The organism is Dyadobacter flavalbus, from assembly GCF_006149045.1.
Classification (GTDB): domain Bacteria; phylum Bacteroidota; class Bacteroidia; order Cytophagales; family Spirosomataceae; genus Dyadobacter; species Dyadobacter flavalbus.
Map to the genome: position 1 here is coordinate 403,701 of NZ_VBSN01000038.1, position 57,671 is coordinate 461,371.

The window sequence follows — 57,671 nt, forward strand, 5'->3', positions numbered from 1 at the left end:
CCGCAAGTCCCTCCACATTAACCTGATGATTGCTGTCATAATAATTATTATCCCCGGCGCTTACGGTAACTGTATAGGTTCCGTTTTCAACCGCATGTTCCCAGCGTCCGGGAGCCGTATTATCCGTAGCAGACTGAATTTGTACAAATGACAACTGACTGGCATCGCCCGAACTGCTCCTGATCCGCATATTACCACTGTAATCAGCAGGTTTTTTGGTTGACAGAGAAATCCATCCGGATCCGCGGCCGGTATCAAACGGCAGCCCGGTATCAGCCGTATACCCGGAGGGTACTTTACCCGCAGCTGATGCAGGCCGGAAGCTGTAATTGGTCTGCTGATCCGAAACCCCAAACACATAAGGGCTACTGACCGTCTGGTTTCCATTGCCGTCTGTAGCACGGATTTTAAGACTGTAATCTCCGGATTTATCAATGGAAAAAGGTGCGGTATAACGGGAGTAAGTTCCATTGTTAAGGGCATATTCAAAGGTTTTCAGACCGGAACCGCCTGCATCCGTCGCTGTCAGGAATATTCTGACCTGCTTTTCGTACATCTTCGGGGATTTAAGCGTGCCTTCCATTCTTGCGCTTACAACGGGCGCGGTTGCATCTGAAATCGTTCCGGCCTTCTGGATCGTAACGTAATTCATTTTGGTATTACTGCCGCCTGCCGCATTAATGGTCAGCTTGCCGTCACTGACCTGAACTGTTGCCGTCGCTTTCCGGAATTTGCCTTGAGATGATGGCCTGAAATCGCTTACAGCAGGAAGTCCTTCAATATTCAACTGATGGTTGCTGTCATAATATGCACCATTGTCGCCCGCACTCACTGTCACGCGGTAAGTACCGTTAGCAAGTGCATATTCCCAGATTCCGGCATCTGTGTTATTGGTGGATGACTGCATTTGAACAAGCGACAACTGATTAGCAGCTATGCTGCCGCTCCGCAATCGCATGTTGGCGCTGTAATCCGACGGCTTTTTGGTCAGTGACGAAAGCCAGCCGTACTTCCGGGTTGCATCAAATGACAAACCGTTATCCGCCTTGTAGCCCGAAGGTGCAGCAGTTCCTTTCGGACGAAAATTGATGTTTACAGTCTGGAAACCGGAAGCAGCCGGATCTTTGATTGAAAAATTGTCGAAATTATAAGTAACAGGAAAAAGGCCGTTCCGGTAGCTTGCAAAAATTCCCGAATAGGTCTGGCCACTGTTCAGTCCCATTCCGCCGATTTTCAATTTGGGATTATCGTACAAGGTTCCTGTACTTGTATAGGTAGTTCCGTCCGTGGAATAAAAACCCTCAGCGGTTCCGGCTGCAAAATCAACAACCATTTTCAGACGTACGGTTTTCGTATTCAGATCCTTGATCACAGCCGTTGTCCGCTGATCCGGATTGTCCAGGCCTGTCGTCGTACTCGAAACATCATTTATTTCTCTCCTTAACTCCACTTTGTTCCCCGAAACATACACTTTCAGATAATTTTTGTCATTCAGGCCAAACCACAATCCTGCCTGCTGGGACCCTATTCCGTTAAACGGTTTTATGATGTCGACTTCAAGCTGTATTTTTTTAACGTCCGGCGTTTTTACACCCAGAACATTGATCTGATTGTTGTTGGATATAAAATCAATTCCTTTGTTGGCAACCAGTTGCAGCCTTCCGTCCGTCAAAGTTATTCTGGAAGGATTATAGCCCGGAACCGCCGTATTTGCTGTCCGGCCATCCACGATCAGTCTTTTGCCCGAATAAGGATTTACCGTCCGGAAACCTGTTCCCTTGCCATTTTTATCCTTTATTGTTCCCGGTACAGCCGCATTGAAATTCAAATTAAAGGGCAAATTTACTTTGAGCGATGAACAGGGCAACGTACTTACCGGCGAGCAGCCGTCAGCAAGAATATCCAATACTTCCCGATTGCGATCAGAAGAAAACGTTTCTTTATACCTTTCTCCGGAGTATTTGCCAAAGCCAGTTTGTGGAATTTCAAATGATAATATCAGAATAAGACATAGCTTATAACCAATTTTAAAAGAAGAGAACAAAGAGCGCATAAAGATATTTTTTTCAAATTAACTTACCTTAACAAACCGGCACATACAGCTGTTTTGGTGATTGATTGTTTACGATTGCCGTCAACTGAAACCGATAAATGTGAATTAATCGAGTATCCAGGCTTTGAATCACAAAAGGTTATAATTTTCCTGATCAGCAATGGAAAATCAACTATTGTGATATTTGATTATGAAAAAGATGTATCTTTTTTAAAGGGAAAGATACGTTGAATTAAAAAACAGAACCTTCAGAACATTTATCCAATCGTATATTCAATACAAAATGGAGTTTAAGAAAATTGAAAAATTACACCCTGTTTCTGAGCGGATTTAAAACAGTTTTTAAGATTTAATTTCAGGACTTAGGACATCGATTTCATATCAGCAAAGCCGGATTTCACATGTACAGTTGATCTGTTTATCCAAATTGTTATTTCGAAGTTCATCCTGTATTAATTACCGGATTTTGCTAATACACCTACGCCAAAATTGCTAAAATAAGCCTTTGAATGGAGAATTATTCATTAAAACGGACAAAATGTAAAATTAAGCGGCCCATACAGCCGTATTAAATTAGCTTCAAATTACAAGGTTACTTCGTTCAAAAGTCACAACGGAAGATTTTTGTAACGCTGCCAATCAGACCATTTTTTTCTGACTTCAATAGTGATTTTTACGAACTACTTGATAAGGAAAATACAAAACCATCCAATTAATATATTCCAAAAATATTAATTATTACATATATAATTATACGTAATTGAAACTGGATTGGATTAAACTTTCGATACACCTAATAAGTAATCTTATAATATAATGATCCCGAAATAACAGAAGCCGGGAAAGTGGCTGGATTTAAGATTGGATAAAGATTAATTATTACTTCAATGAATTATTTTACCTGCTGCCCATTATGGTTTCACAAAAAAAGGCGAATGCATTATTTACATGGCTTGACGTTATTCAGCAATAAGTGAACACCAGTAGAAAGTATAATATTCAAGTCTGAATAAATGCCGGAAAAGAAACCGTATAAAATTTTTCTTAAAAAAGAAGTTTAATTGAGATTTACGACTTGTATCATCCTGAAACCCTTAAGTCCGGTTAGCAGTTGGACTTTATAATTATAATAAATACAATAACCAGGGCGTAAGTAAAAATCGCCATTAGTATTGCTTCAAGAAGCAATTTCCATTCCGGTTGTTCTTCTCGGTCCATTCTGCTATTGTAACAGGTTTCGCAACTGCTTGCATGCGCTCTTCGTGGATCAAACAAATTTTCCTGTTTCCTGCTGATCCAGTCAGGAGCAGCTTTTACATTTCAGGAGTGATTTGCAGCCTAATGGCGGTATTTTTGCAGCATTGCTTCAATATGTCATGTGCAAAAAAGCGGTTCTGATGTTCATGCACAAGCACGGCCCAGTAATCGGTAGACATGCATTAGCCAAAGGCAACCTTGGAATATAAATCCTGACAGAAACCTGATTTACAGAAGAATAAACAGCTGAAACAATAAAAATAGAAGCATTGATTTCTAACTGATTCCCTAAAAATACCGCTTACATTTATAAATGAGATGGTGAAAATCCTGCCCGGCTTTCCACTCCAAAATGAGTCGGGAGCCTTCGAACATGAGAATCGATCCGTTTTATGTTACGGAACTCGAAGATGCACTGATCAATTTCTGGATTCCCAAAATGCTTGAATTTCCATTGCTGATGAATGGTACATCAACCGGGAAGTAATACTGAAAAGCACCAATACTTCGATAAGCGGCATCGGATATATCGGATTTCCAAATGAAAACAAAGCAGCAGAAATCGGTTACATAATTGATGCAAACGAGCAATGTAAAGGTTCAGCCACCGAAGCATTGAAAACCTTATCACAATGGGCGCTTCAACACATAGAAGTTGATCCAGTGATAGTACAATCTGCTTACGATAATATTGCTTCCATAAGAATTTTAGAAAAAACAATTTTCAATTTGTCGTGAATGCTTTTTTCTTTTGACATATTGTTTTCAAAAGTAATAAACAAGGAAAAGAGCTATTTAAAAGCCTGCAAATTCTGAATTTGCAGGCTTTTAAGTTCCAGTGATCTTGTTGCAATACCAATAGCACCGGCCACCGGCCGGGACCCATCCATCAAAAGGATGCAAGGTAAATGAAAAAAGCGCCTGTCGAGGCGCTTTTCAGTGATCCCGCTGGGATTCGAACGGCATCGGCCGCCCGGCCAGGACCCAAACATTAAAAGGATGCAAGGTAAATGAAAAAAGCGCCTGTCGAGGCGCTTTTTAGCGATCCCGCTGGGATTCGAACGGCACCGGCCGCCGGCCAGGACCTATCCATCAAAAGGATGCAAGGTAAATGAAAAAAGCGCCTGCCGGGGCGCTTTTCAGTGATCCCGCTGGGATTCGAACGGCATCGGCCGCCCGGCCAGGACCCATACATTAAAAGGATGCAAGGTAAATGAAAAAAGCGCCTGTCGAGGCGCTATTCAGTGATCCCGCTGGGATTCGAACCCAGGACCCATACATTAAAAGTGTATTGCTCTACCAGCTGAGCTACGGAATCTTGTTTTGCTGATTTTTTAACTGTTCAATTTCAGAATTTGTTTTGCCAATGTTTTAATTGCTGTGCTGAGAAGCTTACACTAAAATATTTCAAAACTTGGTGATCCCGCTGGGATTCGAACCCAGGACCCATACATTAAAAGTGTATTGCTCTACCAGCTGAGCTACGGAATCATTTATTTTCTTTTAACACCTGTATTCTCTTTGCTATCTTCTCATGTAAGAGCCAGGACCCATACATTAAAAGCGGACGCCGCGCGGTGTATTGCTCTATCAGCTGAGCTACGGAATCTTGTTTTGTTAATTTTGTTTTTTAACTGTTCAACTTTCAGTTTTTCGGATTCCGAGTTTGAAAGGCTTAACGTTGTCTCAGCTCTGGAATTCTGCATTTCATTGGATTAGCCGAGGCATTTTCCGTAATTGCGATGCAAAAGTAGAATTCTAAAAAGTATAATGCAAGTCCTGAGTAAGAAATACCTGATGTTTTGGCTGATAACGGGATCAATATTGGTGCCGAAAACAGCACTTTCTGCCAATTATAAAGAGCTAAAAACTGCTGATTCTCTGTTTGCTATGGCGCGGTATACGGAGTCAATGATTTTGTATAAAAAAAATTTCAGCGAACAGGAAAAAAATAACGAAGCACTGCTGTTGAAGCTCGCTTTTTTGTCAGAAAAGACAAATAATTATACAGACTGCCTGTTTTACCTGAGCAAACTGGCCCTGATCAATCCTTCCCGAAGGCTCTTTGAAAAAATGGATAAACTGGCCGAAGAGCAAAATATAAAAGGTTATGAATTTGATGATTACAACTATTTTATAATATTTTATCGAAGATATGGTGATTACATTCCGATATTGCTTCTAACTTTGGGGACCTATATAGTTGTAATCATGGTGACAAAATCGCGGCGGAGAGAACCGATCCTTCAAATCCATAAGATCTCAATCGTTGCTTATCTGCTGGTTTTACTGGGATTGCTGAATGTTCCGTCACTTTATCAGACATGCATTATAGTCAATGAAAATACTTTTTTACGCGACGAACCTTCTTCTGCGTCCTCGGTAATCGAAAGGATCGGGAAAGGTCACAAGCTTACTATTTTAGGTTCTGTGGATCACTGGAACAGGGTAATCTGGGACAACGAAATCGTTTATATCCGCAAAAGTGATGCCCTGGATATTTAACGGCCGTTTGGTATCATTTTTGTAGGGTGACAAGTTTATATGTATATTTAAGGGTTAAATTTTTTAAATTAATGATGTATGAAAAAGCCAATGAAGCATTTTTTACTGTTGATCGCAGGAGTTTTGATGATAGGATTTGTTTCTTCCTGTAAAGAAGAAGGACCGCACAAAGAAGATATTGTCAAGTTGACAGCTGTTATAAACAGTACTCCGACTATTCCCAAAGTAACTTCATCTGCACAGGGAACCGGTGTTTTTGAATACAACAAAAACACAATGGAGCTTAAATACAACATTAATTATCAAAACATTACGCCCACTGCAATTACCATTAACAATCCGGGCCCGGCGTGGCAGGCAGGTCCGATCCTGTTTGAACTGGCTGTGAATCCGACAGGAAACCAGATTCAGGGAACGAAAAAACTGAACACAACAGAACAAGCTGTTCTGATGGCCGGCACTTTATATGTGAACATCGTTACAAAGGAAAATATCTATGGTGAAATCCGGGGACAAATCGTACCGGATACTTTTGGCGAGGACTAATGATTAATTCGGTTCCGTTATAAAAAAGGCTTGCAGAAAAATTTCTGCAAGCCTTTTTTATTGTTGCCTATTTTTTCTTCTTTTTCCTTTTTGCCGTTTCAAATTCCTCAACTTCTTTCATCAGGGATTTGAGATCATCGGAAGTGTCTTCGGTAAAATCCAGTGTCTGCGAATATTCGGAAGATGAAATTTTAAGAACGTCAATCGGCTTGTCCAGATACTGCTGTATTTCTTCCAGAACGGGTTTTTCTTCAGGGCTGCAGAATGAAACGGCCAACCCCTTTTGCGTGCCCCGGCCCGTACGCCCTACTCTGTGTACATAATTTTCGGCCTGCTCCGGCAAATCGTAGTTTACTACATAGTCTACATTGGCAATGTCGATTCCTCGGGCACTTACGTCCGTTGCAATCAGAATTTTAACGTTCCCTTTTTTGAATTCATTCAGCGCAGTAAGCCGGTCTGCCTGATCTTTGTCGCCGTGGATGGTCAGGCTTCTGATGCCCATTCGTTCCAAAGCATTAAAAACCCTTTCCGCACGGACTTTGGTCCTGACAAAAACCAGGATTTTACTTTCCGGATTTTCCCTGATCACCCGTTCCAGAAAAAAACGCTTGTCGTCCATGCCGATAAAAGCAACAGAATGCGAGATATTTTTGGCAACCGGATTGTTTGGTGAAATCTGGATGCGGATCGCGTTTCTAACCAGAGAATAAGCCAGTTTTTTAATTTTATCGTTAATCGTTGCCGAGAAGAACAGCGTCTGCCGGTTCTTTGGCAAAAACCGGATCAGATCCTGAATATCTTTGATAAAGCCCAGATCCAGCATATGGTCGGCTTCATCCAGAATCAGGATTTCGATCCGGTTCAGCTTGATATGACCCTGACTTACAAGATCGAACATGCGGCCCGGCGTGGAAATCAGCACGTCAATCCCTTTTTCCAGCTGTGCAATCTGCGGCCCCTGCTCTACCCCGCCGAAAACACTGAACGCCTTGACACGCGTATGCTGCCCGATTTTATTGAAAACTTCGGTTATCTGAATCGCCAGCTCCCGCGTTGGAACCATGACAACACATTTTATTCCCTCCGATCTGCTTGATACCTTTTGCTTGTGCAGCTTGTCAATAACCGGAATGGCGAAAGCAGCCGTTTTTCCTGTTCCCGTCTGCGCAATGGCCAGTACATCTTCTCCTTTTATAATCGCCGGAATAGCCTTGAACTGAATATCAGTCGGGCGCTTGAAGCCTGCTGTTTCAAGGCTTCTTTTAATTTCCGGGGCAATCTGGTAATCTTCAAATTTCATAAACTGTCATCTATTCAGGCAAACCTTTTTCCCTGATTTTCAAAATCCCGTAAAGATACGCCCGTTATCCGGTAACAGCCTGATTTATTACAAACCCGGTTCAAAAAACCGGAGCCTGTTTTTAAGCCCCGTTATTTCTCTTTCCATATCATCAATGCGTCCCAAAAGCGTATGAATCGCCTCAATGCCTTCCAGATTGATATCCAGTTCCTGATGCAGGCGTATCATGCGTTCAATTTTCTGCAGTTGCGGAACATGCAGGAATTGCGTTTCACTTTCTACAACCGTTTCGATCATTCCGCTACGCTGCAAAGATTCTATAAATGAATACTCTACATTGTAAAAACTGCAGAATGTCTTTATCGCTATTAACTGACTGTTTTCCATAACTACTGAGCGGTTTAGGATTTGGATAATTCAGTAAACAACATTTTTTGATGTTCAGTAAGATTGGTCGGAATTTTAACGTTCAGGGTTACATAAAGGTCGCCAAACTGTCCTTCCTGCTTGTACACCGGAAAACCTTTTCCTTTTAACCTTACAACACTTCCGTTTTGCGTTTCCGGCTTGATATTGAGCTTCACCTTCCCGTTCATCGTATCAGTAACAAGTTCTCCGCCCAGAACGGCCGTGTAAAGATCAAGATCTGCTTTCAGGTGAAGATCATTGCCGGCTCTGCGGAATTTTTCATCCGGTTCAATAGCAAAAGTTATGTACAGGTCTCCGTTCGGACCGCCGTTTGAGCCAGGCCCGCCGTGACCTGAAATTTTAATGGTTTGTCCGTTTTCAATGCCGGCCGGCACATTGATCCTGATATTTCTGCCGTTTACAGCCAGCGTGCGTTTATGCGTTTCATAGGCTTCCTTCAGAGTCAGACGAACTTCCGCCTGATAATCCTGGCCTCTGAACCTTGCCTGTCTGCCGCCTCCGCTGAAACCGCTTCCGGAACCGAACATGGATTCAAAAAAATCAGAGAAACCGTCGCCGCCGCCCGAAAACCATTCACCTTCCTGACGGCCTGCACTGGCCCGCGACTGTCTGGCTTTTTCAAATTCCTCGCTGTACTGCCAGTCTTTTCCGTACTGGTCATATTTTTTTCTTTTTTCCGGATCGCTTAGCACTTCATTGGCTTCGTTGAGTTCCTGAAATTTCTTCTGCGCTTCCTTGTCATTGGGGTTAAGGTCCGGATGATATTTCCGGGCCAGTTTCCGGTACGCGTTTTTAATCTCTTTTTCGTCCGCTTTTTTATCTACTCCAAGCGTCTGATAATAATCTACAAAGGGCATAGCAAATCAATTTATAATGTAGAATATTCAATTTTGACAATAGTAAATAAATCTATTTCCGTTCCAGCATTTTCAGATAAAGATCTTCCACTTTTTTACGTGCCCACGGCGTTTTTCTCAAAAATTTCAGACTGGATTTTACACTCGGTTCAAACTGGAAGCTGTTTATGTTCACATGATATCCCATTTGCTCCCATCCGTAATAATCGACAAGTTCGTTGAGAATGGCTTCCAGCGTTTTGCCGTGAAGCGGATTATTCGGTTGTATTTCCATATCTTTTATCAGATTAAGCAATGGTTTAAAGTAGATTTATCACCCTGAATAATTATTATGCGGAATGATTAGTTCAAACTTACAAAACTTGTTTATGGATCAGATCCGATGGGGAATTCTTGGCTGCGGAAATGTTACCGAAGTGAAAAGCGGACCTGCTTTCAGCAAAGTCGCAAATTCCAGTCTTGCAGCCGTTATGCGCAGAGACGCAGAAAAAGCAGCCGGTTATGCGCAGCGGCATCACGTTCCGAAGTGGTATGCCAGTGCCGACGAGCTGATCAATGATCCGGAAGTCAACGCCATTTACATTGCTACACCGCCGGATGCGCATGAAGAACTTGCGATTAAAGCGATTCGGGCAGGAAAACCGGTTTACATTGAAAAACCGATGGCCAGAAATGCAGCGGAATGCGAGCGGATCATTAAAGCAGGCAAGGAAGCAGGAATCCCGGTTTTTGTGGCTTATTACCGAAGGGCGCTGGATTATTTTCTGAAAGTAAAAGAACTTGTTGACTCGAAGGTGATCGGTGATGTGCGGTTTGTAAGTATTTGCCTGCAATGGCAGCCTTACGAAGAAGAAGTTGGTGAAAATGCCAGACCGCGCTGGCGTGTTGTTCCTGAGATTTCCGGCGGCGGACATTTTCACGACCTTGCCTCGCATCAGTTTGATTTTCTGGAGTTTGTTTTCGGGCCGGTGAAAACGGCGCAGGGAATTTCAAGAAACCAGGCAGGATTGTATGAAGCCGACGATATTGTGGTGGCCAGTTTTGAATTCGAGTCCGGCGTACTGGGAAACGGAAGCTGGTGTTTTACAATTGACCAAGCACAGCGGCAGGACGAAGCACAAATTACAGGTTCAAAAGGAAAAATAACGTTTTCTTTTTTTGAAAAATTTGACATTATCGTTGAAAATGAAGTCGGAACAAACGTGATCCATATTCCGTATCCTGAACATGTGCAGCAGCCGCTGATCGACCTGATTGTAAAAGAACTGCGCGGCGAAGGAAAAAGCCCGAGCAACGGCGAAACCGGCATCCGAGCAAGCCGCATTATGGACGAAATCTGCAAGAAATAATTCAATGCTGGCAGCTTTTAGCTTTTAGCCGTTGGCTTCCGGCTTTCAGCTTTTTGAACAGGAATTGATCAGTAAAGAAGATCTGGTAAAAACTTTTAACCGAAACTGAATTCAATCAATCGCTAATCAGAAAATGAATATTAATATTGCAGCTGTGAGCACAACTGCATAATTATTTAGGTTAAAGCAATACAAAAAAGCCGCGAAATTCAGTTAATTGAACAATATAAACTCCAAATTCAATAGTCATGGCAAAAGGTAAAAATCTTGACAAAGGAAGCGCAAAAAAAGAGCCTGAGAAAAACCTGAAAGAGAAACGTGCCGAAAAAAAGGCTAAAAAGGACAGTAAAAAAGATTACTGACCCGTTTCCGAAAGGTTGCATGGATAGTTAAACCGAGCGCAGCCGGATGCCAAAAGAATTCCTGAAGGCAACCCGGCTGCGCTCATCACAACAATCCTAAATCAATAAGGTCAGAAAATGTTGTTATAAATATTTCCAAATGAATTTATAACAACAAATGACAAAATATGACTACAAATAACAATCCGTAAATTTCTTTGATTCAGACCGGTTTTGCTTCAATAAACTTCCCGGTTAGTCTTGTATTTTGCCAGCCGCTTCTTTGATCTGATAATCTTGGAATTGATACGGTTCTTTTCATCGGAAGTCATCACATCGTCGGCCTGGGCCTTTTCAATGGCCGCCCGTATCAGATCCTGCTCGCGTATCAGTTTGCCGTATTCCACAGCTGTCACTTTTTTATCCTTGTAAGCCGATTCGATCTGATCATTCATTTTTTTCAGATCCGACTCAAAATCCTGCGCATGAACAGCAACGCCGGAAAGAATTAAAACGGAGGCTATAAAAAGGGATTTCATTATATAAGGATTTGCTGAAAGAAATATTTTCTGAACGCTGCTAATTTAAAAAAGTGTTTTTTTCGTAAATCATTAAATTTAGTTTCTGGTAAAATTTAAAGCAAGTTCCGGGTTGAACAGAAAGGATTAAAACGGCACATTTGCGGAAAAGAAGCACTAAAAACATGAGCCGGGAAACTTATCATTACGAGAAAATTGCAAAAGCCATTGCCTTTATTGTTGCTAATGCAAAAGCGCAGCCGTCCCTTTTCGACGTAGCAGAGGAAGTCAGTATAAGCCAGTTTCATTTTCAGCGCGTATTTACGGAATGGGCCGGCGTAAGCCCGAAAAGATTTCTGCAGTACATAACGGCGGCGTACCTGAAAGAAAAAATCCGTGAATCGTCCAATCTTGCTGAACTGGCAGAATCCGCTGGGCTTTCCAGCCAGAGCCGTGTTTACGATCATTTTATTACGCTGGAAGCCGTTACTCCGCTGGAATTCAGGAATAAGGGAAATGGTGTTTCCATAACTTACGGCTTTCATGAGACGCCGTTCGGTGAGTGTTTTATTGCCGTTACCGAACGCGGCATTTGCGCCATGGCTTTTGTGGATGAGGTCACACGAAACGAGCAGTTAACCTTGTTAATGAAAAAATGGGTGAATGCAGCCATTTCGGAAAACCATATTGTAACGCAGGATTATGTAAACCGGATTTTTGATCCTTCCGGACAAACACCCGTCAGGCTGCCGCTGATTGTGCATGGGACCAACTTCCAGCTAAAAGTATGGGAAGCACTGCTGAAAATTCCGAATGGCTCGGTAACTACTTATCAGCAGATTGCCAAAAGCATAGGCGTGCCGGGCGCCGTTCGTGCAGTCGGAACGGCAGTTGGGGACAATCCCGTAGCTTACCTGATTCCATGTCACCGCGTCATCCGGAAAGAAGGCATTCTGGGCGAGTACCGTTGGGGAAGTCTGCGTAAAAAAGCGCTCATCGGATGGGAAGCGTCACGGCTGGAATTGCAAAACTCACTTGTTCCTTAACCCTGAATTTCCCTGAAATGCGGAATAAAATACACAAATTTATACATTTCAAAATTGAACAATTGCAATTTTAAAAATGGTTAATAAATTAATATACAATAATTTATAACTTTTTTAAATACAACTATTTTATTATGGACTGAAAATGGAAATGACAAGTTCAGTTATTAACCAATTATACAGTTCAAAATGAAAAACAATATCGTACGTTCGCTCGCAATTGCAGCATTATTCGTTACAAGCAGTCTGACAGGATTCGCTCAGTTTTCTCTGGGTCTGCAGGGAGGTATCGCAAAGTCAAATGTTGAAGATTCCAAAACCGTTGCCGGCGGTGGCGTTAACCTGCGTGTATTCGCATCGCCTAAACTTGCATTCGGGGTTGCCGGAAAAATTTATGCAGACGGAAGCGATTATACCATTGCCGGACAAACGCTAAGCTCCACCGGAACGCTCATGCCGGTTACAGGAACTGTTGATTATTTCTTCTCTGAAAGCTTTATCCGTCCTTACGTCGGTGCGGATGCCGGGGTTTATTTCTCCAAATACGACGCCAAATTCAACGGCAACACCATTCTTGAATCATCGCGCCACAGCAACTTCGGAGCAGCACCGCGTGCAGGTTTGCTTTTCGCGTTCGGCAACGTCGGAATCCAGCTTGAAGGGATTTATCACTTTGTGTTCGGGAACAAAAACCATAGCTCTACAACCGGTTCTGCAAGCAATGTCGACTTTGAATCTACCAAAAATTTCGGCGGTGTCAACGTTGGTGTCATTTTCGGAATTGGCGGAAAATAATTGTTTGCCGCTATATAAATGTTGTAAAAACGCGCTGTACAGCGCGTTTTTTTGTTGCTATCTATTCATGCATTAACTTGCCTGCTTTCAAGCCAAAACCGATTTGCCTGGTATGATGCCGCCTTTTAAACAACAGCTTTGCACATGGCTTGAATCTCTGCACTTTCACTGTAAGGAAGAAAAAACAGCCGGACTTTTCTGCCGGTTAAAGGTTTTCAGCGGAGAAAATCTCTTAATGGAAATTACACCTGCAGAAACCGCAGAATGGCATAAATCGGGTACGCTGGAAAAATGGCAGGCTGAAATAAAGCAAATAGAAGAACGCAGGGAAAGCGGATTGAAATCGGTTATTTTATGGGATGACTTGTGGATGACCAGAACTGAAATCATAAAATCGAGGATCAGCGCTGCGTTGGGCATTTCCCAGAAAATTCCCGGAAGGCTAACCATGGTACGCCGGATCGACAAGGCAACTGCATTTTCCTTTATTGAAAAAAATCATCTGAACGGCGACGTAATGTCCAAATACCGCTACGGACTTTTTCTTCCGGCCCGGTATTACCGCGTTTTGAATAAAGGTTTTTATCAGGATACGGCAACAGAAGAACTGCTGGTAGCTGCCGCGACTTTCAGCCGCCCGCGCATTTTCAGACGTAACGAGCAGCCATTCCGTTCCTATGAACTGATCCGGTTTGCAAGCCTGCTGCACAGCAATGTTGTCGGCGGGCTCGATAAATTACTGCGCGCATTCATCCGCGAGCGCAAACCGGATGACATCATGACTTATGCGGATCTGGAATGGTCGGATGGCTCCAATTATGAAAAGCTCGGCTTTGAGAAAATATCCCGTATTGCGCCGATCCCGTTCCATTTAAACCCAGAATCCATGCAAAGGAATTCACTTCCGGACCAACTAAATGCGCATCAAAATGATTCTGAAAATTCGTTAACGGTTTACAACGCCGGAAGCATCAAATACGTAAAAACGGTTGTTAATTGAAGATTATGGTTCCTCTGCTCGTCATCATCGGCCCTACTGCTTCGGGGAAAACCCGGCTGGCAACAAGGATTGCGAATGAAATCAACGGCGAAATCATCAGTGCGGATTCCCGTCAGGTTTACAGGAAAATGGATATCGGTACCGGTAAAGACATCGCTGAATACCAGATTGGCGAAAAAAATATTCCATATCATCTGATCGATATCTGTGACGCGGGCGAACAGTACAACGTCAACGATTTTCAGCATGATTTTGAAAGAATTTATCCTGAAATCATAGCAAACGGGCATGTTCCTGTCCTGTGCGGCGGAACCGGTTTTTACATCTTTTCCTTGCTGAAAGGCCATGCCTATGCGTCGGTTCCGGTGAATGAAGCACTCCGGAAGGAACTGGAAACTTTGCCGGCGGAAGCCCTTTTGATCCGTTTTAAGCAACTGGATTCCGCTTACAGGAATCTGGCGGATACATCCACCCGCAAGCGCCTGATCCGCGCCATTGAAATTTCCGATTTTCTGATCAGAAACCCCGATGCAGACCTATTTGAAGCAAAAGGACAGAACAAGTATAATCCGCTTGTATTTGGCCTCAACCCGGCTGTGGAAACCAGACGGGAAAGAATAAGCAAAAGGCTGGAAAGCAGGCTTCAAAACGGACTTGTGGAAGAAGTGCAATCGTTGCTGAACGGCGGGCTTTCTGCTGAGCAGCTGATTTATTATGGTCTGGAATATAAATATGTAACCCAATTCCTGACAGGCGAACTGACATACAACGAAATGAAGCAGCGGCTTGAAACGGAAATCCACCGCTTCGCCAAACGGCAGATGACTTTTTTCAGAAAAATGGAAAAAGACGGAATTCAGGTCAACTGGCTTCCGGAGGATTATTCCGAATGTGAGAAAATACAGGCAGTTACAGAAGGGTACAATAATTTTACAAGCCGGCTTTCCTGAATGGGAACTACGGATTTATCAACGACTGATTTCAATATGAACAAAAAAATAAGCAGCCTTTTACTTTTGCTGGTCCTGAGCATTACCGATGCGTATCTGCTTGCACATCCCAATCTGATCGGAAAACTGGGCATCCTGATTTACAAGCACAGCTATATCAAGGATTTTCCACGCGCACTGGCAACAGTTCTGATCGTAGTTATTATTTCCCTTCTGATCTGCGAAGCTGTTTTTCGCTTTGTAAAAAGAAATACGGCAGTGATCATTTATGCAGCACTTGTTGGGTTTGCGGTTTTCTGGCTGGTTTATGTTTACACGATGTTTTCCAGCTTTGCGTACCGCATTACGGGCAAGGCCTTTATATACGGCGCGCATCTTCTGCCGGTGATTCTGGGCGGAATGTACGGGCGTTATCTGATCAGGAAACTGCTGGTTCCGAAAACAGTACCGGACGCAGGCCCGGAAAAAAGCAATCCGGAAAGCACATCCGTCTGAAACCATGCACTTTGTAACATTTGGCCTTTTTCTACATTCGATTGAATTATATCATTGATCAGTGCATTGGCAGGATATAATTGCCCTGCCTCTCATTTTTCACAAATAATACACGGATTATAATAGAAAGTACGCAGTTTTTTAAGATATTGCGGCTTGTGTCGGATCAGGAAATGGTTACTCCTGATTTCATTTAACACAAAATTAATTTATTGGATAAGTAAATCAGTAACTAAAAAAATCTTTGCATTGACATGGCCTGACTTACATTATCTTGTCATTAACCTTTTTAATTTTATTCTTATAATATGTCCCAAATAGCCGAATTAACCCTTGATGGTAAAAAGTACGAGTTTCCCATTACAGAAGGAAGTGAACACGAAAAAGCGATAGATATAGCCAAGTTACGCGACCAGACAGGGTATATAACGATTGATGCAGGTTACAAAAATACGGGCGCCACGAAAAGCGCAATCACTTTTCTGGACGGCGAAGAAGGAATACTGAATTACAGAGGTTACTCGATTGAAGATCTGGCAGAAAAGTCATCGTTTCTTGAAGTCGCTTATTTGCTGATTTACGGCGAACTTCCGACCGAGAAACAACTTGCTGATTTTGAACATGAAATAAGAACGCATACGCTCGTTAACGAAGATATGCGCAAGATTTTTGAAGGATTTCCGGTCAATGCGCATCCGATGGGCGTGCTTTCCTCGCTTGTCAGTGCGATGAGCGCCTTCTATCCGGAAACACTGGACGACAATACGGAGGAAGTTACACAGCTGCATATCATCAGGCTGCTTTCCAAATTGCCGACTATTGCCACGTGGTCGTACAAAAAATCGCAGGGACACCCGGTCAATTATCCGCAGAATGATCTGGATTACTGTTCCAACTTCCTGAACATGATGTTTTCCTTGCCGGTCGCCAAGTATAACGTGGACCCGGTGGTTTCCGCTGCTCTGAACAAATTACTGATCCTGCATGCAGACCACGAACAAAACTGCTCCACTTCAACAGTAAGGCTGGTCGGTTCTTCTCAGGCGAATATCTATTCTTCCATATCTTCGGGCATCAGTGCGCTGTGGGGCCCGCTTCACGGAGGTGCAAACCAGGAAGTGATCGAAATGCTGGAAGCCATCAAAAATGACGGCGGCGATACGCAGAAGTACATCAATATGGCCAAGGACAAAAGCAGCGGATTCCGTCTGTTCGGCTTCGGGCATCGTGTTTACAAGAATTTTGATCCGCGTGCACGTATTATCAAAAAAGCCGCAGATGATGTCCTGAACAAACTGGGCATTAACGATCCGATCCTGGAAATTGCTCAAAAGCTGGAAAAAGCGGCGCTGGAAGATGAATACTTCGTTTCCCGCAAGCTGTACCCGAACGTTGACTTTTATTCCGGAATCATTTACCGTGCATTGGGTATTCCGACCAATATGTTTACGGTAATGTTCGCAATCGGCCGTTTGCCGGGCTGGATTGCACAATGGAAAGAAATGCGTACAAACAAAGAGCCCATTGGCCGTCCGCGCCAGATTTACGTCGGCGCTCCGAAAAGAGAGTTCGTGCCGATCAGCGAAAGAGGATGATTTTATAAATACCTGTAAAACGAATGCCCGGACCGGAATCCGGGCATTTGCTTTATTACAGAAATAATGATCAGGGCGAAAGACGTTCGATCAGCCAGGAACCGTCCTCCGACCTGACGTAACTCAGCCTGTCGTGCAGACGGCTTGGCCTACCCTGCCAGAATTCGATATAATCCGGAATAACGCGGTAACCGCCCCAATGTGGCGGCCTCGGCACTTCCCGGCCGCTGAATTCCTGTTCAACCTCTTTGGTCCGGTTTTCCAGAAAAGCGCGGTTCTCAATCACTTCACTCTGATAAGACGTCCATGCACCGATCTGGCTGCCGCGCGGGCGAACAGCAAAATATTCACTGGATTCCTGATCGGACGTTTTTTCAGCTTTTCCTTCAATCCGGACCTGCCTTTCGAATTCTTTCCAGAAAAATGTAAGGGCAACCTGCGGCTCGGATGCTATTTCCCTGCCTTTTTTGCTGTTGTAATTGGTAAAGAATGTAAAACCTTCTGAATCCAGATCTTTTAACAATACAATTCTTGCAGAAGGCCGGCCGTTAAATAAAGTACTCAGCGTCATGGCGTTCGGTTCTGTAACGCCTGCACTAAGCGCTTCGCCGAACCACAATCTGAACTGATTGAGCGGATTAGGCTCCAAATCGCTCTCAAGTAATCCTTTTAAATTGTAATCATGACGAATTTTGGCAATATTATGATCCATGGATGGAATATGTTCAATGTTAGGAAACCAAAAGTAGCCATTTCAGAGGAAAGATTATTAGATTTGTAATCCATAAGATACGTACAGACGAAACCAGAATTACGATGGCACAAGAACAACAGGAAGGGGTCAATAGCGAAGAGCAGGAAGACCTGACACCAAAAACGATTGACACCCTTGAAATTGATCTTAACAACGAGTTGACCGAAGAACATGAGGAAGAGGTGCCGGACGTTGATTATAGTCAGCTGTCTAAGGAGCAGCTGGTGAATTTGCTAGAAAATGAGCTGGCATCCATTAACGGTGAAGGTTCAAAACCAGCTCAGTTAAAAAAATCGGAAGCAGTGGTGCGAAGCATACGCCCTGTTCTTGATCAGATCAAACAGAAAGACAGAGAAGCGGCATTGAGCGCATTTATTGCCGATAATGGCAGTGAAGAAGGCTTCGAATATAAATATGATGCGGAAACGCAGAAAATAGACTCGCTCAGCCGTGAGATAAGAGGCCTTAAAAACGCTTATTATCAAGGGCAGGAACGGGAAAAAGAAAAGAATTTCAATGTTAAAACCTCGCTGCTGCAAAGGCTCCGCACCTTGCTCGAAGATGAAGGCAACCGCGAAACGGATGCTTCGGGACTTAAATCAAGCTGGGAAGAGTTCAAGAAAATTCAGGATGAATGGAAGCAGGCCGGAAATATTGCTTCGCCGCATAACGGAACGCTGTGGGCTACCTACAACGCACTCATCGACCGGTATTTCAGCAACAGGAACATTTACTTTGAATTAAAGGAGCTTGACAGGCGCCGCAATGCGGAACTGAAGGCAGAACTTTGCGAGAAAGTGGAAGAACTTGGAAAATCACTGGAAAACCGTCCGATGACTAAGGAAATTCTTGCCGAAGCCAATCACATTTTTGAAGATTACAAGCATTTGGGGCCGGCCCCGAAAGAAGATCAGGAAAAATTATGGCAGCGGTTCAAGGAAGCCATGGATGTTCTTTACAACGCACAACGCGGACAGTTTGCGGAGCAGAAGAAATCCATGCAGGAAAATTATGACCAGAAGCTGAAAATATATGAAGCCATTGAACCTTTTACGACTTACAATTCAGGAAGTATAAAGGAATGGAATGCCAAAACAAAGGAAATTATGGCATTTCAGGATCAGTGGGTTGCGCTGAAAGGCATCATGCCGCGTGAGGAAGGAAAAGAACTCAGCAAAAAATTCTGGGCTGCATTAAAGACTTTCTTTAACAACAAAGGTGAATTTTTCCGTCAGCTGGAATCCAAACGTGAGCAGAACCTTGAACTGAAAAACCAGCTTTGCGAAGAGGCAGAAGCCATCCTTGCAAGCGGCGACGACAGTCCGGGTTCCACGCAGAAAATCATTGAACTGCAAAAGAGATGGAAAGGCATCGGCCAGGTTCCTGAAAAGTTCAAGGATACCATTTATGATCGCTTCAAAAAAGCCTGCGACGCATTTTTCAACCAGAAGCGCGCCAAAAACAAGGAAGTTGAAGACGAATTCGAAAACAACCTGAAACGCAAAACCGATCTGATCGAACGAATTGAGGCAGCAGCTAAAAGCAAGGACGAATCGTCCCTTAATTTGCTGAGTGCATTCAAGAGTGAATGGAACTCCATCGGGTTCGTTCCGAAGAAAGATATGCAGTCGATTCAGAAACGTTACATTGCTGCCATCAATACGTATGTCAGTGCAATCGGACAGTTATCTTCCAAGGAAAAAGAACAGGCTGTGCTTGAAAGTGAAGTTGAGCTGGTCAGGGATGGCGATAACAGCAGAGGGCTTTACCGGAAGGAAAGTGATTTCAAACGCAAGATTACTCAGCTGGAAAATGACATTGCATTGTGGCAGAACAACATTGAATTTTTTGCAAAGTCTAAAACTTCAGATCGTCTGAAGGCAGAATTTGAGCGTAAAATAAATAATGCCTTAAATCAGCTGGAAGATTTGAAACACCAACTGTCTATTATTCAGGAGGCTATCTGAAACGTAAAAAAAAGTTTAAAAATATTGGCTGAAAGGCTTGCAACGAATGGTGTTTAATACTAGTTTTGCACCATGATAACGGATTAAGAAACGGTATCAAAAAAGAGGCCTCCATAGCTCAGCTGGTAGAGCAACTGACTTGTAATCAGTAGGTCGTTGGTTCGATCCCGACTGGGGGCTCTAAAAAATCAAGCACTTAGCATCTTAATGTTAAGTGCTTTTTTTATATTTGACCCAGTGTTGCAATGAATGTTGCAATGTAATTCCTACTCACCTACGACGAGGTTAGCTGAATGTCTTGTAAATCTGAAAGATTATGCAGCAAACAACTCTCACACCATCACTTTTTTTGACCGCCGCGGTTGTGGCAAAGGGGTACTATCGGTTAAGTACTTCATTTACTTCAATGGAACACAACGCCTGATTGCTACTGGCATTTTGCTAGACGAAAAGGATGCAAAGTTTATCCAATCTTACCGGAAAGCCTGCTTACGAAATTTTTCCAGAGGGAAAGAACTTCCTAAAATTACGGATGTGGAGCAAAAGTACATTTATGAGTTGCTATACACAGGATCACGGCTGGTTTAACATTTTCAAAAGGATTTTGCATCAAAACATTTTTGGTCACGCCAATGATTGTAAGCGTCTGATCGCTCAGCTTCATTGTTTTTCCGATCGGATCCTCATAATTGATCAGCTTCAATGCGGCTTCATTTAGAATCACAGCGGCACTGTCTGTGCTGTATTGTTAACAAAAGATCGCCCGGCAATCAGCTCAATTCCAGCTGTCTTTTCATAGTCCCAGTCTGCCATGATTACATTGATACTAACATTGCTACCAGCATCTTTCCCATCCTAGCTGAAATGTGTAAAGTCACTATTAACCCAGCTCATTGAACTGGAAGCTTTGGCCATGGATTGGATGTATCCGGTTCTTAAAAGATCATATTTAAGGGCATTGTAATTTTTAGTGAGGTCGCTACTCGCATACAGCGTAATCAGGCTGTCAGGATTGTAGCCAACGGACCGACTTTTGGCAAAATGTACTTGTTGATATACGATTATGGACGAAATTATCAGCGTGATGGATATGAAGAATTGTGAAACCACCAACACTTTACGAAAACTTACCGATCTGAGGAGTTGTCAGAATACGGACTGGATTGCCTTTTAATGTATTTAGACTTAAAAAACCCAATACTTCCCACCAATATCGTAATGCCGCTTTACGCGGCCCGGATGATTTGAGGATTCAGAAAGTGTTTGCATCATCGCCCTTCCATAATCAGCACGGGCATTACCCTGCTACTCCTCTTCCACTATACGTTTTCCTATTAACCAGTATGCAGTTACCATGGTGACGTTAACACTACGGTAGGCTTGTTGCCGCGCCAGACGTAAAATATTCTGTATATCGATTATTACTTGCATGGTATCATTATTATCAAACCGGACCAAACCCTGACAATTCTGTGTCCATGGATTGCCGAGACTTTGCAAGTGCACTTGCAAAACTACTTCGATACTACTTTCGGCTATCTGATTTCAGTAGCGCTTCACACTAGATAAATTAATACCTGTAAAGCTACCGATTTTACGGACTCAAATAGCTGATAGATAGCATCTATACCATCAATTAAATACTTATCGCAATATTGCGATATGGTATTTTTATGCTATGTTTGCAGCATGGGAGTTACGAGAACAGAAATATTCACTGAGCAGCAGAACCGCATTGCGGATCTGGCAAAAGCATTTTCGCACCCGGCAAGAGTAGCGATTTTGCAGCTTCTGATAGCACGTAAAGCATGCGTTTGCGGTGACCTGGTAGATGAACTGGAACTTGCCCAAGCTACTGTTTCTCAGCATTTAAAAGAGCTAAAACGGATCGGCATCATTCAGGGAGAGATTAACCCGCCCCGCGTATGTTACTGCATCAATCCCGCTGTTTGGGAGGAAGCGCGGCGAGCATTCGGCTCAATCCTGGAATCCTTTGAGGGAGTGACCTGCTGTAACTAAACGGGTATTTTTTTGAGCTAATCAATCGCAATATTACATTATAACAATGAAAGCTATAATCAATCAGTTGAATCCAATGTCCTGGCAGGCCTTCAAAAGCACGCTTGAAGAAAATCCTGGCCTGCACCTGCAATTTCAATATGCAGCAGGCAAGTTTGTGGACCGATCATTTCACATCACCGAGATTAAACAGGCTCCGATTGTTTCGGTTGATTGCGGTGGTGTAATGAACAGCTGGACGGAGATAATCGTGCAATTGTGGGAGCCGCCTGTCAGTGAAACCGAGCACTCGATGCTGGTCAGCAAAGCTCTCAAAATTGTAGACTTGGTCGAAAAGTCGTTACCGCTTAAACCGGATGCGGTTGTAAAAATCGAGTTTGGCAATTCAAAATTTGATATGCGCCAAATGTACCCGGCTGAACTTTTGCCTGAAGGTGATAGCTTCATTGTCAATCTGGCTGCGGACTTCACGCAGTGCAAAGCACTAATGCGCGATCAATCATGCGGAACGGGTCCTGCGGCTGCCTCCTGCTGTGGCCCGGCTCCTGAAAAAGAAGAATTGCAAGCTGCCAGTGCTGATGGCGCTGCATGCAAACCAGGTTCCGGATGTTGCTAATTATCAATCAATGATCTTATGAAACGAATTTTAGTATTATGCACGGGCAATTCCGCCCGCAGCCAATTGGCGCAAGGGTATTTACAGCATTTTGCAGGTGACCGCGCAGAAGTATATAGCGCCGGTGTAGATCCCAAAGGTGTAAACCCGGTTGCTGTTCAGGTAATGGCCGAAGATGGTCTTGATATCTCGCATCATACGTCAAACCATGCCGATGAATATACCGGCATTGCGTTCGACTATGTGATCACCGTCTGCGATAATGCACGTGAACAGTGCCCTTATTTCCCATCAGCCGGTGAACTGATCCACCATAGCTTTTCTGACCCTGGCCATACCGAAGGTGAAGATCTCGTATCATCATTCCGCAGGGTCCGGGATGAAATCAAGGAGTACAGCCGCGAATTTATTCATCAAAAACTGACTATCTGATGGCTTTCGTCATTCGCCCCCTTACAGAAGCTGACTGGCCGCTGGTAAAGCTGATTTACCAGCTGGGCATCGATACCGGCAATGCGACATACGAAACCGGCGCGCCGGAAATCGATGCGCTGAAAGCAAAGTTTCTTGCCCAGCCGCAGCTTGTGGCCGAAGAAAACGGCCACGTTGTCGGATGGACATTGCTGTCTGCTGTTTCCAGCCGGTGTGTGTATGGCGGCGTGGCTGAAACAAGCATCTACATTCATCCGCAGTTTCACGGGCGCGGCATTGGCCGGGCGCTTTTATCAGACCTGGTATCGGTAAGTGAAACACTCGGTTTCTGGACATTGCAAGCACAAGTATTTCCGGAAAACAAGGCGAGCATTGCACTTCATGAAAGGCATGGTTTCCGGAAAGTCGGCTACCGCGAGAAGCTTGGAAAACGGAATGGGATCTGGCGCGATGTAATACTGCTTGAACGCCGCAGTTTGGTAGCTGGTAATGATTAATCATCAACAATTTATAATGAAAAAAAAGCTTTCATTTCTTGACCGATATTTGACGGTCTGGATCTTCCTTGCCATGCTTTTGGGTGTTTCCATCGGGTATTTGTTCCCTGGTGCACCCGGTTTCATCAATCAGTTTAATTCAGGCGCTACCGATGCGCAGGGCGTGAACGTGCCGTTAGCGGTTGGGCTGATTTTGATGATGTACCCGCCGCTTGCCAAAGTGCGCTATTCGGAACTTCCACAGATATTCCGGAACACCCGAATTCTTGGCCTTTCACTGCTGCAAAACTGGATTGTGGGACCATTGCTGATGTTTGGCCTGGCGGTTGTATTTTTACCCGACAAACCGGAATACATGACCGGTCTCGTCATGATCGGTATTGCTCGTTGCATTGCAATGGTGATCGTCTGGAATGACCTTGCAGGCGGCGACCGCGTGTATGCGGCCGGGCTGGTAGCATTCAACAGCATTTTTCAGGTACTGTTTTATTCAGTGTATGCCTACGTGTTCGTAACGCTGCTACCGCCATTATTTGGGCTGAAAGGATTCCAAGTTGATATAACCATCGGGGAAGTAGCGCAGAGCGTCTTTATCTATCTGGGCATTCCGTTCCTGGCCGGCATTATCTCGCGGGAAATACTGACCCGGTTATTCAGTCAACATTGGTACGAAAAAAAGTTTTTGCCAGCCATTAGTCCGATTACCCTGATTGCATTACTGTTTACAATCGTGGTGATGTTCAGTCTGAAAGGGAATCTGATTGTGAGCATCCCATTGGATGTACTGCGCATTGCCCTTCCCTTATCCATTTATTTTCTGATCATGTTCTTCTCTGCCTTCTATCTCTCAAAGCGCGCAGGCGCGGACTACTCTAAATCCACATCCCTGGCGTTCACGGCTGCGGGCAATAATTTTGAATTGGGCATTGCGGTGGCGATTGCTGTGTTCGGCATTGATTCCGGGGCTGCTTTTGCGGCAGTCATCGGGCCGCTGATCGAAGTGCCGGTGCTGATCCTGATGGTCAATTTCGCCGTAAGACAACAGCGCACCTTTTCCAAATAAGGTTTTGTTTACATACGTATGTCGTTATGCTGATGAGCAAAAAAGGCCATTGTTGCCTTCTTGTCTTCATCTGGCTGATTCCGTTAAGTTTGAACAAGATTCCTCAGAAAGCCGGTATACGCCCGTAACTGGTTTGGCTGAATAAAATCATAAAACTGGTCATGGGTCGTGTGTAATTCCATATAAAATAGCTTCCAATTCAGGCTTAGGTAAAGAATCAGGGCTAACTCCTGGTTGCTGATCTGATAGCCTGTTTGATAGCTTTTCAGCAAAATGGCATAAGTCTCATCAAAAGCTTGTTGCATCATCCGTCCAGCATAAACATCCAAAGCTAAGTGTTGCCAAAAACAAACCAACTCATACACCAACCAGCCGTACCCCATAAAATCAAAACAACGCTTGCAGTTGCTGAAAGGGTTCTTCCATCAGATCTGCAATGGGATAAGATACTGATACTTCCGCCTGTTTGAGAGCTAACAGCAGATAAACGCTGGATTACACTACAATAAGGCCGGATTTGGCTACTTAGTTATGCTGTTATCTGCGGAATTTTGCTTTGTATCTAAACAAAATGCTATGCAAATATTAGTAACAGGCGCGACTGGTTCCTTGGGCAGTGCCGTGATCGAAACGCTTTTGAAGAGGATCCCAGCCAGCAGCATTGCCATTCTGACAAGAAATGAGGAAAAACGATTTTCATTTCAGGCGAGAGGTTTTTTGGCTTACCTGGGTGATTTCGACGATATCCCTTCGCTGGATAATGCCATGAAGGAAGTTGAAATGGTATTGCTGATTTCAGCGGGCGATGAAGGCGACAGAATGCAGCAGCATCGTAATGTGGTAGATGCGGCTAAAAGGGCAGGTGTTTCCGGAATTGCGTACACAAGCCGCGCCCTGAGAGACCAGGATACTTTGTCAAACCCCTTGATGGCTGACCACTTTGCCACCGAAGACTACATCCGGAAAAGCGGCTTGCGTTACACAATATTTCGCAATGCCTTGTACATGGATGCTATTCCGTTGTTTGTTGGAAGACAGGTTTTCCAGACAGGCATTATCCAATCCGCCGGAATGGGTAAAGTTGCATTTGCGCTTCGAAAGGAAATGGGGGAAGCAATTGCGAAGATTATGTTGAATGAGGGCTGCCAAAACAAGACTTACAAGTTTACAGGCGGTATGGCATATTCGTTTGATGACATTGCCCACGCTTTGACTGACCTGTCTGGAATAGAAGTAAGCTACACACCGGTTGAAAGTCCGGCTTTTGAAGCGATCTTGATAAAGAAAGGTATTCCCGCAGCTGTAGTGAAAAAGATTACCGATTTTAATACTGATATTCGTAATGGGCAGGAATCCGAAGTGACTGATGACCTCGCCCGCACAATTGGGCGACCGCCTGTTTCACTGAGGGAAGGTTTGAAAGCACTATTTGGTTTGTAGACAATCTTAACATGAAGTCAGTTATAGCGCCAAGGCACATTCGTACAATCAATGAATACCACCGTTTGATGGAGCTGCCCAAGCCCGTGCATCCACTGATCAGCGTGGTAAGATTTGAAGATATCAAAGCCCGGCCAGGTACAGGGCCGAAAAGCATCAGCCATCATTTCTATACGATTGCGCTGAAGAAAAACGTCCAGTTGAAGTTAAAATATGGTCAGCAGGATTTTGATTTTGATGAGGGCTTAATGGTCTTTATGTCACCTGGACAAGTACTTTCGATTGATTCTGCAACCGAAGAGGATTTTAAACATACCGGCTGGCTTCTACTGATCCATCCTGATTTCTTATTAAACACGCCTTTGTCAGTCAAGATAAATCAATACGAATACTTCGGCTATCATCTGCGCGAAGCGCTGCATCTTTCCGACAAAGAGGAAGCATTGATAGTAAGCCTGTTACAGCAAATTGAGCAGGAATATCATGCCAATATGGATGCATCCAGCCACCCGGTGATGATCGCGCAATTGGAATTGTTACTTACGTATGCCGGGCGCTTTTACCAACGCCAGTTCCTAACGCGCAGGGTATCAGGGCATTCCATTTTAGAGCGGGTGGAAACATTATTGGCCGAACGTTTTAAAGACGACGTGTTAGCTACCCGGGGCGTCCCCACTGTTGAGTCGCTGGCAGAAGCCCTGCATCTGTCTTCTGATTATCTAAGCAGGTTGCTGACTACATTAACAGGACAAAGCACCAGGCATTTTATACAAGACAAGCTTATTGAGCTGGCAAAACAAAAGCTTTCCACTTCTGACCTGTCAGTCAGCGAGATTGCCTTTCAGTTAGGGTTTGAGCATGCCCAGTCGTTTAGTAAATTCTTCAAGACTAAAACTAATTATTCACCAGCAGCATTCAGACAATCGTTCAATTAAGGACTGCCGAGACCATTGCTTCACATTGATGTACATATTATGTCGTCGACTACTAGTTTATATATTCTCGCATCTTGATTTCTCATGTATAAGTGTGCCCTTGACTGTAATAATATTTTTTACAGCGACCTTAATGAAACATATTACAGCTTTGGACCGGTTCAGCAACAAACCTTAAAGATGTGACAGAGCCGGACAGCAAGCATTACCTTGAACTATCCCATCTGGCCGATCAGATATTGCATTAACCAATAAGCGAGAAACAACTCAGGAAGAAGTAGACCGTTTAAAACAGAATGGATACCTGAATCATCACAATCTTGGCAAACTTTCCTAATCCTTAATCGTACTTATTTCCCAGTAGTAATACTTTCACTTGCCATCTTCTTTCAATGTATATGAACAGAATATCAGATTATTGTCTATCACAACATGGGGTCAGTTGTATGTGCAGAGTCGGAAGAAATGTACAGCTTGCGGTATTTAAAAAAAGTACATCAGAGTTTTTTTGCTTCATTCCGCTCCAAAGGTGTGTTTGTCATCACCTGCCAGATTATAGAACAACCACTGTTTCTGCGTACTCCAAAGCGACGGCTTAGTAAGAATCGTTAATTGAGCAAACGTTTATGAAAGATATAACTGTCAAATACTCGAGGTTATGGGAGAAAGAACTTTTGATCACTTTCTCAATAGCGTTGCTCTGCATTTCTTACGCCGTTTCGGATCTCGCAAAATTTTAATACTTTGTGCATCAATCGTGCCGGGTGAAATACCATTTAAACCCTTCTATATTCCAATGACAGAGATCGAAATTTTGATTAACCAGACTGCAAATGCTTACGAGTGGACAAACAAACTCCTTGAAGCAGTTCCCTTCGAAAAATGGGAAATCATACCCGATACGATTGAATCCAACATGAACTGGCAAGTCGGGCATTTAATTATCAGCCATTACTTTCATTCAATAATGGTGATCAGAGGACATCAAACCGATATGCTCAGAAGCCTCCCAATCAAAGAATACAGTGAGCTCTTTACAACATCAGCTCCTGCCCTTTCCGTGGGTAAGACCAATGCCCTGACACTGCTGAAGGATCTGAAAATCATACAACAAAAGTCTTTGGAAATATTAGGAACATTATCCATTCAAGATCTGGATAACCCGCTGGAACCAACCCCTACTGCCCACCCGATTGCAACAACAAAATTTGAAGCAATTGACTGGAATATCAAACACACGATGTATCACTGCGGACAGATTGGCATTCTTCGGCGGGTCGTTGATCACCCTTATGATTTTGGCCTAAGACTAACCAGATAAATAACATTGTTGTCTTAAATAAACCTTGTGGCTGTTGCACAACATCAGTTGTCGATTTTGCGGGCAGTTTTGTCACTGAAATCTCTTCCAATAGTCCTTCTCCATTTACACCATTCTCTTTGCGTCCTCCAAAAATGGCAATTCTGATTAGTGCATCCATAATAGTAGTTGCTATTCATGCCAAGCTGTTAAGGGTGAAATAAAGTAATGCCGATTGATCAATCTTATGTGCACTGACGGCATAGTTGTTTTAAAATCATACCTAACTAAATGCCAGTAAATTTATCTATTCCTTAAATGACAACCCCATATGGCCAAACGGTACAAATACATTTATTAATGGGTAAGGATGCTGGCTTGAAAGAATTAGCTTCTATAATCATTGAAGAGTAGAACAAAAAAAACGGCCGATTTCCAGACCAGGCTACTGGCTAACCGAAATAATTAACCATCAATCTAACCTTAAATTTTATGGCAAATCAACAATTCAAAGAATGTATCGATGCATGCGTGGCATGCGCCATTGCTTGCAGTTATTGTGCAACGGAATGTTTGAAAGAAGAGCACGTAGGGCATATGGCAAAGTGCATTCAGCTTGATCTGGAATGCGCTGCCATTTGTCGAAGTGCTGCCGAAGTAATGAGCCTCGGCAGTAGTTTCAGTGCACACCTTTGCCGTATTTGTGCAGATGCGTGTAATGCATGTGCCGATGAATGTGAAAAACATGCTGAAATGGGTATGGACCATTGCCGCCAGTGTGCAGAAGCTTGCCGGAACTGTGCCAGCGTATGCGAAGGAATGGCAACGCCTGTTTAATCCAAATTAGAAATAGAATGCGAGAAGGTAATCAAAACGGTTACCTTTTTTTGTCTAAAGAGTACATCTTGTAACTTAAAAACACTTGGAAAAGGGGAATGTTATCATGTTTGCTACCTTATGGACTTTGTCATTAACCAGTCTGTATTTGGTTCTCCACCCACAATTAATATTTAACAGGGGCATTATAGACAAAATTTACATATATGATTTTTCAACATTCGTGTACGTTGTAATCATCTCAGTAAGTGCCTTAGCCCCCAACCTGGCCAGATATCAACAAATGCTGCAACTTGAACAAGTCTTCAAAAAATTGACTTACTCTAAGTATTCTTTTCTTCTAAAAGTTTGACATAATACAAATTATCCCTAGTACAAATCCAGCCCAAAATCACTGTAACAAAACTAGATGAATCCATAAACTTAGCAGACCAATTTCCTGTAACAAACTGATAAGCATAGATCTTTTATTCGCATTTTAACTTACGATTGTGTAGTTAAATCCTGGTAAATCATTTTCTGTTAATGTTTCAGATTAGGAAAGCCCATGGACTCATTATGCTTTGTGCAGCATTTGATTGAAGAAGTTTTTCTTATCTTAACCGCAGAATTCTCACCATCCGGGTGTCTGTGTTTAGAGGTAGCAACCTGACACAAGTTATCATAAACACTACAACTCGCTCCAAAACATGATTAAACTTGCCAATACCAAAACAACCTTCGACCGGGCAGTAATTGTACCTGGCCTATCATTCATTATAGGTATCTGCCTTTTATCAGTATTGTTTCCAAATCCTACGGAAGCTGTCCTCAATCGTGTTAAAGAGTTCATTTTCGTAAACCTGAACTGGATCTATGTATGGTCCGTAACCATTTTTGTCATCTTTCTAATTTACCTGATGTTCAGTAAATACGGGGACATTAAATTAGGAGCAAACGACAGCATCCCCGAGTATTCCTTTTTTTCATGGATCTCAATGCTGTTTGCCGCCGGAATGGGAATTGGTCTGATGTATTTTGAGGTTGCCGAACCGATGTCCCATTATGCCACAGACGCGTTTGATGCAAACTTGTATGTCAACAAAGCTAAAAACGCACAGCTTTACACTTTTTTTCACTGGGGAATACATGCGTGGGCTGTGTATGGCCTGGTAGGACTATCTCTGGCTTATTTTACCTTCAGATACCGGCTGCCATTATCCTTACGGAGTTGTCTGTATCCTTTGCTTAAAGATAAAATAAATAGCAACTGGGGTACAGCTATTGACGTTTTTGCATTGTGCAGTACTTTCTTTGGCATCACAACGACGTTGGGATTTGGTGTAATCCAAATTAACACGGGTCTGAAAACACTGGGTATTCTGCCCGAAACCAGTTTTGTGTACCAGATCGGAATTGTCACTGTTCTGGTTATGCTTGCGATCTTTTCAGCAACTTCCGGCTTAGATAAGGGTATTAAAATTTTAAGCAACATCAACATTGGCGCAGCGGTTGTGCTACTGTTGTTTGTGCTCGCCTTTGGCCCGACAGTATATCTGATCGGCAGCTTCACGGAAGGGCTTGGCAACTACATCAATAACTTCTTTAATATTACCTTCAATACGCATGTTTACGATCAGGCAACACTTCCCTGGTTTTACAACTGGAGTATTTTATACTGGGCCTGGTGGATTTCCTGGGCACCCTTCGTAGGATTGTTTATTGCCAGAATTTCAAAAGGGCGCACTATTAAGTCTTTTATATCCGCAGTTCTAATTGTACCTACTCTTTTCAATTTTATCTGGATGTCTATTTTTGGAAACAGCGCGATATGGACAGATTTTAACGTAGCCGAGGGAGCTTTAAGCAGACTGGTGAACAATCCTGATGCCCTGATGTTTGCTTTTCTGGAATATCTGCCCCTTTCCACGATATCCAGCACGCTGGTTATTTGTATCGTGATTATCTTTTTTATGACTTCAGCAGATTCCGGGATTCTTGTTCTGGACAGCATTGCAACAAAAAATTCAAGTAAATCCCCGGTGTGGCAAAAAGTTTTCTGGGGAGTTTTACTTGCCGTACTGGCACTGATGCTCTTAAATGCCGGCGGGCTGAAAGCCTTGCAAACGATGACGCTGATTACAGCGCTGCCCTTCTCGGTGATTATGCTGCTTTTCGTAATATCGCTAGTGAAGGCACTTGCCATTGATTATAAGTATTACCAACGCAGCTTTTCTGTTTCGACCGTTCCATGGTCTGGCGAGTTCTGGAAGACGCGTCTAAGCCAGATGGTTTCTAAAAAAACGCGTCGTTCTGTCGAGGACTATATCAACGTTACGGTCAAGGAAGCATTTTCAGACCTTCAGAAAGAATTCGCCTTAAACCGCATCAAGGTAAAAATCAGCTCCGGCACGGATCCGGTCAGCCTGGAAATTGAAATTGAACATAACATCATCAATAACTTTAAATACGGAATCAGATGTCAGGAAAAACTTGTGTCCGAATTCTTGATGGAAGACAAAAACCTGCCGGACATCCATGAGAAAACCGCATACTATCCAAAATCCTACTTCGGTGACACCCGGGAAGGGTACGATGTGCAGTACTTTACAAAAAATGAGCTGATCAGTGATGTATTAAAACATTATGAGCGGTTTTTTGCCATCATATCCGAAGAAGCGAATGAAATGTTCATAACCAGCAATGCCAATATCAATAAGCATGGAGCTTAATAAATGATTTTGTTAATTGGCAGAAAAGGCATTAAAAAGAACTCAGGCCTGAAATAGCGTGCATTAAAAATATGGTTTTAGTGCATGCTGGAAATAGTAGTTGATTTCTCTTTGCACTAAATCCGTGGATAAAGGCTGCTTGCAAGATTTACATGTAGCACATTTATTACTACTTTGCCAATGACAGCTGCCGGGGCATACCAGAAACGGCTGCCCGGTTGCATTTTAAGATTTTTAGTACCCTGTTCATTAATCAGAACTTAGCACTAGGCTGCGTCATGGTAAATGCTGAAATAAATTCAACTATGCCGGGCAATGCATGGATAAACCGGTTACAAGGCAGCCTTTTCTACATATAATTTGATTGAATCACTTTTGAATCTGACCTGCAGCCAATTTTTTATTTTAGAAAAATCGCGGCTGGTTTGCCTGATGTTGGAGGTACCCAGGATTACAACTGTATAGTTGCTAGTCTTGCCGGCATCCGCATAAAAGGCTTGCTGCTCTGCCGAACAGTACCTGATTTCAGGGAAAAGTGGCTTGATTTCCTTAAACAAAACACTGGTAAACTTCTTGGCAGCACCCATGCTGTCCTGCTTTTGAATATTGCGGCTCAGTTCAGTTTTGAGCTGGTTGATTTCAGCCTGGTAGCGGTCACTTTGCGAGAGCTCGGCAGGGACATCGTTGATAGAGAACCCTTGCTGAATGGTAAGGGTTGTCGCTGCTAATCCATAAATCCCTTTCCGGTTCTCCAAACGTTTCTTTTCAGAATCGGCTATGAGCTTGCCCCCATAAATAAGTTTGATTTGCTTTTTCGCAGCATCAAGCTCGTGCTTCAAAAGAAAATCGCCTTCAATGTAGCTTTCATTGTTAATGAAGTTATTGGCATTTTGAATAAAATGTTCTTTTTGTACGAGCAGGTATCCGTAATAGATACTGGGAATGGTTGTCAGCAATACCAAAAAGCTGACCCAACGGTTAGCCATCCTCTTCTGGTATTCATTGGCATGGTCTCGGATCGGGTATTGAAGCAACCTGACAGTAATCAACGTTGCACTTCCAATAAATACAGTATTGATGGCCAGCAAATACAACGCACCAAAAAAGAAACCCCAATTGGCAGTCGCCAGTCCGTAACCAGCCGTACACAGCGGCGGCATTAACGCAGTAGCGATGGCAACACCTGGAATTACATTCCCTTTGTTTCTACTGGAAATAGCCACGATTCCTGCCGACCCTCCGACCAAGGCAATGATCACATCATAGATATTGGGCTGCGTCCTTGCCAACAGTTCGGAATGCGCCTGGTAAATGGGTGTAATATAAAAATAGGTTGCAGACGTAAGCAAGCCGGCTACAATAGCAAACATGTAGTTAACCAGCGCTTTTCTAAAAAGCAAAAAATCGTAGGTGGCAATACTGTAACCCATGCCCAGGATCGGGCCCATCAAAGGTGAGACCAGCATGGCCCCGATAATAACGGCAGTCGAGTTAACATTCAACCCTACAGAAGCAATAAATATCGCAAAAATCAGGATCCAGAGATTGGTACCTTTAAACTCAATCCCGCTCTCAACCGTATCGTGAATTTTTGTATACTCCTCACGTTCAGAAGAAATGTCAAATCTTCTCAGTAGCTTTTCAATGATCATAGCATTATTTACGGAAACATAAAATCAATCAGCGTACGCCTCAACCCGGTTATCCTAATGCATCAGTTTTTCTATGTCATTTAAGGACCCGAACAGCACCAGGACTTCGTCTTCATGCATGACAGTAGTGGGTGTGGCAATGCCTGAAGCCCGTTTAAAGATCTTGGCCAGACCGTTTTCAGACTGTTTTGATAAGGTCAGCACGGTGAGTACGATCACATTGTAGCGGTTGGTTAAATCCGCTTCGGCAAGGCTCATGCCTACGTAACGCTGCGGAACCCTGGTTTCAATAATGCTGTATTTTTCAGAAATCTTGAATGAATCAACAATGCCAGAGTTGTCCAGGCGCATGGCCAGCCTTTCGGCAGACTCTTCTTCGGGCAGGATGTATTCTTCGATTTGCATCGCTTCTAAAACTGTTTTCTGCAGATCAGAAACGACCCTTCCAATAATCTTTTTCACGCCCAGTTGTTTAAGCAGCGCCGTTGTCAGCAGGGAAGCACCTTCATCTTCGCCTATGGCAACAATGGCTGAATCCGCGTCTTTAAGCGGCAGTGAGCTTACTGCGTTTTTATCCGTACAGTCCATGCAAACCGTATGTGTAATGCGGTCTTTAAGCTGCTCGACTTTTTGCATGTTGTTGTCTACCCCGATGGTTTCATGCCCCAGCTCTGTCAGGCGGATGGCAAGGGATTTGCCAAAGCTTCCCAATCCGAATATGATATACTTCATTTCCTTTCTGTTTAAAAATTCATTTGCTCTGCCGGAAGCTGATAATTCGTGGGTTTTGCCTTTCTGACTAAGGCTACAAGCAACGTCAGTGAGCCGACCCGGCCGACAAACATAGTCAAAATGATCACCAGTCGTCCTGCATTGCTCAGTTGCGGGGTTACACCCAGGCTAAGACCTGTGGTACTGTAAGCAGAAAATGTTTCAAAGGCAAGCGACAAAAGATTTTGATCCGGATCAGTCACCGATAGCATGAATATGGCTGCACCTAAAAAAATCAGCGACAATGAAATGATGCTGAATGCCCTGGAAACAGAATTATCAGATACTTTTCTTCCAAAAACTTCAATCCGGTCTTTGCCGCGGGTCACTGTAAAGATATTCAGTGTGGCAAGCGCAAATGTCGTCACTTTAATGCCGCCCCCTGTGGAGCCCGGTGCAGCCCCGATCCACATCAGCAAAAATAGCAGCATCACAGTTGGGAAAGCCAGTCCACCCATCATTACCGTATTAAAACCTGCCGAACGGGGACTGGTGCCAATAAACAATGCGGTAACAATTTTGCCGTAAATGCTCTCATGTGCCCGGAGTGTGTGATTATATTCCAGGACAAATACCAGTACAAAGCTGAAAAGCACGAGAAAAAAGCTGGTGTAGGCAATGATTTTAGAGTTGAAAGCGATCACGCGTGCCCGGTAGACAAAATGACGCCGGTACCTGAGCTTATAATATAAATTAAAAGCCCACCGCTTTATAAATTCATACGAGTTGAAAATAATCCCGAAGCCCAGGCCACCCATTACATATAGTCCGATAATGGAAAGATGAAGCCCGTAATTGAACCGGACTGCCGTGTTGTTCAGGCCATCGGGCAGCGTAGAGAAACCGGCATTGCAAAAGGCCGTTATAGCATGAAAAATAGTAAAATAAAGCTGCTCGGCACGACTTTCAAATTGGTTAGGGTCCAGGCTCAGGTATATAAAAAAACCTCCCAGTATTTCAAAGAAGAAGGTAACCAGGATTATTTTGTATAGAGTGGATATTACCGAACTCACCTTATTTTCGCCGATCAGTTCGGTAAACATCAACTGGTTTTTATACGAAAAACCACCGGAGAAAAAATAGCCAAAAAAGCCCGTGAATGTCATAATCCCAAGCCCGCCAATCTGCACAAGCACCAGTATGATGGTCTGCCCGAAACCGGTAAATTCTTTGGCTATATCCACCACCGACAAACCCGTTATACAAACGGCACTTGTAGCCAGAAAAAGCGCATCTACAAAAGTAAGCTGCTGCTGGTAAGTTGTTTTGGGCAGCAGCAAAAGCGCCGTACCAATCAGGATCAGCGCCAGAAAACTAAGTACAAAAAGCAGTGTCGGATTAAAATAAAACTTATCAAAAAACAGGGTTTGCTTTGAAACTTCAATGATCAAAATGGCAAAAATACCCAGGTACATCCACTCCGGTTTGACGAGCTCAGTACCGTCCATGGCTGAAAAATGGTAACTGTCAGCAATGATAACGGCCAGAAAATAAAACAGAAGCAACGCCTCTCCTACTCGGGATATAACCGATGATTTGCTTTTGAATGCCGTAAAGGTCTTGGCTGCCAGGGCCAGTGCGAAAAAAAGAAAGCACCACTCCAGTATCCGGTTGGTAAGCCGCTCAATCTCAGGGTCCGTATTATAACCGAGATGAAAAACAACTACCAATGAACAAACAAAGCTCATTGCGATCAGAAGATGATCAAGCAATTTTCGTAAGTACCTTATTTTTTCATCCATTCCATCTTAGTTCCATTCTTCTGCATTTTCAATTCCCATACGGGATGCCCTGTATACGGGATCTATTCCTTGTTTTTTCTGCCGCTGGTAATCTTTCAAAGCATCAAGGGCTGGCTTTCTTAGCAATAGAATAGCTATAATGTTAAGCCAGGCCATCAGACCCACACCAATGTCCCCGATTGTCCAGGCCAGTTCAGCCGTTTTGATGGACCCGTAAAAAGTAGCGCCCATTATCAATGCGCGTAAAGCCCAGAGCAGGGTTTTACTATCTTCTTTTTTGACAAGGTAACTCAAATTAGTCTCGGCAATGTAGTAATAAGCCATAATGGTCGTAAATGCAAAGAAGAGCAGTGCGATCGAGACAAACCCACTCCCCAGCGCCGGAAAATGCGCGCTTATGGCCTGTTGGGTAAATTCAGACCCGATTGCCATCCCTTGCACATGCTCTACAAGGAACCCGCCGCCTGGATTGACTACATTGTATTTTCCTGTAAACAAAATCATCAAAGCGGTAGCTGTACATACAAACAAAGTATCCACATATACCGAAAATGCCTGCACCAGCCCTTGTTTAACCGGATGGGTCGCTTCTGCGGCGGCCGCTGCATGCGGAGCTGTACCCTGACCGGCCTCGTTGGAGTAAATTCCCCGCTTGACACCCCAGGAAACGGCCATACCAAAAATGCCCGCAAATGCTGGCTCCATATCGAAGGCCGAACGGATGATCAGACTGAATACGGCGGGCACCTGTGTGATATTGATGGCAATGATAACAAGCGCCATCAGGATGTATGCACCTGCCATGAAGGGCACCACCAGTTCAGCGACTTTGCCAATCCGCTTTACACCTCCAAAAATGATCAGCCCAAGAAGGATCGTGATAACAGCCCCGGTAAGCTCAACCGGAATGTCAAATGCACTTTTGGCACTGATGGCAATGCTGTTGCTTTGAACACCGGGCAAAAACAATGCGGTGCTGGCAATGGTAGCTGCGGCAAACAAGACCGCATACCACTTCATGCCCAAACCTTTTTCGATATAAAATGCTGGCCCGCCCCGGTATTGCCCATCCTTTACCTGCTTGTAAATCTGTCCGAGTGTGGCTTCTACATACGCGGACGATGCGCCCAGAAATGCAATGGCCCACATCCAGAAAACAGCGCCAGGTCCTCCCATGGCAATTGCGGTAGCCACGCCGGCAATGTTACCAGTGCCTACCCTTCCGGAAATGGCAATGGCAAACGCCTGAAAAGAAGAAACTCCCTTCTCAGAGCCCTTGTTTCCAAAAAGAAGGCCGACCATATCTTTCAAAAACCTGACCTGTAAAAAGCGTGTGACAACAGAAAAGTAGATACCGGTACCCAAACAAAGCGCAATGAGCGCATTGCTCCATATGATACCGTTTATTTCATTAATAATTTGCTCCATAAAACGGGTTTAGCGAAAGAAAACTATAAAAACCTTGCTGTTTAATTTCTAAATAAAATCAAAATTTGCCAACCTATAAGCACTTCCTGAAAATTTGAATGCTAGATCCGGCCATTCCCAAGCCAATATTTTGAGTAGATTAAATCCTTTTGTGGTGTAATTGCAAGCCTTAGTAGTTAGTTTTACCGCTATGGTAAACTAATCAACCTTCATTCATTCTAAGATTTTTTTCAGTCCACCTCAACCGACGGTATTATCATGATTATCTGCGTGATTGTTTTCATGATCATTGCAAACTCGGGTGCAGGACCTGGCTTTGAAGCACTTCTTGCCCGTCAGCTTGGTGGGGACGTTTCGGGGATTCATCTCCGCTACCCTGTTTTATTATGGATTAATGACGGTCTGATGGCGATCTTTTTCCTTTTGGTAGGCTTTGAGATCAAACGGGAAATGAAAGAAGGTGAACTCTCCTCCATTAAAAAAGCATCACTGCCTATTCTGGCTGCTGTGGGAGGCGTTATGGCGCCCGCCTTGATTTACTGTCATACTCCCTAATATTAAGGCCACGGCTAAGTTTATCAACTTGATTTGAACTTCTTTAAATCCGACAGATAAAGGTTTAAAAATCTGCCGAGTTCTTGCTACAATAATTGTATCAAACATTTGAGATAAAGACTTTTTAAATCCATACTGGTGGGCTAAAAAGTACGGAGTATTTCAATCAAAATATTTTTCATCCATAAACCCCCATTCGGCAAGGCCGCAGTTTCTGCAATATTTTCACTTTGAATAATGTTAAGTATGGGCGCCGCACAATCAAACCCGTAACGCCTGATTACTTCCCGCTCTAAAATACTATGCAGCGCTTCAATATGCCTAGGCGGCCCCGTCCGTTCTCTTCTGGTGTTGCTACATGGGTGAACTCTTGCACAAAATCATTTTCCTTCAGGTATTCTCTCACCAGGGGTGCTATAAACCGCGGCAGCCGCTGACAGCCATTGTCATTTCTAAGCCTGATTCCCTTTATCTGATATGCCTGTAATACACCGTCCGGATGTACAACTACATCTTCACCAGCGGTCCGAATCTTTTACTCCAAGGTAAATTGTCTTCGTGTGCCCGTCTGAAATCCAATTTAACTCTACTAAATCTTTTTAAAATTTACTCCGGTTAATCTGGGGGCTAAAATAATTTGTCACCATTCGGTTAAAATCTTTTCGACGCAACATCGTATACGTTTAATCAAAAACTTGCGGGGCCAACTAGAACGCTAAGTTTTGGACTATGTTTTTTATGCATACATTACATTTTGGTTTTCCACTTTTTGGCTTGTTTATTGATAATACCACTATGACAGACATTGATCCTGGAAATAATCTTTGGGAGCGTTTTGTTTCGGGAAGTCCTTCGGCATTCAGCGAACTATATGATGCTTATTCAGAGATTCTTTACAAGTTTGGGATGCGATATACTTCGGATAAGGAGCTTGTTAAGGATTGTATTCATGACCTTTTCATAGACTTGCATGCCTACCGGGGCAAGCTTGCGAAAGAGGTTAATGTCAAATTTTATCTACTTAAATCTTTTAGAAGAAAACTCCATGCTGCCCATCGTAAATCCAGCCTGCTCGATTTTAATCACTGGAATTCGGATGACTCTTTTGGTGTCAATGCATTTTCATTCAGTATAGAGCAGGAAATGATTATGGATGAAAAGCAGCGCGAAATGCTGGATCATCTGGCTAGTGAAATCAACCAGCTTCCCGAGCGGCAGCGGGAGATTCTTTATCTACGATTTAATCAGAACCTTGACTACGAGGAGATTGCGTCCATGATGCAGATTTCTGTCCCTACCTGCCGGACTTTCATTTACCGTGCGCTCAAACAGCTTCGCGGCAAGCTTGAATTCGGTTCCGTTGCCCTTATTTTCTTCTGGGCGTAAAATATTTTTATTTTTTTCAAAAATAATCCTTTTATCTCGTCTATATCCTGACGGATTACTTCTCTTGTAAGTCAAACAAGTTCTTACATGAAGAAAAGATTACGTAAATCTCCGGCTTCCCTCCCGTCGGCCGGGCTTTCAGAGGAAGATGAGAAAGTTGCAGCCCGGACCAGGACACTGATGCAGTGGTTGCGGGAAGAATCTTTGCCCGGCCCGGAAAAAGAAGCATTGCGGCTGCGCATTGAGGATACTATAAGTCAGAAAACAGAGCGTTCTTTCAGCAGCAGTTGGATCGCTATGGCTGCTTCCATTGCATTGTTGCTGATGGCGGGTGCCGGCTACCTCCTACTCCGTCAGAATACCGGTTCAGCCATGCAGGAAGTTGCTTCAAAATTGGCCTCTGATGCGGTAGAAACGCGTTTGCAGCTCGCCGACAAGCGGATCATTCGTCTTTCTGAACAAAATGCCAGTTTGGTCTATGAAAAAAATGGCGCACGGATCCAGATTGATTCGGCTTCAGTGATAGAGCAGCAAATCGCCGGTAGAGATCAGCAATTCAACACATTGACCGTGCCCTACGGCAAGCGCTCGACCATCACGCTGATCGACGGCACCAAAATCTGGCTTAATTCGGGCTCAAAGCTGGTTTATCCGGCACAATTTGATGATGACACCAGAGAAGTTTATCTCGAAGGCCAGGCTTATTTCTCTGTGGCGCATTCGGACGAAGCACCTTTTTATGTGCACTCCAAACATATGAAGATCCGGGTGCTCGGGACGGAATTCGATATCAGTGCTTACGACGACGATGTGCAAACCTCAGCAGTGCTTGTGAAAGGAAGTATAGAACTCACCGCTAACCCTAATGCACTGTTCGGCGCGAAAAACCAGAAAATCAGTCCCGGAACCATGGCTGTGTTCACCCCGGAGACACGCGAACTCGCAACTTCACAGGTAAATGTCGAGCCCTACATTTCGTGGAAGGAAGGTTACCTCATTTTCAAAAAAGCACCGTTGCCGGACATTTTCAAAAAGCTTTCACGCTATTACAGCGCGGATATCCAGCTGGGAAGCACCACTGCCCGGGACGTTACATTCTCCGGAACCCTGGATTTAGGCGAAGACATCACGCTTGTACTCGAATCAATCGCTATTACCACATCTCTCAAATATCAGCAAACGGAAAGGAGGTTCATTTTTAGATAAAACACTACCACAACAAAAAACGGAAGACGCGGCAACGTCTTCCGATAAGCACACTTGCCGGCAAGCAAGTGATTTTTAAACCATTGTATCAACAAAAGTCAATTCAAATTTATGAGAAAATTTGACCAATCAGGGTATGTCCCGCTGGAAGAATTCAACCCAAAAAAATTCCTTAGAATTATGAAGCTGGTGGTATTGCTGATGTGTATCGGACTCATGGGCGTTCATGCAACAGGCTACTCACAAAAGAGCCGGATGGACGTTACGATCCGGAATGGAAACCTGGGGGAGTTGTTTAAACAAATCCAGGAAAAAACCGATTACAAGATTTTTTACAGAGATGGTCTTTTCCCGGAAACAGAAAAAGGAAATCTCAACCTGAACCTAAAAAACGAAACCGTACCGGCGATTATGACGCGGGCATTGAAAGGCTCTGAGTTGTCTTTTAAAATTATCGGGAAACAAATTGCTGTTTTCAAAAAAAATGAAGTATCACAGTCTACTGCCATTAAATCATTGCCTGCACCTGCGGAACCTGCGCAAGAAGTAGTCAGGGAAATTACCGGTACGATCCAGGATATGAAAGGCCAGCCGCTTCCCGGCGCCACAGTGATTGTCAAAGGAACGGACAAGGGAACCTCATCGGACGTTACGGGCAAGTTTACCATTGAAGCGGAGCAGGGCGACGTGCTCGTGATCTCGTTCATCGGGTATTTGGGAAAAGAGCAGCTGATCGGTACGCAAACCTCGGTTAACATTCAGCTGGAAGAGGATTTGGGAGGTTTGGAAGAAGTGGTCATCGTTGGTTTTGGTTCGCAGCGCAAAGCCACCATTACCGGCGCGATTGCAACTATTACAACCGAAGATTTGAAACAAAGTCCGACAGCCAGCATTACCAATGCACTGGCCGGGCGGCTTCCGGGCCTTTTTGCGAACCAGTTCAGCGGCGGCGAGCCGGGCGTGGACCGCAGCGATATTTTCATCCGCGGGACGGCGACTTACGGAAATCAATCGCCGATCGTGATCATCGACGGACTGGAAAGAAGCATGGATTACCTGGCTCCGTCGGAGATTGAAACATTTACCATTTTAAAAGACGCTTCTGCAACAGCGCCTTACGGGGTGCGTGGTGCCAATGGTGTTATTTTGATTACGACTAAAAGAGGAAAAGTGCAGGACAAGGCGACGGTCAACTTCAAGGCGTCAGTAGGCGTAAACCAGCCGGTAAAATTTCCAACTTATCTGGGTTCAGCGGATTATGCCATGTTGTACAACGAAGCCCGCCGGAATGACAGCCCCGATGCGGACCCATCTACACTGAACTTGTTTTCGGAAACGGCAATTGCCAATTTCCGGAAGGCAAAAGGCGATAACTCGGACGGTTTGGGCTACAACTGGAATTACTTTGATTACGCCTTCAAGCCCGGCGTGCAGCATGATTATAGTTTGTCTATTAGCGGTGGATCAGTAAGGGCCAGATATTTCGTGCTGGCCAATTACTTTCAACAAGACGGAAATTACAGGCATACCGATCTTAGTGCCAACAACACGCAGGCTGTTTTCAAGCGCTACAACTTCCGTTCGAACATTGATATTGACATTACGGACAACTTTTTTGCCAGACTGGACATTGGTGCCAGAATTACAGACCGCAATGCGCCGGGAACCACTGCGGCCCGGATTGTGGAAATGGCCAATACGCAGCCCTCTTACCTGCCGATCACGCTGGAACCCAACGGAAATCCTGCGAACCGCGTCTACGAAGCCAATAATCCGCTCGGAATGCTTTACGGCGACCAGATTTATCGCTTCAACATTCTCGGAGAACTCAGCCGTACAGGATTTTTGAATGATAAAAACACGTACCTGAACGGATCTTTTTCACTTGGCCACAAGCTGGATTTTATTACCAAAGGACTTTCGGTTGACGGCATATTCTCCTATGATGCAAACGACGGCGGCTGGATCAGACGGGATGTGACGAGTTACTCGGAAGGGTACCGCGAATACCCGGGGTATGCGACATTCGTCCCGGAAGCGGGAAGTGATATTTACAGGGAGCCGGGCATATATACAGGTGCGTATAAATCAGGCAACAAATATGACATTGACCAGACCATCCGCAACCAGTTTGACAAAAAAGACAGCGAAAGCCGCTCCTATGTGCAAGCCAAGCTGGATTACCTGCGCAACTTCGGTTTGCACGATGTAACCGGGATGGTGCTCGTTAACCGGTCCAAAAGAATCATTAATAACCAGGTTCCATTCAGTTACCAGGGCTTCACGGCCAGGGCGACTTATGGTTATGATGACCGCTATCTTTTTGAATTCAATGCTGCGTATAATGGCTCCGAGAACTTTGCAAAGGGCAAGCGTTATGGATTTTTCCCATCTGTTTCTGCAGGTTGGGTTCTTTCCAAAGAGCGGTTTATGAGCAATACCAAAAACTGGCTCAATGCATTCAAAATCAGAGGTTCGTATGGGCTGGTAGGAAGCGACCGCGTGCCGAATGACAGGCGGTTTATTTACCTGCAGTATCTCGGCGGACGGGATGGAGACTACAATTTCGGTACCGACAATTTTGGCTCCGGCGCCGGCGGCTTTCTGTCGGAAGGCGACCTGGCAAATCCCGACCTGACCTGGGAAAAAGCAAGAAAAGCCAACATTGGCATTGATGCAACATTTCTCAAACATTTAACCGTAACCGTAGACCTCTTCCACGAGCATCGCTACGACATCATTACCGACATGAGCGGCGGTGACAAACTGGGTTATCCGGATATTGTAGGCAAAGATGCCCCTTACATTAACTCCGGCATTGTCAATAACCGCGGTTTTGATTTAGAGGTGGGCTGGTCAGGGAACATTGGGAAAAATGCTACTTATTTTATTCGTCCCAATCTTTCATTTGCCCGCAACAACATTGTGTTCATGAATGAGATCCCTTACGCTATGCCCGGCCGTGCGAACACCGGCAAACGGATCGGAGAACATTTCAACTACGCTTTTGACCATTTTGTAAAAAACCAGGAAGAAGCTAACCAGCTGAATGCCATGAACTCCGGCAGCGGCTACCAGTCCTGGGGAACATTGCGGCCCGGTGATGTGGTGTACAAGGATTTAAACGGCGATGGAAAAGTGGACGATCTGGGCGACCGCACCGCCATGGGCAATCCGCGTAATCCGGAACTGATGTTTGGTTTGCCTGTGGGTGCAAGATACAGAGACTTCGATTTCAGTATGTTATTTCAGGGAGCTGCCCGGGCTTCGGTGCAGTTATCCGGCGCGGCGGTTTATGATTTCCCATTATTTAACCAAGATAAATATGGAAAAGTGAAACCGATGCATTTGGACCGCTGGACGCCGGAAACCGCAGAAACGGCGACTTATCCCGCATTGCATTTTGGTGATCATAGCAACAACAAGAATGGAAACAGCAGTCTGTTTTTATATAATTCAAAATACATCAGGCTTAAAACCATAGAATTAGGGTATAATTTACCAAAAGCTGCGATCAAAAAAATCGGCCTTGCCCAGGTCCGGTTCTATGCGCAGGGGCTTAACCTGCTCACCTGGGATGGGCTCAAAAAGGTAGATATGGACCCTGAAACGCGTGAAGGAACAGGCGACTGGTACCCGATCCAGAAGGTGCTGAATTTTGGCGTTGATTTAACATTCTGATATAAAATCCTGGCATTTATGAATACGAAAAAAATATATACAATCGTCATTTTCTTCTCTTGTGCATTGCTTTCAGCTTGCAAGGAAGACTTTTTAGATAGAAAACCCGATGACCAGGTGGATGCCGAGCAGGTTTTTACTCGGTACAACAAAACAAACCAGCTTATCACAGACCTGTACGACAATGCAAAAGGCTCGAACAGCCCGCTCGTTTTCTTTTCCCACTTTTCAACTGCACCCGTAACGGATGAAGCCGAAGGTTCGACTGCCGAAGGAAGTCTTACCAACAAATTCAACAACGGCGACTGGAACGCGAACGTAATGCCTGCGGGAAGCAGCAGAGGGCAATATTGGTGGGATTTGTACGGGAGAATACGCAAAGCCAATGTGATCCTGGAAGGTGTCCGGAAGTACAACACGCCTGACAACCCTTTGCAAGCAGGTGATTTGAACAAAAGACTGGGCGAGACCTATTTTCTGCGTGCTTATTTTCACTATCTGGCAGCCAGAATGTATGGCGAAGTGGTGTATGTAACCCGCACCATCAGTCCGAGTGATCCCATGGATTTCAAACAGGAATCATTTCATTCCATAGCCAGCAAGATTTATCAGGATTGCGATTCAGCAATGGCGCTGGTGCCTGCAAGCTGGGGCGGAGCCGATTTTGGCAGGGTTGACAAAGGCGCGGTTCTTGGTTTGAAAGCCATTGTGGCTTGGATGGCCGCCACGCCGATGTGGAATGGCGGCACTTTCCCGAATGACACACGCACCTTTGCTGCGGAATATGCGTACAATGCGGAACGCTGGAATACGGCGAAATCGGCTGCAAAGGCTGTCATCGATTTCAAAGTGGAAGGCCGCCAGCGTTATTCTTTATACCAGGGGCACGATGCTGCTGACTTCCGGGATGATGCGGGTGTTGATAACAACAATTCAAAAGTGCCGGCCCGGCTTTGGGATATGTATCACAGTATGGAAGCATTTCAGAATGAAGCTGTTTTCTTCGTAACACGGGATAAGGATAACAACTGGCAGGGCGATATTTACCCGCCAAGCTGGGGCGGAAGCTCGCGCCAAATGCCCGTTCAGGAGCAGGTGGATGAATATGAATATATAGCGCCTGACGGCTTTGGTTACCCGGTTTATGCAGCCAGGGCAAAAAAGGACGGTTATGACGATGCGAATCCCTACGAAAGCGTAAAGCGCGACCCCCGTTTTCACCGTGACGTTATCTATCATGGTTCCACATTCAAAGGCAAAGTGATCAACACAGCTTCCGGACCGGATAAAGTCGGAGCAACCAATTCCACCACGACAGGTTATTTCCTGCGGAAAATATTGCGTGAGTCCTGGAACAGGGATAAAAGCTTTGCCATCAGCGGCCCGCCGGTATGGCGGCTGCCCGAATTTATTTACATTTATTGCGAAGCTGTAAACGAAACAGCGGGCCCAAATGCCGAGATCTACGACCTGCTGAACACAGTACGAAAAAGATCGTTTATGGCACCGATACCTGTTGAAGCAAAGGCCAGCAAAGCATTGATGGACGAATATATCAAGCGGGAACGCAGAGTGGAGCTATTTTACGAAAACAACAGAATCTGGTCGTCGCGTCTCTATCTGGAACCCAGCTCAGCAAAGGAAATCGCCAAGGAACAGGCGTGGCAAAGTGCAGGAAGTACAAATGACCAGCGTTCACAAAATGCCTGGCCGTATCCGAAAGCGCAACGTATGATTAACGGGATGAAACCGGTTGAAGATCCGGCAGGCAAGATTATTGTCGACGGAAAAAAATATAAGATGCAACGTTTTTTCATTGAAAACCGTGTTTTCGTTGCTCCAAGGCACTATTTGTTTCCAATTATGCAGGATGAATTGCAGAAAACGCCCACTTTGAAGCAAAATCCTGGTTGGTAGGAAAAATAGATTCACTGATATGACTTGCTAAGTCTTAAAGATTTAGCAAGTCAGCAGTTTAAAACCGTTCATGTACTTACATTTTTTCGCCTCCTGTAAAACTTGACCTCTCCACGCAAAACCGGGCGATTTTGGTAACCTAACCAACTACCATTCCAAATAGCACAGTTTAACATAGTAGTTTGCAATACACCGTAAATAGTTTTGGTGTACCATAAACCTCTGATTTCAAAGTACCGAGAATGCCTGTTTTCAGAACTAAACGGGAAGAAAAAATGCATGCAGCTGAGCGTACAGTTCAACCACCGAATATTCTGACCATCAAACTTTATAGATTTTGTTTATAGCCACAGCTTTGTTAACAGGTTCAGAATTAAAATCCTGCTAAATGCAAGTCTCATGCTGAATTTCGGTTATGGCTCCCCGGCATTTCAAAAAAGTTGTATCTGTATCTCACAACTATTCCCTGTATTTGAAATTCAACGTGTAGTATTTTCTCCGCTAAGTAAATTCCTGAATCATAACCGGCTTAAATGTTATATATTACAGGTTACAAACAGGTAATTCCTTTTTATTCAACTTTGTAATTCAACGAGCCTCATGTATTCATTTTTACCAATTTACTTTTGTTCATGGGCAAACTTTGTCCGTGCGCCATTTTCATGGTTCCAATCCGGTCATGAACATGGAATTACGGTCCGGTTGCAAGCGGCTGTGTCCGTGCCATTAACCCTCCTTGTCTTCTTTTTTCTTTCAGCGCAAAGCCTTTCCGCCCAATCCGACATCCAATGGGACCGAACCATTGGCGGCCGGGGCGGCGATGGCCTGTATCTTGCCCAGCCGACGAAGGACGGCGGCTACATTCTGGGCGGTATGTCAGGTCTTGGGATCAATGGCGATCAGACTCCGCCGGGAAAAGGCAAGGGGGATTACTGGGTGGTCAAAGTTTCAGCTACGGGTGCGGTTGAATGGGATAAGGTTTTCGGCGGCAGTGAGTACGACGAACTTAATGCCGTACAACAGACTCCGGATGGCGGCTACATTCTGGGTGGCAATGCTGTCTCTGATAAAAGCGGCGATAAAAGTGAAGACAATCTCAGTGAACCCTATCAGGATGGGGGAACGCCTTATGACTACTGGATTGTCAAGATTTCAGCAAATGGGACCAAAGAGTGGGACAAAACTTACGGTGGTATTAAAGAAGATTTTTTCGTCACCATGAAAGTTGCGCAGGATGGCGGCTACATCATCGGGGGTGGCGTGAGTGGTGCATTAAATGTGCTTAAACTTGCAGCAGACGGCTCCAAAATTTGGGAAAGAAATCACAGGTCTGGCAGCTTTACGAGTATGTCTGACCTGCTCTTGACACCGGACGGAGGCTATCTGATCGGAGGATCTACGCCTTCTGGTATTGGCGGTGAAAAAAGTGAACCTTCCAGAGGTGGCAATTCAGACTACTGGATCCTGAAAATAGATGCAAACGGTGTTAAACAATGGGATAAAACGTTTGGCAGCAATGGTACTGACACATTCCGTTTTATGAGTGCGACCTCCGATAAAGGCTATCTTTTATTAGGTCATACAAGCTATTCGGAAGTGAGCGGAGACATGTCCGAGCCATTAATCGGGGGTACGGATACATGGGTCATAAAAATCAAAGCCGATGGCACCAAACAATGGGACAAAACCATAGGTGCCAGTAAGTACGTGAATGAAAACAACTATTATTCCTCTTATACCATGTTAACCTTCATGCGCGAAAATGCAGACGGAAGCTTTTTGCTAGGTGGCAATGCGAACGGCTATGCAAGTAAGTACAAGACGGGAAATGTGCTGGGCGCCTGGACGATAAAGCTGGCAGCAAACGGTTCCAAGATTTCGGATAAATCATTGGGGGTTCCTATCTCTGAATTCTTTTCTACACCGGATGGTGGCTTTATGGTACTTGGTGCAAGCAGTGACAATGCAGGCCCGGTTAAAACAGAGAATTCCAGAGGCTCATCAGATGGCTGGGTAATCAAATATGCGCCGTCGGTGCCGGCCAGCAAACTGACTTTATCCAATACAAACCTGTCATTTACTTACAAGCCGGGCAGTGTGACTGCTCCGCAAACGGTTACTTTGACCGCCAGTGCGGGTACGCCGGATCTGACCATCATCAAATCGGATAATGCGCCATGGCTGAAAATCCCGCAGGCAGCTACCGGACCTTTGACTTTCAGTATCGATGGAGCCGGCCTTGCTGCCGGAACTTACACAGCCGCAGTAACCTTGTTTGCTCCGGATTATAGCAGAGCCGTTGTGCAGGTGAAGCTGCTGGTGATCAGCGAAGAGGCCAACAATACCATTGTGCGTATCAATGCAGGCGGTCCTGACTTTACAACCGCTACCAAAAAGCGGTTCGTTGCCGATCAGTATTATGCCGGGATTGACCGCACCAGCTCCATTGCAAGCGGCGACATCCTGAATACAAGCAATGACATACTCTATCAGTCAGCACGCTGCTCGCCTTCGTTCAGTTACAACATTCCGGTTGCCAATGGCACCTTTGATGTATACCTCCACTTCGCGGAAACTTATTTCGGGGCTCCGGGCAAAAAAGGGGGAAAAGGCAGCAGACAGTTTCATGTCAACATGGAAGGCAACCGCAAATTGACTAATTATGACATTTTTGCCAAAGCCGGCGGAGCCATGCGGGCTACTGCTGAAACCTTCACCGTCGATGTTACAGACGGCATGCTCAACATCGATTTTCTGACCGGCGCAGCGGATCTGCCAAGAATATCAGCCATTGAAGTACTTACCAAAAATGTCATGCTGAAACCTTTGGCTGATTCTTACATTTATGAGTATGGCGTAAATTATGGTTCAGCACCCACTCTGGAAGTAAAGACTATTTCGGAAAATGGTTATAAGCTACGTTACTCTTACCTCAAATTCCCGATCGGTACGGTTTCCAAAGTGGGTTCAGCCAAACTGCGCTTATACGGTCATAACCATGAAAATAACAAGGATATCTATCTGCATGCTTACGGTGTAGACGATGATAGCTGGGTAGAAAATGAAATGGGTGGCAGAACAGGCATCACAAATACACCGCCGGCTTCAACGCCATCACTGGGTTCCGTTGCTGTGAACAATGCCTATAAATATTATGAAATTGATGTCACCAGCTACGTAAAAGCCCAGCAACAGGCAGGCGATCCATTGGTCAGCTTTATGCTGAGAGATCCTAATAAACGCAATACCAGATTAACATTCAACAGCAAGGAGAACGGCTCCAACCCACCGCAACTTATGATCATTCCTGCACCGGAGACCAATGCTGCCACAAGAATCGGACAGGAAGAAATTAGTGTTGCTTCAGAAGCAGAACCTGAGCCGTCATCGGTTTACCCCAATCCGGTAAAAAAGCAATTTACTGTTCAAATATCCGGCAAGCACAGCGAGGCTATTTCGCTTGATCTGTTGAACAATGCTGGTAAAAGCTATCCAATTGCAACAGCAGAAAAGGTAATTGCAGGCCAGAAAGCAGAGGTGGATATTTCAGGATTTTCGTTGGGTTCAGGAATTTACATGCTGAGAATCAAGTCAGAAACTGCAACGGAGGTGATCAAAGTTCTGGTGACTGAATAGTCCTGAAAAGCAGTTTTTAATGACTGTACAAACAAATAAGTATACCCTGACTTGATGGCCACAGAATAGCTTCAGTGCAAGCCATGTTTGCAGTGGAGCTATTCTGCTTTACCGTTAAATAAGTTATTCAGCCCATCAGCATGATTATTGCACTGAATTATATTTTGTAACCATGAATTTACCTTCTTAAATACTCGATGAAAAAAACTTTATTTAATCAATATTTTCTCAGATCATTGCTTGTCCTGATGGTCTTCGCACAGGCAGGTGTTTTAGCGCAGCCTGCTATTCAGTAGGACAAAACTTACGGAAGCCTACAGTCTGACAATCTCACATCCATCCGACAAACCCCCGATGGCGGCTATATCGCTGCTGGAGATTCCCAATCGGATAAAAGCGGGGACAAAAGCCAGGCCGGGTATGGCGGTACAGACATTTGGATTGTAAAAATGGCTGCTGATGGAACCAAACAATGGGATTTAACCCTGGGCGGAGATCAGGGTGATTATGGTAGTATGATAGAACTGACACCGGACGGCGGGTATATTGTCGGTGCAACATCGCTTTCCGGCGCTGGTCCGATCAAAAGCCAGCCTGCATACGGTACTGATCCTGAGGAAATGTACGATTACTGGATCATCAAACTGAGTGCCGGCGGCAAGGTGGAATGGGACAAGACCATCGGAGGCCCCGGGCGGGATCTTCTTAAATCTTTGAAGCCAACAAAAGACGGCGGCTATATACTGGGAGGAATGTCCAGGTCCGAAATTGGCAATGACAAAACCAAAGCCCCTTTTGTTCAATACAGTTTCCAGCCGGGCTTATACGACCATTGGATTGTAAAGCTGTCTTCATCAGGGGCAGTGCAATGGGATACCGTACTCAGGAAATATCAGGAGAATGACTACCTGGATAATTTTAATACAAGGATTGAGCTTACAGCGGATGGCGGATATATTGTGGGCGGCTCTCAGGGAGCTGAGCAAGAACCTGCGGGAGACTACTACCTTGCAAAGCTGAACCAGAATGGCGCTGTGCTGTGGGAAAAAGCGTACGGAGGCCCCGACTTTGATCAACTGACGTCAATCCTGCAGACCAATGATGGCGGCTATCTTCTGGGCGGCTGGTCTGTTTCCGAAATCGGACAGGATAAAAGTGAAACCAGTTACAGGGGAAGGGAAGATTACTGGGTAATCAAAGTGGATGCCAATGGCAGTAAAGTATGGGAGAATACCTATGGCTCACAAGAAAACAGTTCTGCATTCAATTCCGCTGTAAAGACCAGTGATGGCGGATTTTTACTGGCAGGAACTGCCGGGGGAGCAGGACGGGATAAATCAGAACCTTCAAAAGGATATAGTGATTTCTGGCTTATCAGGATAGATGCCAACGGCACAAAGCTTTGGGACAAAACAATTGGCGGAACAAGTTATGATAACCTTAGCTCGGCAGCACTGAGTGCTGATGGCGGTTTTATACTGGGCGGGGTTTCCAGTGGGCCAAAAGGCTATGACAAATCGGAAGATGGCCGCGGAGACAATGATTTCTGGATTGTTAAACTGGCTCCGGAAAGCCCTCTTCCGGCGTCTGCAATCCGGATTAACGCAGGCGGGCCAGCTTTTACGACAGCAACTAAAAAGCTTTTCATAGCAGATCAGTACTATTCCGGCATAGACCGCACCAGCTCCATAGCAAGCGGAGATTTTCTTAATACAACCAATGACGTACTGTACCGTTCAGCACGCTGTTCGCCATCGTTCAGTTACAACATTCCGGTTGCCAACGGCACCGTAGATGTATACCTGCATTTTGCCGAAACTTACTTTGGAGCTCCGGGCAAGCAGGGCGGTGCCGGCAGCAGACAGTTTCACGTCAATATGGAAGGGGTCCGCAAGCTGACCAATTATGATATCTTTGTTAAAGCCGGCGGAGCCATGCGCGCAACCGCAGAAACCTTTACCGTTAACGTAACAGACGGCGTGCTCAACATTGATTTTCTGACCGGTGCGGCTGATCTGCCTAGGATTTCAGCCATTGAAGTGATTAAAACAAGTCCGACCTGTAATGTAAGCAGCCTTCAGACTCAGCAGGAGGTTGACAATTTCCGTACTACATATCCAGGCTGCAAGGTTGTTAACGGGGATTTAAGTATCAATTCCACAAACATTATTAACCTGGACGGCCTGACCGATATTACAACAGTTAACGGTTCTGTTTTGATCAGCCATAATCCTGCCCTTACCAGCATTGCCGGCTTATCCGGATTGCAGCAAGTAAATGGCGAAATAAACATTGAAGACAATTACAAACTTACTACCCTGCATGGCCTTGAGAATTTAACCAGCTCCAAGGGAAATGTGCGCATTGTTAACAACAAAGCGCTCAACAGTATTTCAGCATTAAGCCGTCTGGAAACGATATCCGGCTTTCTGTTGGTGGAAGCCAATCCGTCTCTGAGTACCTTGAAAGGACTTGAAAATCTGACAACGGTGAAGGGAGATTTCCGCATGCAAAACCTTGACCTGCTGACGGGCCTGGAACCTTTAAGCAAGCTCACAAGCGTTGAAGGCTTTTTCATTATTTCCTCAAACCATTCTTTGAAAAACCTCAGCGGACTTCAAAATCTGGAATCTGTTGGCTTAGGAATTTATATATCCGGCAACAATGCGCTGACCAGCCTTTCGGGATTAAGCCATTTCATAGCGGTGCAATGGATTAATATCTACAATAATCCGGTGCTTTCCACTTGTGCAGTACAGGCTATTTGTAGTAATACAGGCTGGGGTTCCCTTAATATCTATTCAAACGGACCTTCATGCAATACTGTTCAAGAAGTAGCTGATCAATGCGCTTCTCGGGCAACTACAATAAGAATCAATGCAGGTGGATCAGAATTCACTACTGCTACCAAAAAACAGTTCAGCGCCGATCAGTACTATGCAGGTATTGACCGCACCAGCTCCATGGCAAGCGGAGATATTCTCAACACAACCAATGACGTGCTTTACCGTTCTGCCCGTTGCTCCCCTTCTTTCAGCTACAACGTTCCGGTTCCCAATGGTCAAGTAAATGTATACCTGCACTTCGCTGAAACGTACTTTGGGGCTCCGGGCAAAAAAGGCGGGGCAGGCAGCAGACAGTTTCATGTCAATATAGAAGGTGTCCGTATGCTGACCAACTATGACATCTTTGCCAAAGCCGGCGGTGCGATGCGCGCTACTGCAGAAACTTTTACCGTCAATGTAAGTGACGGCATACTCAGCATTGACTTTCTGACCGGAGCAGCAGACCTTCCCAGGGTTTCGGCCATTGAAGTAATTGCCACAACTCCTACCTTAAACCCTGTTGCGGATGCCTACGTCCGGGACGGAAGCTACAATGCCACCAACTTTGGCAATGCCGTTAACCTGGACATAAAAGGCAATGCAAGCAATGTTTCACAAAGACGAAAGTCCTTTCTCAGGTTCCAACTGCCGGCAATTGCAACTGTTACTTCTGCCAGACTGCGCATTTACGGGCATAATCATGAAAACAGCAATAGCATTTCGGTGCATGCGTATGGCGTCAATAATGACGATTGGATTGAAAACATGATTGTCAAAAACAACGCTCCAGTTGCATCAACGCCCTCCCTGGGCTATGCGGCTGTCAATGATCTATACCAGTATTACGAAATAGATGTAACCAGTTATGTAAAAGCACAGCAGCAATCCGGTGAAAACCTAGTGAGTTTAATGCTAGCTGATCCAAATAACAGAAACACCAGACTGGTATTTAGCAGCAGAGAAGAAGGCGTATATCCTCCTCAGCTCGTCATTCAGACAATGCCGGTTGTAAACAGCAATACAAGGCTGAATCAGGAAGAAGTTAGCTTTAAATCAGAAGCAGAACCGGAGCAATCTTCCATTTACCCCAATCCGGTCAGAAAGCAGTTTACAGTTGCAATATCCAGCAAGCACAGCGATGACATTTCACTTGATCTGTTAAACAATGCAGGCCTGAGCTATCCAGTAACGACAACGCAAAAAGCAGTAGCCGGCCAGAAAGTGGAAGTGGATATTTCAGGCCTAGCGCTAAGCTCGGGAATTTACCTTTTGAAAATCAAGTCAGAAGCTGCAACTGAGGTGATCAAAGTTCTGGTGACAGATTAACTCCGTTTACAATGATGAGAAGCTATTAGAAAATATAAGGAAGCCGTTCATATTGAATCATGGACGGCTTTCTTATTGTAAAATGAACAAATTCAAAAAATTGAAATGACACTAGTGTGTAATTACATTATAACCCATCAACCCATTAAGTTAAATGAACCAAAAACATCATTTAATGACTACTAAGCAGTATTTTATAGCTATCCAGTAATGACGTTTTGTGCTTTGCTTAAACCACCGAATTTTTTGATAACCAATTCTTATAGATTTTGTTTAAAATTAAATCTTTTAACCTGTTTTATAGTTACAAAAACTCGAACAATTCATAAATAGATTTAATCGTCCTTGTTGGTAAAACCTCAATTTATTATAAAATCTTTTACTTTAATTTTTGCTACCTACTCCTAAATCTTGGTAGGCATCCAAGAAGTTGTAAGCAGCTTTTCCAACTATTCTGATGCTTCCAAAAAACTTTGTAGTAATTGCAAGTTCCGGCATGCTTTTAAATGTAACTTAAAGTAAATAACTGTAACTTACTAGCTTATATCAAGCCATCTTTTAAGATGGCTTGATATAAAAACCCAAGCAAGCAGCCAGTAGAATTTTAAACCAGTCAAAACCTTTATTTTACATGAAACCTAAACCTTTAGCTCACCTTTTAATCAAATCAATCAAAAAACAATGAAAAAAATTGTACTGTATTTAGCCTTATTTATGATGAGTATGCAGCCCCTGGTAGCACAGCAAGGCTCACTGCTGAAAGATATCAACGTAACAAGCACCAATTCCGGATCGGCTCCATCGGGCTTTACCCAGATTAACGGTGTTTCTTACTTTGCTGCGGACGATGGTGTCCATGGCCGCGAGCTCTGGAAAACCGATGGCAGTACGGCTGGGACCGTATTGGTCAGTGATGTAGTAGCCGGTGCAAACAGCTCCAACCCTGAGCAATTTACCAATGTAAACGGTACCATCTTTTTTGTTACAAGCAGCAGTGATCGGGTGCATAGTTTATGGAAAACCAACGGCACCGCAGCTACGACGACCAAGATTCGCGATTTTACCCAATCGTATAATATTCAGCGGTTGATCGGTATGAACGGCACGTTGTATTTTGGTGTGTACAAACGCGATGGAAGCATGCAGCTATGGAGGTGCAATGGAAGTTCTGCCGGAACACAGTTGCTCAAAACTTTCGCTCAAACTGATTCTTTCTCACCTGTTCCCGTGAATGGTCAGCTGTATTTTTCCGCATTTGACGGCATCAGCAGCAACGCGGTCTGGAAAAGTAATGGTACGCCGGAAGGGACAGTTCTGGTTATTGATCCGGCTATTGACAAGGGTTTTAAATTTCGCGCATCAATATCCTCAATTGGAAACTTCATCTATTACCGGGCGATAGATAATATCAGCAGGAAAGAGCTTCTGGTCAGAAGTGACGGAACCAGTCAGGGTACAACGGTTATCAAAGAACTCGGCTTTGTCTTTAGTCCCACGAATTTTACCCGGGTGAATGATGTGTTGTATTTTCTTATCCTTGTCCCTGCTGAGGTCGAGGAGGTTTTCGTTCAGCAATTATGGCGGAGCGACGGAACAACTGAGGGTACTTATGCTGTGAAAACGCTGCAGAGGTACACCGAGACAGAAATTTATTTTCACGATCTCATCGCTGCTAATGGCTCTTTCTACTTTATACCTTCCGAGTTTGCAGAAATATGGAAGAGCGATGGTACCGCCGCGGGCACCCAGCCAATTACAAACTTCAACCCAAGGGCTACTCAAACGCTTATAGAAAATCTGATTCCCGTCGGAAACAATTTATACTTTACTGCATCTGACGGACAGAGCGGCCGGGAAGTCTGGAAGATGGATCTTACAACCCAAGCAACGAACCTGGCCTACGACATAACCCCCAATGGCTCTACGTCATTCATATTCTACGGAATAAGAGCCTTGAACAACCAGCTTCTGATTCCAGCCGACAATGGTATGTACGGGATGGAGCTCTTCACTTACCAGGAAGCAACGCCTGCCCAAACCACCATCCGCATTAACGCCGGCGGACCGGATTTTACCACCGCCACTAAAAAGCTGTTTATTGCAGACAAGTACTATGCAGGCATTGACCGCACCAGCTCGATTTTAAGTGGTGATATTCTTAACACGACCAATGATGTACTCTACCGTTCGGGACGCTGTTCGCCTTCGTTCAGCTACAACATTCCGGTTGCCAATGGCACCTTTGATGTATACCTGCACTTTGCTGAAACCTACTTTGGCGCTCCGGGCAAAAAAGGCGGGGCTGGCAGCCGGCAGTTTCACGTCAACATGGAAGGCAGCCGCAAACTGACCAACTATGACATCTTTGTCAAAGCCGGCGGAGCCATGCGCGCTGCGGCAGAGACCTTTACCGTCAATGTCACAGACGGCATGCTGAACATCGACTTTCTGACCGGCGCAGCGGATCTGCCCCGGGTTTCGGCCATTGAAGTGATTCCTGTTTCCAGTGTAACGCTAAAACCCCTTGCAGATGCCTATGTACGCGATGGCAGCTACAAGGCCACCAACTTTGGCACTGCTGTTAACCTGGATGTAAAAAACAATGCAAGCGATCCTTCGGCCAGCCGCTCCGCTTACCTGAGGTTTCCGTTATCATCAGCATCGGCTGTTACCTCTGCCAGGCTTCGTATATACGGCCATAACCATGAAAACAGCAAGAGTGTTTCTGTACATGCATATGGCGTTAACAATGACATTTGGACTGAAAACGGCATTGTCAAAAACAATGCTCCGGCTGCATCAACACCATCCCTGGGCTACGCAGCAGTCAACAATACTTACAAGTACTATGAAATTGATGTGACCAGTTATGTGAAAGCCCAGCAGCAATCCGGTGAAACCCTGGTAAGTCTGATGCTGTCAGATCCGAATAACCGAAATATCAGACTGGTCTTCAACAGCAAGGAAGAAGGCTCCTACCCTCCTGAGCTGATCGTTCAAACGTCATCTGTTGTGAATAGCAACACAAGACTCAGCAATGAAGAAATTAGCTCAAACCTGGAAGCAGAGCCTGAGTCCTCATCAGTTTACCCCAACCCAATTGGAAAGCAGTTTACTGTGCAGCTATCCACCAAGCATAGTGAAGAAATCTCTTTTGATCTGTTGAACAATGCAGGACAGAGCTATCCAATAGCAACAGCCCAAAAAGCAAGAGCCGGTCAGAAAGCAGCAGTGGATATTTCAGGTCTCTCGTTGAGCTCAGGAATTTACATGCTAAAAATCAAGTCAGAAGCTGCAACAGAAGTCATCAAATTGCTGGTGACGGAATAATCGGATTGCGATGATTTTGTAGTATTAAAAATGGTAAAAGGCCGTTCATATTGAATTATGGACGGTTTTCTTTTTATAAGCTGAGCAAATTAAAACTCTCAAAATTTCACTGTATCAAACTACATTATAATCCTTTAATCAGCTAAATCAAAAGAGCTAAAAACGCCTTTATATAACTGCCAGGCAGCATTTCAAAGTCTGTAAATAATCAAATTCAAGCATTGCTTAAACCATCGATTTTACAGTCTGTCAAATAGTATAGATAAAATCAACAGACACTTCTTTTAACCGGCACTATGCCGTAAGTTCTAAAATGCTCATGCATGGATCCTACCTTTAGACACCCGTAGAGAAGCTGGTATCATACCCAAATACTACCCTTGAGATAGATTGCCGTTGTATGATAAAGGAAGTTATCATATATCGTAAATCAAAATTAAAAGTCCGCTTTTCAAAAAATTCCTTGAATTAATTGAAGGGGTATGACATACTGCTGTCACTTCACCCAGCGAGCTTTGTGGAAACAAAAACAAACCATGTTATCACAAGCAAAAATGGAAAAGAACACAATCGATCCCTGGGAATGGGGCAAGTACAGCAATTCGG

Annotated in this window: 42 protein-coding genes, 3 tRNA genes and 1 pseudogene (2 of these 46 cut by a window edge); 32 read left to right on the forward strand and 14 right to left on the reverse strand. The window is 44.4% G+C overall.

The window, feature by feature from the left end; all coding sequences use genetic code 11:
• On the reverse strand, positions 1-1,906 hold the start of the coding sequence (locus FEM33_RS13395; protein ID WP_161597115.1) for an OmpL47-type beta-barrel domain-containing protein. Its footprint begins 3,953 nt before the window's first position; 1,906 of the gene's 5,859 nt are visible here — the first part of the coding sequence; its start codon is at positions 1,904-1,906; its stop codon lies off the left edge, out of view.
• 1,756 nt (positions 1,907-3,662) lie between these two features.
• Between FEM33_RS13395 and FEM33_RS26850 the strand changes: the two genes are divergently transcribed.
• Positions 3,663-3,797: a hypothetical protein gene (locus FEM33_RS26850; RefSeq protein WP_262711986.1), complete on the forward strand. Its 135-nt coding sequence runs from the start codon at positions 3,663-3,665 to the stop codon at positions 3,795-3,797.
• A 41-nt stretch (positions 3,798-3,838) separates the two neighbouring features.
• Entirely contained in the window at positions 3,839-4,048 is a 210-nt protein-coding gene (locus FEM33_RS27050) for a GNAT family N-acetyltransferase (protein ID WP_374756433.1), read from the forward strand.
• A 507-nt stretch (positions 4,049-4,555) separates the two neighbouring features.
• On the opposite strand, the gene FEM33_RS13405 is transcribed toward FEM33_RS27050, so the two are convergent.
• Together FEM33_RS13405 and FEM33_RS13410 are read right to left on the reverse strand one after the other, a co-directional pair.
• Positions 4,556-4,628: transfer RNA gene (locus FEM33_RS13405), tRNA-Lys, on the reverse strand.
• A 97-nt stretch (positions 4,629-4,725) separates the two neighbouring features.
• Positions 4,726-4,801: transfer RNA gene (locus FEM33_RS13410), tRNA-Lys, on the reverse strand.
• Between the two features lie 420 nt (positions 4,802-5,221).
• Between FEM33_RS13410 and FEM33_RS13415 the strand changes: the two genes are divergently transcribed.
• Positions 5,222-5,815: an SH3 domain-containing protein gene (locus FEM33_RS13415; RefSeq protein WP_229214236.1), complete on the forward strand. Its 594-nt coding sequence runs from the start codon at positions 5,222-5,224 to the stop codon at positions 5,813-5,815.
• A 90-nt stretch (positions 5,816-5,905) separates the two neighbouring features.
• The gene (locus tag FEM33_RS13420; protein ID WP_161597116.1) at positions 5,906-6,361 is read left to right on the forward strand and encodes a CHRD domain-containing protein; all 456 of its coding nucleotides are present in this window, start codon (positions 5,906-5,908) and stop codon (positions 6,359-6,361) included.
• A 67-nt stretch (positions 6,362-6,428) separates the two neighbouring features.
• On the opposite strand, the gene FEM33_RS13425 is transcribed toward FEM33_RS13420, so the two are convergent.
• The 4 genes from FEM33_RS13425 to FEM33_RS13440 form a co-directional block, all read right to left on the reverse strand.
• A complete protein-coding gene (locus FEM33_RS13425; RefSeq protein ID WP_139012518.1) occupies positions 6,429-7,664 on the reverse strand; it encodes a DEAD/DEAH box helicase in 1,236 nt (411 codons plus the stop codon).
• 87 nt (positions 7,665-7,751) lie between these two features.
• Positions 7,752-8,051, reverse strand: a complete 300-nt coding sequence (locus FEM33_RS13430) for a chaperone modulator CbpM (RefSeq protein WP_139012519.1) — start codon at positions 8,049-8,051, stop codon at positions 7,752-7,754.
• 14 nt (positions 8,052-8,065) lie between these two features.
• A complete protein-coding gene (locus FEM33_RS13435) occupies positions 8,066-8,950 on the reverse strand; it encodes a DnaJ C-terminal domain-containing protein (RefSeq protein WP_139012520.1) in 885 nt (294 codons plus the stop codon).
• A gap of 52 nt (positions 8,951-9,002) precedes the next feature.
• On the reverse strand, positions 9,003-9,224 hold the full coding sequence (locus FEM33_RS13440; RefSeq protein ID WP_139012521.1) for a VF530 family protein: 222 nt from the start codon (positions 9,222-9,224) through the stop codon (positions 9,003-9,005).
• A 94-nt stretch (positions 9,225-9,318) separates the two neighbouring features.
• Here FEM33_RS13440 and FEM33_RS13445 point away from each other — a divergent pair, with 94 nt between their 5' ends.
• The gene (locus tag FEM33_RS13445; RefSeq protein ID WP_139012522.1) at positions 9,319-10,299 is read left to right on the forward strand and encodes a Gfo/Idh/MocA family protein; all 981 of its coding nucleotides are present in this window, start codon (positions 9,319-9,321) and stop codon (positions 10,297-10,299) included.
• A gap of 580 nt (positions 10,300-10,879) precedes the next feature.
• Here the strand turns inward: FEM33_RS13445 and FEM33_RS13450 are convergent.
• Entirely contained in the window at positions 10,880-11,179 is a 300-nt protein-coding gene (locus FEM33_RS13450) for a hypothetical protein (protein ID WP_139012523.1), read from the reverse strand.
• Positions 11,180-11,343: 164 nt separating this feature from the next.
• Between FEM33_RS13450 and FEM33_RS13455 the strand changes: the two genes are divergently transcribed.
• The 6 genes from FEM33_RS13455 (at position 11,344) to FEM33_RS13480 (ending at position 17,039) form a co-directional block, all read left to right on the forward strand.
• Positions 11,344-12,204 carry a methylated-DNA--[protein]-cysteine S-methyltransferase gene (locus FEM33_RS13455; protein WP_139012524.1) on the forward strand — a complete coding sequence of 287 codons (861 nt, stop codon included), beginning with the start codon at positions 11,344-11,346 and terminating at the stop codon, positions 12,202-12,204.
• Between the two features lie 189 nt (positions 12,205-12,393).
• Positions 12,394-12,999, forward strand: coding sequence for an OmpW family outer membrane protein (locus FEM33_RS13460; protein WP_139012525.1), 606 nt, complete (start codon positions 12,394-12,396; stop codon positions 12,997-12,999).
• 235 nt (positions 13,000-13,234) lie between these two features.
• A complete protein-coding gene (locus FEM33_RS13465; protein WP_139012526.1) occupies positions 13,235-13,999 on the forward strand; it encodes a hypothetical protein in 765 nt (254 codons plus the stop codon).
• 5 nt (positions 14,000-14,004) lie between these two features.
• Positions 14,005-14,949 (forward strand): tRNA (adenosine(37)-N6)-dimethylallyltransferase MiaA, encoded by a 945-nt coding sequence (gene miaA, locus FEM33_RS13470; RefSeq protein ID WP_139012769.1) that lies wholly within the window; start codon positions 14,005-14,007, stop codon positions 14,947-14,949.
• 36 nt (positions 14,950-14,985) lie between these two features.
• Positions 14,986-15,444 (forward strand): CobD/CbiB family protein, encoded by a 459-nt coding sequence (locus FEM33_RS13475; protein WP_139012527.1) that lies wholly within the window; start codon positions 14,986-14,988, stop codon positions 15,442-15,444.
• Positions 15,445-15,752: 308 nt separating this feature from the next.
• The gene (locus FEM33_RS13480) at positions 15,753-17,039 is read left to right on the forward strand and encodes a citrate synthase (RefSeq protein WP_139012528.1); all 1,287 of its coding nucleotides are present in this window, start codon (positions 15,753-15,755) and stop codon (positions 17,037-17,039) included.
• Positions 17,040-17,109: 70 nt separating this feature from the next.
• Here FEM33_RS13480 and pdxH read toward each other — a convergent pair whose 3' ends face one another.
• On the reverse strand, positions 17,110-17,751 hold the full coding sequence (gene pdxH, locus FEM33_RS13485; RefSeq protein WP_139012529.1) for a pyridoxamine 5'-phosphate oxidase: 642 nt from the start codon (positions 17,749-17,751) through the stop codon (positions 17,110-17,112).
• Between the two features lie 104 nt (positions 17,752-17,855).
• On the opposite strand from pdxH, the gene FEM33_RS13490 reads away from it, so the two are divergent.
• The 7 genes from FEM33_RS13490 (at position 17,856) to arsB (ending at position 24,387) form a co-directional block, all read left to right on the forward strand.
• A complete protein-coding gene (locus FEM33_RS13490; RefSeq protein WP_139012530.1) occupies positions 17,856-19,760 on the forward strand; it encodes a DUF349 domain-containing protein in 1,905 nt (634 codons plus the stop codon).
• A 107-nt stretch (positions 19,761-19,867) separates the two neighbouring features.
• Positions 19,868-19,940, forward strand: a tRNA-Thr gene (locus FEM33_RS13495).
• A gap of 1,509 nt (positions 19,941-21,449) precedes the next feature.
• A complete protein-coding gene (locus FEM33_RS13505) occupies positions 21,450-21,779 on the forward strand; it encodes an ArsR/SmtB family transcription factor (protein ID WP_139012532.1) in 330 nt (109 codons plus the stop codon).
• 46 nt (positions 21,780-21,825) lie between these two features.
• Positions 21,826-22,395, forward strand: a complete 570-nt coding sequence (locus FEM33_RS13510) for a DUF6428 family protein (protein WP_139012533.1) — start codon at positions 21,826-21,828, stop codon at positions 22,393-22,395.
• An 18-nt stretch (positions 22,396-22,413) separates the two neighbouring features.
• A complete protein-coding gene (locus FEM33_RS13515; RefSeq protein ID WP_139012534.1) occupies positions 22,414-22,827 on the forward strand; it encodes an arsenate reductase ArsC in 414 nt (137 codons plus the stop codon).
• Positions 22,827-23,324, forward strand: coding sequence for a GNAT family N-acetyltransferase (locus FEM33_RS13520; RefSeq protein WP_139012535.1), 498 nt, complete (start codon positions 22,827-22,829; stop codon positions 23,322-23,324). The genes FEM33_RS13515 and FEM33_RS13520 overlap by 1 nt, the downstream gene beginning before the upstream one ends.
• Positions 23,325-23,340: 16 nt before the next feature.
• The gene (gene arsB, locus FEM33_RS13525; RefSeq protein WP_201747746.1) at positions 23,341-24,387 is read left to right on the forward strand and encodes an ACR3 family arsenite efflux transporter; all 1,047 of its coding nucleotides are present in this window, start codon (positions 23,341-23,343) and stop codon (positions 24,385-24,387) included.
• A gap of 83 nt (positions 24,388-24,470) precedes the next feature.
• On the opposite strand, the gene FEM33_RS13530 is transcribed toward arsB, so the two are convergent.
• The gene (locus tag FEM33_RS13530; RefSeq protein ID WP_139012537.1) at positions 24,471-24,770 is read right to left on the reverse strand and encodes a hypothetical protein; all 300 of its coding nucleotides are present in this window, start codon (positions 24,768-24,770) and stop codon (positions 24,471-24,473) included.
• A 193-nt stretch (positions 24,771-24,963) separates the two neighbouring features.
• Here FEM33_RS13530 and FEM33_RS13535 point away from each other — a divergent pair, with 193 nt between their 5' ends.
• The 5 genes from FEM33_RS13535 to FEM33_RS13555 all read left to right on the forward strand — a co-directional run bounded on the left by FEM33_RS13535 (position 24,964) and on the right by FEM33_RS13555 (position 31,610).
• Positions 24,964-25,827, forward strand: a complete 864-nt coding sequence (locus FEM33_RS13535; protein ID WP_139012538.1) for an SDR family oxidoreductase — start codon at positions 24,964-24,966, stop codon at positions 25,825-25,827.
• 11 nt (positions 25,828-25,838) lie between these two features.
• Positions 25,839-26,762, forward strand: coding sequence for a helix-turn-helix domain-containing protein (locus tag FEM33_RS13540; RefSeq protein WP_139012539.1), 924 nt, complete (start codon positions 25,839-25,841; stop codon positions 26,760-26,762).
• Between the two features lie 658 nt (positions 26,763-27,420).
• Positions 27,421-28,083 carry a DinB family protein gene (locus FEM33_RS13545; RefSeq protein ID WP_229214237.1) on the forward strand — a complete coding sequence of 221 codons (663 nt, stop codon included), beginning with the start codon at positions 27,421-27,423 and terminating at the stop codon, positions 28,081-28,083.
• 471 nt (positions 28,084-28,554) lie between these two features.
• The gene (locus tag FEM33_RS13550; RefSeq protein WP_139012540.1) at positions 28,555-28,899 is read left to right on the forward strand and encodes a four-helix bundle copper-binding protein; all 345 of its coding nucleotides are present in this window, start codon (positions 28,555-28,557) and stop codon (positions 28,897-28,899) included.
• 689 nt (positions 28,900-29,588) lie between these two features.
• Positions 29,589-31,610: a BCCT family transporter gene (locus FEM33_RS13555; RefSeq protein WP_139012541.1), complete on the forward strand. Its 2,022-nt coding sequence runs from the start codon at positions 29,589-29,591 to the stop codon at positions 31,608-31,610.
• A gap of 332 nt (positions 31,611-31,942) precedes the next feature.
• Here the strand turns inward: FEM33_RS13555 and FEM33_RS13560 are convergent, their stop codons facing one another.
• The 4 genes from FEM33_RS13560 to FEM33_RS13575 are packed head-to-tail and all read right to left on the reverse strand — an operon-like array spanning position 31,943 to position 37,203.
• Positions 31,943-33,262: a DUF389 domain-containing protein gene (locus FEM33_RS13560; protein WP_139012542.1), complete on the reverse strand. Its 1,320-nt coding sequence runs from the start codon at positions 33,260-33,262 to the stop codon at positions 31,943-31,945.
• 54 nt (positions 33,263-33,316) lie between these two features.
• Positions 33,317-33,994, reverse strand: coding sequence for a potassium channel family protein (locus tag FEM33_RS13565; protein WP_139012543.1), 678 nt, complete (start codon positions 33,992-33,994; stop codon positions 33,317-33,319).
• A gap of 11 nt (positions 33,995-34,005) precedes the next feature.
• Positions 34,006-35,775: a TrkH family potassium uptake protein gene (locus FEM33_RS13570; RefSeq protein WP_139012544.1), complete on the reverse strand. Its 1,770-nt coding sequence runs from the start codon at positions 35,773-35,775 to the stop codon at positions 34,006-34,008.
• 6 nt (positions 35,776-35,781) lie between these two features.
• The gene (locus FEM33_RS13575; RefSeq protein WP_139012545.1) at positions 35,782-37,203 is read right to left on the reverse strand and encodes an alanine/glycine:cation symporter family protein; all 1,422 of its coding nucleotides are present in this window, start codon (positions 37,201-37,203) and stop codon (positions 35,782-35,784) included.
• A gap of 237 nt (positions 37,204-37,440) precedes the next feature.
• Here FEM33_RS13575 and FEM33_RS13580 point away from each other — a divergent pair.
• The 9 genes and pseudogenes from FEM33_RS13580 to FEM33_RS13620 all read left to right on the forward strand — a co-directional run.
• Positions 37,441-37,758 (forward strand): annotated as a pseudogene (locus FEM33_RS13580) (Na+/H+ antiporter NhaA); the annotation flags it as partial.
• A gap of 795 nt (positions 37,759-38,553) precedes the next feature.
• The gene (locus tag FEM33_RS13585; protein WP_161597118.1) at positions 38,554-39,144 is read left to right on the forward strand and encodes an RNA polymerase sigma factor; all 591 of its coding nucleotides are present in this window, start codon (positions 38,554-38,556) and stop codon (positions 39,142-39,144) included.
• Between the two features lie 87 nt (positions 39,145-39,231).
• The gene (locus FEM33_RS13590) at positions 39,232-40,350 is read left to right on the forward strand and encodes a FecR family protein (RefSeq protein WP_139012548.1); all 1,119 of its coding nucleotides are present in this window, start codon (positions 39,232-39,234) and stop codon (positions 40,348-40,350) included.
• A gap of 111 nt (positions 40,351-40,461) precedes the next feature.
• Complete coding sequence (locus tag FEM33_RS13595; protein ID WP_201747747.1) at positions 40,462-44,031, forward strand: TonB-dependent receptor; 3,570 nt, start codon at positions 40,462-40,464, stop codon at positions 44,029-44,031.
• A gap of 18 nt (positions 44,032-44,049) precedes the next feature.
• On the forward strand, positions 44,050-45,948 hold the full coding sequence (locus FEM33_RS13600) for a RagB/SusD family nutrient uptake outer membrane protein (RefSeq protein ID WP_139012549.1): 1,899 nt from the start codon (positions 44,050-44,052) through the stop codon (positions 45,946-45,948).
• Positions 45,949-46,668: 720 nt separating this feature from the next.
• A complete protein-coding gene (locus tag FEM33_RS13605) occupies positions 46,669-49,584 on the forward strand; it encodes a CBM96 family carbohydrate-binding protein (RefSeq protein WP_161597119.1) in 2,916 nt (971 codons plus the stop codon).
• 449 nt (positions 49,585-50,033) lie between these two features.
• Positions 50,034-53,735 carry a malectin domain-containing carbohydrate-binding protein gene (locus tag FEM33_RS13610; protein ID WP_139012551.1) on the forward strand — a complete coding sequence of 1,234 codons (3,702 nt, stop codon included), beginning with the start codon at positions 50,034-50,036 and terminating at the stop codon, positions 53,733-53,735.
• Positions 53,736-54,416: 681 nt separating this feature from the next.
• Positions 54,417-57,065, forward strand: a complete 2,649-nt coding sequence (locus tag FEM33_RS13615) for an ELWxxDGT repeat protein (protein ID WP_139012552.1) — start codon at positions 54,417-54,419, stop codon at positions 57,063-57,065.
• A 554-nt stretch (positions 57,066-57,619) separates the two neighbouring features.
• Positions 57,620-57,671, forward strand: partial view of a RidA family protein gene (locus tag FEM33_RS13620; RefSeq protein WP_139012553.1) — the 5' end (the start) only. The gene runs 341 nt beyond the window's last position; the window shows 52 of its 393 coding nt (coding positions 1-52); the start codon lies at positions 57,620-57,622; the stop codon falls past the right edge of the window.

Coding starts and splice junctions, on each gene's coding strand:
- FEM33_RS13540 (WP_139012539.1), top strand. CDS start 25,839: ATGAAGTCAGTTATAGCGCCAAGGCACATTCGTACAATCAATGAATAC.
- FEM33_RS13535 (WP_139012538.1), top strand. CDS start 24,964: ATGCAAATATTAGTAACAGGCGCGACTGGTTCCTTGGGCAGTGCCGTG.
- FEM33_RS13515 (WP_139012534.1), top strand. CDS start 22,414: ATGAAACGAATTTTAGTATTATGCACGGGCAATTCCGCCCGCAGCCAA.
- FEM33_RS13530 (WP_139012537.1), bottom strand. CDS start 24,770: ATGGGGTACGGCTGGTTGGTGTATGAGTTGGTTTGTTTTTGGCAACAC.
- FEM33_RS13545 (WP_229214237.1), top strand. CDS start 27,421: ATGGGAGAAAGAACTTTTGATCACTTTCTCAATAGCGTTGCTCTGCAT.
- FEM33_RS13595 (WP_201747747.1), top strand. CDS start 40,462: ATGAGAAAATTTGACCAATCAGGGTATGTCCCGCTGGAAGAATTCAAC.
- FEM33_RS13475 (WP_139012527.1), top strand. CDS start 14,986: ATGAACAAAAAAATAAGCAGCCTTTTACTTTTGCTGGTCCTGAGCATT.
- FEM33_RS13550 (WP_139012540.1), top strand. CDS start 28,555: ATGGCAAATCAACAATTCAAAGAATGTATCGATGCATGCGTGGCATGC.
- FEM33_RS13430 (WP_139012519.1), bottom strand. CDS start 8,051: ATGGAAAACAGTCAGTTAATAGCGATAAAGACATTCTGCAGTTTTTAC.
- FEM33_RS13455 (WP_139012524.1), top strand. CDS start 11,344: ATGAGCCGGGAAACTTATCATTACGAGAAAATTGCAAAAGCCATTGCC.
- FEM33_RS13425 (WP_139012518.1), bottom strand. CDS start 7,664: ATGAAATTTGAAGATTACCAGATTGCCCCGGAAATTAAAAGAAGCCTT.
- FEM33_RS13600 (WP_139012549.1), top strand. CDS start 44,050: ATGAATACGAAAAAAATATATACAATCGTCATTTTCTTCTCTTGTGCA.
- pdxH (WP_139012529.1), bottom strand. CDS start 17,751: ATGGATCATAATATTGCCAAAATTCGTCATGATTACAATTTAAAAGGA.
- FEM33_RS13565 (WP_139012543.1), bottom strand. CDS start 33,994: ATGAAGTATATCATATTCGGATTGGGAAGCTTTGGCAAATCCCTTGCC.
- miaA (WP_139012769.1), top strand. CDS start 14,005: ATGGTTCCTCTGCTCGTCATCATCGGCCCTACTGCTTCGGGGAAAACC.
- FEM33_RS13505 (WP_139012532.1), top strand. CDS start 21,450: ATGGGAGTTACGAGAACAGAAATATTCACTGAGCAGCAGAACCGCATT.
- FEM33_RS13490 (WP_139012530.1), top strand. CDS start 17,856: ATGGCACAAGAACAACAGGAAGGGGTCAATAGCGAAGAGCAGGAAGAC.
- FEM33_RS13510 (WP_139012533.1), top strand. CDS start 21,826: ATGAAAGCTATAATCAATCAGTTGAATCCAATGTCCTGGCAGGCCTTC.
- FEM33_RS13560 (WP_139012542.1), bottom strand. CDS start 33,262: ATGATCATTGAAAAGCTACTGAGAAGATTTGACATTTCTTCTGAACGT.
- FEM33_RS13445 (WP_139012522.1), top strand. CDS start 9,319: ATGGATCAGATCCGATGGGGAATTCTTGGCTGCGGAAATGTTACCGAA.
- FEM33_RS13415 (WP_229214236.1), top strand. CDS start 5,222: ATGATTTTGTATAAAAAAAATTTCAGCGAACAGGAAAAAAATAACGAA.
- FEM33_RS26850 (WP_262711986.1), top strand. CDS start 3,663: ATGAGTCGGGAGCCTTCGAACATGAGAATCGATCCGTTTTATGTTACG.
- FEM33_RS13465 (WP_139012526.1), top strand. CDS start 13,235: ATGGAAATTACACCTGCAGAAACCGCAGAATGGCATAAATCGGGTACG.
- FEM33_RS13570 (WP_139012544.1), bottom strand. CDS start 35,775: ATGGATGAAAAAATAAGGTACTTACGAAAATTGCTTGATCATCTTCTG.
- FEM33_RS13480 (WP_139012528.1), top strand. CDS start 15,753: ATGTCCCAAATAGCCGAATTAACCCTTGATGGTAAAAAGTACGAGTTT.
- FEM33_RS13520 (WP_139012535.1), top strand. CDS start 22,827: ATGGCTTTCGTCATTCGCCCCCTTACAGAAGCTGACTGGCCGCTGGTA.
- FEM33_RS13420 (WP_161597116.1), top strand. CDS start 5,906: ATGAAGCATTTTTTACTGTTGATCGCAGGAGTTTTGATGATAGGATTT.
- FEM33_RS13555 (WP_139012541.1), top strand. CDS start 29,589: ATGATTAAACTTGCCAATACCAAAACAACCTTCGACCGGGCAGTAATT.
- FEM33_RS13440 (WP_139012521.1), bottom strand. CDS start 9,224: ATGGAAATACAACCGAATAATCCGCTTCACGGCAAAACGCTGGAAGCC.
- arsB (WP_201747746.1), top strand. CDS start 23,341: ATGAAAAAAAAGCTTTCATTTCTTGACCGATATTTGACGGTCTGGATC.
- FEM33_RS13590 (WP_139012548.1), top strand. CDS start 39,232: ATGAAGAAAAGATTACGTAAATCTCCGGCTTCCCTCCCGTCGGCCGGG.
- FEM33_RS13615 (WP_139012552.1), top strand. CDS start 54,417: ATGAAAAAAATTGTACTGTATTTAGCCTTATTTATGATGAGTATGCAG.
- FEM33_RS13585 (WP_161597118.1), top strand. CDS start 38,554: ATGACAGACATTGATCCTGGAAATAATCTTTGGGAGCGTTTTGTTTCG.
- FEM33_RS13450 (WP_139012523.1), bottom strand. CDS start 11,179: ATGAAATCCCTTTTTATAGCCTCCGTTTTAATTCTTTCCGGCGTTGCT.
- FEM33_RS13435 (WP_139012520.1), bottom strand. CDS start 8,950: ATGCCCTTTGTAGATTATTATCAGACGCTTGGAGTAGATAAAAAAGCG.
- FEM33_RS13575 (WP_139012545.1), bottom strand. CDS start 37,203: ATGGAGCAAATTATTAATGAAATAAACGGTATCATATGGAGCAATGCG.
- FEM33_RS13610 (WP_139012551.1), top strand. CDS start 50,034: ATGGCTGCTGATGGAACCAAACAATGGGATTTAACCCTGGGCGGAGAT.
- FEM33_RS13460 (WP_139012525.1), top strand. CDS start 12,394: ATGAAAAACAATATCGTACGTTCGCTCGCAATTGCAGCATTATTCGTT.